This is a genomic window from Nocardia sp. NPDC058518 (genome assembly GCF_042719655.1).
Lineage (GTDB): Bacteria > Actinomycetota > Actinomycetes > Mycobacteriales > Mycobacteriaceae > Nocardia.
In genome coordinates, this window is sequence record NZ_JBHXNJ010000009.1 from 78458 (window position 1) to 134574 (window position 56117).

Below are 56117 nucleotides of genomic sequence, written 5' to 3' on the forward strand. Positions count from 1 at the left end.
GGGGGTGGGCGCGGCACACGCGGGGCCTTCGCTGCCCCCGCCCCCCCCCGCGGCGGCGCGGGGCCCCCCCCGGCCCCCGCCCCCGCCCCCCCCCGCTACCGGTTCAGAGCTGCGCCCAGACCGACTTCGTCTTCATGTACGACTCGACACCTTCGCGCCCGAACTCGTGTCCCCAGCCCGACTGTTTGTAGCCGCCGAAGGGCACCCCGTGGTCGAACACCAGCTGGCAGTTCAGCGACACGGTGCCCGCCTGCAGCCGCTTGGCGAGCCGGTGCGCACGGCTGAGGTTGGTGGTCCACGCCGTGGCAGCCAGCCCGTAGGAGGTGTCGTTGGCCATCGCGACCGCCTCGTCTTCGTCGTCGAACGGGAGCACCGTCACCACGGGGCCGAAGATCTCCTCGCGGTAGAGCCTGCTCGTCGCGGGATCCACATTGGTGAGCACGGTGGGATGGACGAAATAGCCACTGCGGTCGAGGCGGTGCCCACCGGCGACCACCTCGACACCGTCGGACTTACCCTCGTCGATATAGCCCATGACGCGGGTCAGCTGCTTGGCGCTGATCAGCGGGCCGATCATGGTGCCCTCTTCCTTGGGGCCGCCCAGCTTGAGGTTGTTCGCCACCGTGGCGATGCCCTCCACGACGCGCTCGTACACCCCGCGCTGCACGAAGATCCGGGAACCGCAGACACAGCCCTGGCCGGAGTGCACGAAGATGCCCATCGCGGCCATCATCACCGCCATGTCGAGGTCGGCGTCGTCGAAGATCAGTACCGGCGACTTGCCGCCCAGCTCGAGCATCACCTTCTTGAGATTGCCCGCCGAGGCCTGCACGATCTGCTTGCCGACTTCGGTGGAGCCGGTGAAGGCCACCTTCTCGACATCGGGGTGTGCCGTGATCGCCGCACCGGCGGTGTGCCCGTAGCCCGTCAGCAGGTTCACCACACCGTCGGGAACGCCGGCTTCGGCGATCAGCCGATCCAGCAACAGCGCCGAAAGCGGTGTCTCCTCAGCGGGTTTCACCACGCTGCTACAGCCGGCGGCCAGCGCGGGGGCCAGCTTCGCGCAGGCGTTGAACACCGGCCCGTTCCACGGGAAGATCAGGCCGACCACGCCGTAGGGCTCTTTGAGGGTGTAGGCGTGCATGTCGGCGTAGGCGCCGGAGACGCCGCCCGTCATCTGCACCTCGTAGGACGAGCCGTTGATTTTGGTACACCAGCCCGCGTAGTAGCGGAAGAACTCCGCGCAGGTGGGAACGATCATATTCGCCTGAGCGAGCGGCATTCCCGTATTGAGCGAGTCGAGCTCCGCCAGCTCTTGCGCGTGCTCGTCCATGAGGTCGGCGATCCGCCACATGATCTTGGCCCGTTCACGCCCGGGCAGCCCCTGCCAGACGCCGGACTCGAAGGAGGTCCTTGCCCGGGCCACCGCCTCGTCCACCGCTTCGGGACCGCAGTCGGTGAACTCGGTGATCTGCTCCTCGGTCACCGGGTCGATGATCGGGATGACCTCGCCTTTTCCGGGTCGTTCGCGTATTTCGTCCAGAACCGATCGCAGCGTCATCGCGGATCCCCTTCGGCGTCACAGCCAGCATGGCTACATCTGTCGAAGACAGGCTTAGCACCGGGGTGAAACCGTGGTCAAGAGTTTCGTTCTAATTTTAGGAAATGTGATTCTCCTCAACTGACCTCACCGCTCCGCCCGCCCCTACCAGGTCGACCGTCCAGATTTGTCCGTTCGGACAGCTTCCCGATTTCCCCTCTCAGCGCCGGTGGAGTTGTAGTACGACTGCTGAAAAGCGCTTCGATCTCTCGGAATGGACTGTTCGTGGATGTTGCCCAGGACGCAGGACCGATCGTCGACTGGTGGGCCTACGCGCACCGGCACCCGCTGCGGTACCGGCTGGCTGTACTGGCGACCGACGCCCGCGAGGTGGTCACCCACGCCGGTGGCTGGCTGTTCGACCGGTCGATGGCAGGCTGGGACGTGAATGCGGTTCTCACCGATGTCACCGATCTGCTGCCGCTGCAGATTCTCGGCGCGAGTGTGCTCGAACTCGAAGGGCCACTGGCTGTTCCGGTGCACCACACCTGGCCCGACGCGCTGGCCGTCGCACCGGATCTGCTCCGGTCCGACAGCCGGGTCCGCGACGGCGTGCTGAACTGTCTGGAGCACGATCTGATCGAGATCGTGCTGTGGGGCCCGCTGCCCGAGGAGTTCGAGAACCGAGTCGAGGTGATGAGCCATCGCCTCAGCCGCGCGGCGCGGGCGTTCAAGGGACGCGCGCTGGCAGCGGCAGAAACGCGAACCGACACGGTGCCGGTGATCGAGGGTTTTCACAGCAACGCCGCCTCGCTCGCGGCCGCGCGCGTCCCCTCGGTGCGCTGACCGCCGTCCTCATTCGGCCACAGCGGTCCGGCGCCGCTCGAGCGCCGCTCCCTCCACATCCACATTCGGGATCAACCGGTCCAGCCGCGCGGGCAGCTTCCAGGCGGACTCGCCGAGCAGATGCAGCAGGGCGGGCATGAGCAGCATCCGGATGGCGAAGGCGTCGAACAGGATTCCGACAGCGAGCCCGAACCCGATCGAGCGGATGATGCCCGACTCGGCGAAGACGAAACTGCCGAACACCAGCGCCATGATCAGCGCCGCCGCCGACACCACCGCCCGCCCCGCGCGCAGCCCCCGCATCACCGCGACCCGCGCCGACGCACCGTGCACCAGCGCTTCCCGCATCCCCGAGGCGAGGAACAGCTGATAGTCCATGGCGAGCCCGAACAGGAAGCCCACCAGGATGATCGGCAGGAAGTTCAGCACCGGACCGGGCGTCTCGAGCCCGATGATCGCCGACCCCCACCCCCACTGGAACACCGCGACCAGCGCACCGTAGGTGGCGGCCAGCGACAGCACGAATCCCGCCGTCGCCACCAGCGGCACCAGCAGGGAACGGAAGACCATGATCATGATCAGCAGCGAGAGTCCGATGATGACCGCCAGATAGCGCGGCAGCACCTGCGCCAGCCGCTCCGAGATGTCGATGTCGATGGCCGCCTGCCCGGCGACGCCGAGCGAGATCCCGTCGATCGCCTCCTGCGCGCGGAGCTCCCGGACGACCTGCGCGGTCACATCACTGTTCGGCCCGCCCTCCGGCAGCACCTGGAACGCGGCAAGGCCACCGGTTTTCGCGACGGCGACGGCCGCCACCCCGATCACTCCGTCCACCTCGCCGATCGCGGCCGCGACCCGCCGTTGCGCGGCCACCTCGCCCGCGTCGTCGAGGTCGGCGGGCAGCTGGGCGGTCACCAGCAACGGACTGTTCGCGCCCGCACCGAATTCCGCCTCGGTGATGACATAGGCGCGCTGGGCGTGCGACCCGGCGGGCTCGGTGGAACCGTCTGGCAGCCCGACGCGCATCGACAGCACCGGCGCGGCGATCAGCAACAGCACCGCGGCCACACCGACGACCGTCCCCACCGCACGCCGGTTCCGCATCGGCTCGATCGGCTCCTCGGTCGCCGCCGATGCTCCCGCGCCACCGCGCCCGACGACCCGGCGCCCGGCCAGACCGAGCAGGGCGGGCGTCAGGGTGATCGACAGCAGCACTGCGACGACCACCGCGAACGCGCCCACCGTCCCCATCAGCCCGAGGAACGGAATGCCGATCACGTTGAGCGACAACAACGCGACGACCACCGTCGCCCCCGCGAACACGACCGCGTTGCCGGACGTGCCGTTGGCCAGCCCGATCGACTCCACCAGTTCGGTGCCGCCGAGGACCTGGCGCCGATGCCGGTTGACCACGAACAGCGAGTAGTCGATGCCCACCGCCAGCCCGAGCATGACGGCGAGAATGGGCGTGGTCATCATCATCTGCACGACGCCGGAGAACGACAGCGCGACGAGCAGCGCCACCGCCACCCCGGTCGTAGCGCTCACCAGCGGGATGGCCGCCCCGACCAGGGTGCGCAGGACCAGGCCGAGCACCAGGGCGGCGAACCCGATCCCCACCAGCTCGGCGACCCCGAAGATCGCGGGCATGCCCTGCGCGATCTCCCCCGAGATGCCGACCTCGACCCCGTCGATCGGATGCCGTTCGACGTAGTCGATGATCGCGCGTTTCGAGCTGTCGGCCAGTTCCAGCCGCGGCTCGGTGAAACTCACGGCTACCACCGCGGTCGACCCGTCCGCCGAGACGGCGCGAATCGGTTCGGCCAGTGCGAGAATGGCGGTGCCGTCCGCGAGCATCGCCGCCTGCCGGTCGAGCCCGGTGCGGGTCGCGGCCAGCCGTGCGAGTCCCGCGTCGACGTCGGCCTCCTCGGCGGTGAGGGCGCGCCGCCGATCCCCGAGCGATCCCGTCGGGTCACCGGTGCCGGCGATGCGAGCCTCGAGCGCGGTGCGTTCGGCCCGCACCCGGGCCAGGGCGGAGTCGAGCTGAGCCTGTTCGGCGTCGGAACGGGCCCGGCCCGCCGAGATGAACTGGGTTCCGCCGGTCACCTGGGCCCGGCCCGCCACACGCTCCTGCTCCATCCGGAACGGATCGAAAACCCTCGCCACATCGATAGATTCGGCCAGGCCGCCCGCCAGCTCGGTGATCGCGGCCCGCTGCTGTTCGGTCAGCGGCGTCGCGTCGACCGTACGGAACACGACGCTGCCCGAGGCACCGGCGTATTCCGGCAGCGCGCCTTCGAGGTCGGCGACGACCTTCGATGACGGCAGGCCGGGAATGTCGAACGATGTTGCCAGCCCGGCGAACCCGATCCCGAACCCCGCTCCCCCGATCGCGAGGATCGCCAGCCAGCTGCCGATCACCGTCCACGGTCCGCGCGCGCAGCGAATGCCCAACCGGTACAGAAATTCCGCCATTGCTGTCCTCACCTCGGTGGTGCACCAACTATACGAGACGGTCCGTATAGGTAATCGCGGTAGGATCTCGACCATGACGCAGGGACGGCGCGGAGCGGTGCGCAGCGAGGCAGCCCGGATCTCGATCCTGCACGCCACCGCAACCCAATTCGCGTTGCGCGGCTGGGATCACCTCGCGATCGAGGGCATCGCCACCGAGGCAGGAGTGAGCAAACAGACCATCTACCGGTGGTGGCCGTCCAAGGCGGGCCTCGTCGCCGACTGCCTGCTCGAGGGCCTGTTGCTCCCTGAGTCGTTCGTCCCGGCCGACACCGGCGACCTGCGCGCCGATCTCACGACCTGGCTCACCACCGTGTTCGAGTTCGCCGACGAGCCCCGCAACGCGGTGCTGTTCCGTTCACTGGTCGGGGCCGCGGCCGAGGACGAGCGGGTCGGCCTGCAATTGCGCGACGCACTCGGCGCGTCCTCAGCGTTGCAGTCCCGCCTCGAAGCGGCGCGCACACTCGGCGAACTGGCGGGCGACGCGCCACTGCGGCAGATCGCCGACGCGCTCGTCGGCGTGATCATCCTGCACGTGATCACCCGCGCGAGCACCGAACCCGAGCTGCCCGGCCGACTCGTTCACGCCGTCACCGGGGCCCAGCTGTCACGCCGAGGATGACTTCGGCCCCGCGTTGCGTTCCAGCCATTCGGTGAGCGAGCGGCCCGCGTCCAGCACATGCCGTTCGCCGATCGCCCTGGCCCGCACCGCATCACGCTCGCCGAGCGCGTCGATGAGCTGATCGTGATCATCGAGCGAGTGCTGTTCGTGGTCGGGGAACAACCGCAGGAAGTTCGACGGGACCACTCGCACAGCCTGTTTGATCTGGGTCAGCAGCCGCGGTGAGTGCGCCGCCCGGTGCACTTCCTGGTGGAATCGCCAGTTGGCGTCGCCGATGGAGTCGTCACCGGAGCGCGAGGCGACATCGGCGGCGAGTGCGCGCAGCTGTTCCAGTTCCGGGGTGCTCGCGCGTTGCGCGGCCCAGGCCGCGGCCTGCCCGGTGAGGACGCCGAGAATCGTGAAACTGTCCATGATGTCGGCCGGGCTGATCCCGATCACCGTGATCCCGCTGCGCGGCGCGACCCGCACCAAGCCCTCGTAGGACAACTCCAGCAGGGCCTCGCGCACCGGCGTGCGGCTGGTCGCGAACTCGTCGGTGATGGCGTCCAGGTCGATACGCGCGCCGGCGGGCAAGGCCCCGGTGAGGATGCGATCGCGCAGCTCACGAGCTGCCCGTTCGCGCACGGTCCCTGCGATGTCGGTTGCCATCCGCGAAGCTTAACAGTCGAGAGGTACCAGGTTTGAAATCTGATATGTCAGATGTTACATTCCAATTATGGCGATGAGGCACGGCGACCGGATGACGTTGGTCGCGTTCATGCAAGCGGGCAACACCTCGGTCTACTCGGGTTCCTGGCGGCACCCGGCCACCGAGCACGGCTACCTCGACGCGTCGTATTACGCGAAGGTCGGGCGGCAACTGGAGGAGGGCTGCTTCGACCTGATGTTCTTCGACGACCGGCTGGCCATGCCGGGCATCTACGGCGGCTCGGTCGAGGAGGCGGTGCGCACCGGCGCCCGTCCGGTGAAGCTGGATCTGGGGGTGGTCCTCGGCGTCCTGGCGCAGAGCACGTCCCATATCGGCTTGGGCGCAACGTATTCCACGACCTACTACGCGCCCTTCCACGTCGCCCGCACCTTCGCCACCCTCGATCACCTCTCCGCGGGCCGGGCCGCGTGGAACGTGGTGACCTCGGTCAACGACAGCGAAGCCCAGAACTTCGGCATGGACGCCCATCTCGGGCACGACGAGCGCTACGACCGCGCCGACGAGTTCCTCGAGGTGGTCAGCGGCCTGTGGGACACCTGGGACGACGGCGCGATCGTGCACGACCGCGCGGCCGGCTACTTCGCCGATCCCGCCAAGGTGCACGAACTGCGGCATTCGGGCCGCTTCTTCTCCGCGCGCGGCCCGCTGACCGTGCCGCGCACACCGCAGGGCAGGCCGGTGATCATCCAGGCGGGCTCCTCCGGTCGCGGTCGCGATTTCGCTTCGCGCTGGGCGGAATTGATCTTCACCGGTGACCCCGGCCTCGAGGTGGCCCGCAACCACTACGCCGACCAGAAGGCCCGGATCTCCGACGCGGGCCGCGATCCGGCCTCGGTGCGTATCTGCCCGATGGCCTACGCGGTGGTCGGCGAGTCCGAGCAGCACGCCAAGGAGCGCGAGGCGATGCTGCTAGAGGACCTGGTGCATCCGATGGCGTCGCTGACGCTGCTCTCGGAGCTGATGAACTACGACTTCTCCCAGCACGATCTAGACGACCCGGTCACCGACGAGCTGATCGCCTCGGTCTCGGGTATCCGCGGCCTGGTGCAGAACCTGCGCACCCATATCGGCGGCACCGTCACCGTGCGCGACCTCGCGGGTCATCGCGCGACGCTGCTGCAGGGCCCGCGGTTCGTCGGCACCGGCGAACAGGTCGCCGATCAGATGGCCGAGTGGTTCCACGGCGATGCCTGTGACGGTTTCGTGCTGGCGGCCACGCACATGCCGGGTTCGTTCGAGGACGTCGTCCGGATGGTGGTGCCCCGGCTGCAGCAACGCGGCCTGTTCCGCACCGCCTACGAGGGCACGACTCTGCGCGAGCACCTGGGCCTGTCCCGGCCCGCGCCGGTCCGGCCCACGAGCACAGTGGTGTGACATGAGCCGAGCCATGCTCGACGGCGTGCGCGTGCTCGACCTCGCCACGCTCGCGGCGGCGCCACTGGCCGCCACCTACCTCGGCGAATTCGGCGCCGAGGTGATCAAGATCGAACAACCCATCGGCGGTGATCCGATCCGGACCTGGGGTGCGCAGCGCAACGATGTCGGCCTGATGTGGAAGTCGGTGTCGCGCAACAAGCGTTCGATCACCTTGGACCTGCGCGTCGCCGAGGGCCAGGAGCTGCTGCGCAGGCTGGTCGCGACCGCCGATGTCGTGGTCACCAACACCCGGCCGCAGACCCTGCGCAAATGGGGCCTCGACTACGCGAGCCTGCGCGCGGTCAACGAGCGCATGGTGATGCTGCACATCACCGGGTTCGGGCTGACCGGACCCAAGAGCGAGCGTCCCGGTTTCGGCACGCTCGGCGAGGCGATGAGCGGCTTCGCCCACATCACCGGCGAGGCGAAGGGCCCGCCGACACTGCCGCCGTTCATGCTGGCCGACGGCGTCGCCTCCCTCAATGCCGCCTACGCCGTGCTCATGGCGCTCTACCACCGCGACGTGCACGGCGGGCCGGGCCAGCTGATCGATATCAACCTGGTCGACCCGCTCACCCGCCTGCTCGAGCAGACCCTGCTCAGCTACGACCAGCTCGGCACCGTGGCCCAGCGCGCGGGCAACCGGTGGGATATCTCAGCACCCCGCAACACCTATCGCACGGCCGACGGCAAGTGGCTGGCGATGTCGGGCAGTTCCCCCGCGCTGGCGCTGCGGGTGTTCCGCGCGATCGGCCGTGCGGACCTGATCGACGACGTGGACTTCGGTGATCCGCAGCGCCGCCTTGCCCGCGCCCGCGAGGTCGACGACGTTGTCGCCGAATGGGTTTCGCGACAGACCCTCGCCGAGGCGATGAAGGTCTTCGACGCCGAACAGGTGGCCGCGGCACCGGTCTACGACATCACCGATCTCGTCCGGGACGAGCAGCTACGTCACCGCGAGGTGTTCGTCCCCGTCGCCGACGACGAGCTCGGCACCATGACCGTGCAGGCGCCGGTGCCGCGCTTCTCCGAGGCGCAGGGCCGGGTATCGCACCTCGGCCCCCGCCTCGGCGAGCACAACGCCGAGGTCTACGGCGAACTGCTCGGCCTCGCCGCCGACACCATCGACGATCTACACAGCCGCGGCGTGCTGTGAGTTACCCACCACGACAAAGGATTCCACGATGACCCTGCTGATCCGGCGCTCCGAGCTCGCGCTGCCCGCCTGCAACGACCACATGTTCGCCAAGGCCCTGGCCAGCGGCGCGGATCTGGTGTTCCTCGATCTCGAGGACGCGACCCCGGAAGCGCTCAAGGAGCAGTCGCGGGAGAAGGCGATCACGGCGCTGACCGAACTGGATTGGGGCCGTACGGTTCCCGCGATCCGGATCAACGCCCTCGACACCCGCTGGTGCCACGACGACATCATCGAGGTGGTCAGCCGCGCAGGCGCGAACCTGCACACGATCGTGGTGCCCAAGGCGCGCACCGCCCGCGATGTGTGGTGGGTCGACGTGTTGCTGACCCAGCTCGAGGACAAGCTCGGGCTGGAGCACAAGATCCGCCTCGAGGTACTGATCGAAGAGGTCGAGGGACTCGCCAATGCCGAGGCGATCGCCGTCGCCAGCCCGCGGGTGGACACGCTGATCTTCGGCGTCGGCGACTTCTCGTTGTCCCAGGGCGCGCGGGTGGACACCAATTTCGAACCGCTCGGCGACTACCCGGGCGACTTCTGGCACTACGCCCGCAACAAGGTGCTGGTCGCGGCCCGGATCGCGGGGATCGACGCCATCGACGCGCCCTTCCCCGACTACGGCAATCTCGCGGGCTACGAGCGCGACGCCCAGCGCGCCTCGCTGCTCGGATACACCGGCAAGTGGGCGATCCACCCGAACCAGGTACCGATCGCCAATACCGTCTACTCCCCCACCGAAGCGGAAATCACGCTGGCGCAACGCAATATCGCCGCCTACCGCGAGGCCGAGGCGGCGGGCCGTGGCGCTGTCGGCGTCGACGGGGTACTCGTCGATGCCGCGCACATCAAGATGGCCACGGCGACACTCGCCCGTGCTGCCGCGATCGACCCGTACCTGCGCGCCGACGGCGCGGTCCCGGTCCCGAGCTGATCCACCGCGCCGCCCCGGTCCCACAGCTCCGACACGTCCGCAGTGGGCTGCGACACACACGCACACGTCGGGCATGAAAGGGTCCGACCTAGACTCTGCCGATGAGCTGGTGGGATTTCTGGATTTCTCACATACGGCACGAGCGGTCGGGACCGAGGGTGGGGCGATGAACAACGGCAGCACGTTGCGCGCCTGGTGGAAGGACCCGGTCGACTACCGCTGGCTGGTGCGCACCCTGGCTGCTCGATCAGCGCTGACACCGCTCAAGCTCCTGATCGGCACCGCGGGAGCGGCGATCGCTGTGATGGGCGTGGTGATCGCGGGAACACCGGTGGGGCCGCCCGGCGATCCCGGCATCGCTTCGACGATCGGAGTGCTGTCCGGGACGCTGTGGGCAGCGCGCTGGTGGCTGCTGCCGTGGCCGAGCAGGACCGAGTCGCTGTTGCTGATCGCCTGCGCCGACGTGCTGTTCACGATCGAGTTCCTCCAGCTCCAGGACCGGCTGTTCGGTGCGATGGGCACGGTACTGCTCCTGGTCACCGGCAGCTACCTGAGCTTCTTCCACAGCGCGCGGGCGCTGGCCGTGCATTCGGCCTGGTCGGTGCTGTCGGTGCTGGTGTTGTCGGTGCGGATCGCCACCGGTGGCGGCGATGTCCACCTGGCGGTCGCGGTCGCGCTACTGCTCGCGTCGATGGCCGGCGCGATGCCCGCGTACCAGCTCCTCTATTGGCTACTGCGCACCGAGTCGCTGTCGGACCCGCTGACCGAGCTGCTCAACCGCCGGGGCCTCGAGAACCGGCTGCCGCAACTGATGGACCGCAGTCCAGCGATCTGTGTCATCTGCTTCGACCTCGACCGGTTCAAGACCGTCAACGACACCTGGGGCCACAGCATCGGCGACATCGTCCTGGTCCGGACCGCGCACCGGTTGCGCGATGCCGCAGGGGACATGGCAGTGGTGGCGCGCACCGGCGGGGAGGAATTCGTGGTGGCCGCCCCGATCGGCGCGGCGACCGCGCGCGGCGAGGCCGAACGGTTGTGCCAGGCGGTGGCCGAACCGGCGGAAACCGCTGTGCTGGTCACCGCGAGCGTCGGCGTGGCCGTCTTCGACGCGATGATCTGCCCACAGTGTCCACGCCCGACGCCGGACCGGCTGCTGCAATCAGCCGACGCGGCGATGTACCAGGCCAAACAGTCCGGCGGAAACCTGGTGGTGGTCGACGATCTCACGCCGCCACACAATCATCGCCACCCGACCCCGGACGACAGCCGGTAGGGCGATCGTGATCACGGTTTGCCGATGCCGCGCAAAGCATCACGGGCCTATTTCCCGTCGATCGGCCTGAATTCAACAGTTGACATCAACGCAGCGGGTCACGCGTGTTCCCCCAGTCACCCCCGCTGGCCACGCGTGATCGATGGCGGCATCGAGCCGACGCCCGTGAGTCGACTGTGGCACTCCTACCCGGCGCGCGAGACGGTGCCCGCCATCGAGCGTTGCACCAGCCACCGTTCACAGAACCACAGAAATGGCAGACGATGGCACCGAACCCACTGCACCTGGGTGTCGCGCTCGACGGCGCGGGCTGGCACCCGGCCGCCTGGCGAGCACCGAACTCGCGGCCCACCGAATTGTTCACCGCCGGATACTGGCGGGACCTGGTCGCCACGGCCGAGCGCGGCCTGCTCGACTTCGTCACCATCGAGGACAGCCTGCGCGTCCCCGGTCCACTGCACGCCCGCGCCGACGACGCCGTAGACCAGGTTCGCGCCCGGCTCGACGCGCACCTCATCGCCGCTGCACTCGCCCCGATCACCCGCCACATCGGGCTGATCCCCACGGTGACGACCACCCACACCGAGCCGTTCCACGTCTCCACCGCGATCGCCACCCTCGACTACACCTCCCGCGGCCGCGCGGGCTGGCAGGTCAGGGTCTCGGCCGGTGCCGAGGAAGCCGAGCACTTCGGGCGCCGCGAGGTCACCGACCCGACACCCGCCGAGTTCGCCGACATCATCGCGACCGGCAAGCTCCCCGAACACGCCGAAGCACTGTTCGAGGAGGCCATCGACGCCGTCGAGGTGGTGCGGCGCCTGTGGGACAGCTGGGAGGACGGCGCGGAGATCCGCGACGTCGCCACCCGCCGCTTCATCGACCGCGACAAATTGCACTACATCGACTTCGAAGGCCGCTTCTTCAGCGTCCGGGGTCCCGCCATCACCCCGCGCCCGCCGCAGGGCCAGCCGGTGGTCACGGCACTCGCCCACGCCACACGCATCTACGAATTCGCCGCTGCGGCAGCCGATCTCGTGTTCGTCACACCCACGCGCGAGCACGGACCGGTGGAAATCCTGCGACAGGTGGCGACCGCCGGTGCGACCAGGGTGGGCGAACCACTGCGGGTGTACGCCGACCTGGTCGTCTTCCTCGACACCGACGACGACACCGGCAGCCACCGCCTCGACCGCCTGAACGAACTGTCGGGCACCGAATTCAGTTCCGACGCAGCTATTTTCGCGGGCAGCGCCGAAGACCTGGCTGATCTGCTTGCCGCGTGGAGCGATCTGGGTGTCGACGGATTCCGGCTGCGTCCTGGTGTCGCGGTCGATGACCTGCCCGCGATCGCAGGCAGGCTCGTGCCCGCCCTCCAACATCGCGGATCGTTCCGCACCGGCTACCCCGACAGTTCCCTGCGCGGGCTACTCGGTCTGTCGACCACCGTCCCCAACCGCTACGCCAGAGTGTGAGGTCCACCGATGAGTACACCCCGTAAGCAGGTCATCCTCGGCGCCTACCTCGGCGGCGTCAACCACCACACCGCCTGGTGGCACCCCGAAGCGGGCAGCCAAATCGATTTCAGCTCTTTCGAACACACCGCGCGCACGGCCGAACGTGGCAAGTTCGACTTCTTCTTCCTCGCCGAAGGACTCATCCTGCGTGAACGCGCGGGCCAGATCTTCGACCAGGACATCATCGGCCGCCCCGACACCTTCGGTGTGCTGGCGGCCATCGCCGCGGTCACCGAGCACCTCGGCCTCGCGGGCACCATCAACGCGACGTTCAACGAACCCTACGAACTGGCCCGCCAGTTCGCCACCCTCGATCATCTCTCCGGTGGCCGCGCCGCCTGGAACGTGGTCACCTCCTTCGACGCCTTCACCGGCCAGAACTTCCGCCGCGGCGGCTTCCTCGACCAGGCCGACCGCTATGTGCGGGCCGAAGAGACCCTGAATGCCGTTCGTGCGCTGTGGGATTCGTGGAATGCCGACGACATCGTCGCCGACAAGGCGACCGGGCGATTCCTGGCCCGGCCCGATGCGGGCTCGTTCGCCTTCCAGGGCGAGCAATTCGACATCGCGGGCAAGTTCACGGTCCCGCGCAGTCCGCAGGGCAGGCCGGTGATCCTGCAGGCCGGTGTGTCACCGCAGGGCCGCGATTTCGCCGCCGCCAATGCCGACGCCATCTTCTCCCCTTACGGCAAACTGCCCGAGGCAGCGGATTTCTACCGCGACATCAAGGCGCGCGCGGTCGCGGCCGGGCGCTCGGCCGATGACATCAAGATCCTGCCGTCGGCGAGTTTCGTTCTCGGCGACACCGAGGCCGATGCGATCGAGAAGTACCACGCGATCCGCAACGAGCAGGTCACCGGGCAGACCGCGCTGATCCTGCTCGAACAGATCTGGAACCGGGATCTGTCCGGTTACGACCCCGAGGGCCCGATTCCCGATATCGACCCAGATCCCGAGGCGCCGCCGATCATTCAGGGCCGCGCGTTCTTGCATCAGGATCGATTCGGCACGGTCGAACGCTTGCGTGAGGTGGCCGAGGCCAAGAAGCTGACGCTGCGCGAGACGGTGATCGACCAGTTCGAGCGCGGCCCGATCGTCGGAACCCCCGCCCGCGTCGCGGAGCAGATCGACGAATTCGTCGGCAACGACGGCTCCGACGGTTTCATCCTCGGCTCCCACCTCGTCCCCACCGGCCTGGACGAATTCGTCGACCGCGTGGTCCCCCTGCTGCAGGACCGCGGCGTACTTCGCACCGAATACACCGGAACCACCCTGCGCGACAACCTCGGCCTACCCGACCTCCGATCGGCCACCGATGCGGTGCCGGTACCCGGATCGGCGTCGACCGGCTAGCGTTTGCGGCCCACTCCGGCGACGATGCAGTTGCGGACGTCGGAGAGCGGGGTGAGGTGGGGGCCGTCGGACCACCAGTCGTCGCAGCGGACCAAGCCGGGTTCGACCATCTCGAGATTGCCGAACATCGCCAGGATTTCGTCGCGAGTGCGGAAACGGCCACTGCCCATCGGGCTGTGGATGAACTTCTCTTCCATCTTCTGGGCGAGTTCGCTGTATTCGGCGGTCTCCGGGTCGTGGAAGTGGGCGATCGCCACGAACGAGCCAGAGGGCAGTGCGTCGATGTAGGTCTGCATCAGGGCGGGGCCGTCCTCGCCGAGGTAGTGGTGCAGCGTGCCGATCTGGAACAGTGCCAGCGGGCGGGTGAAATCGAGTTCGCGGCGCACCGTGGCGTTGCCGAGAACTTCCAGCGGGCGGAAGATATCGGCTTCGGCGATGGAGGTGCGGCGGTTGCTGGCCAGCAGCGCCTGCGCGTGCACGAGAACCGACGGGTCGTTGTCGACGTAGACGACCTTGGACTGGGTGTTCACCCGCTGGACCACCTGGTGGGTGTTCTCCGCCGTGGGCAGACCCGATCCGAGGTCGAGGAACTGGTCGATGCCCGCCCTGGCCAGGAACCGGCAGGCGCGGATGAGGAAATCACGGTTGGCCCAGGCCAGATCGTTGACCTGCGGGGCGACCGTGCGGACCTGGTCGAGCACCGCACGATCCACGTCGAAGTTGTCCTTGCCGTTGAGCGCGGCGTCGTAGACGCGCGCGATACTCGCACGGGTGGTATCCACCCCGACCGGGACAGCGCTGGGGTAGGCGGCAGAAGAATGTGACATCGAGAGCGCCTTTCGAGCATCGGAGCCGATTGGACCATTTCAGCCTAGAGCATCGAATTCGTTGCTGGACAAGCGATTCCGATGCCGATCCGGTGGGAGGTGAAGCCGGGTACCTGGAGTACCCGTATCGGTGGGCTCCTATTCGTAGTGCGCCTGCCGGTCCCACGATCAGTACATGACCCAGATGCTCGAACCAGCCCCGGTGCCCGATTCGGTGGCAGGCAGGCGTTCGATCGCCGTGCTCGTCGTGATCCTCACCGGCCAGTTCATGACGGTGCTCGACGGCTCCATCGTCAATGTCGCCATCGCGTCCATCCGGTCGGACCTCGATACCGGCGGGGCCGCACTGCAATTGATCGTCGCCGGCTATGTGATCGCCTACGCGGTGCTGCTGATCGGTGGTGCGCGCCTGGGTGACCGGTTCACTCAGCGGCGAACGTTCATCGCCGGTCTGGCGGTGTTCACCCTGGCCTCACTCGCCTGCGGGCTGGCGTGGAACGCGGAGTCGCTCATCGTGTTCCGGTTCGGTCAGGGTATCGGCGCGGCCGCGATGGCGCCGCAGGTGATGACGCTGATCCAGCGCACGTTCGCCGGTGCGGCGCGGGCCAGGGCCCTGAGTATCTACGCGGCGATCGTCTCCGGTGGCCTGCTGGCGGGCCAGATTCTCGGCGGGTTGATCGTCGACGCGGATCTGGGCGGCACCGGTTGGCGTGGGGTGTTCCTGGTGAATGTGCCGATCGGGCTCGCCCTGCTGGTGCTGGCGCCACGCGTGCTCCCGGTCACCGTCGCACGCACGGATCGCACGGTCGACGGGCTCGGCCTCGTGACACTGACCGCCACCGTGCTGTTGCTGGTCGTACCGCTGGTGCTCGGGCGGGAGCTCGGATTTCCACTGTGGTCGTGGCTGTGCCTCGGGGTGGGCGTGCTCGGGATGGCCGTGTTCGTTCTGGTCGAGCGGGCGGTCGCCGGGCGTGGCCGAGATCCGCTGTTCGCGCCGCAGGCGCTCGGCGCGCCTGGTCTGCTCGCGACAGCCGCGACCCTGCTGCTGGTGATGGGGACCTTCGGCGGATGGCTGTTCGTGAGCGCCGTCCACATGCAGAGCGACCTCGGCTACAGCGCGCTGCGGGCGGGTGCTCAGTTCTTGCCGATGGGTGCCACGTTCGCGGTGGCGGGCCTGTGGTGGCAACGCGTGCCAGCCCGCTTGCACGGGAGAATGATTCCGTTCGGGCTGGTGGTGAGCGCGGCCGCGCTGGGCTGGCTCGCGTGGTTGCTCGGCGACGGCGCGGGGATCGGAGCTGCGGCGTCGATCGCGTTCGGGCTGTACGGCCTCGGGAACGGGCTGGCGTTCAGTCCATTGATGACACGGGCGCTGGCCGCGGTGCCGGTGACCCTCGCCGCCGATGCCAGCGGCATTCTCGTCACCAGCGTGCAGCTGGGAACCGTGGTCGGGATTGCGAGCATCGGGTCGGTGTTCTTCGAATCGGTGGGAACGACCGCGTCTTCGGCGGCTGATGCGGTAGCGGTCGTGCATCTGATCTGCGTCGCGACCACGCTCGTCGCTGCGGCCGCGGCCGCGGTCGCCGTGCGCGGGATCCGCCGCTGAGCATGCCGATCGCGAGGTCACCGGTCCTGAGCTAGCGTGACACCATGCACGAGCTCAGCGCCGGTGACATCGTCGCCGGTTATCGCATCGAGCGGGTGCTCGGTTCGGGTGGGATGGGCAGCGTCTACGCCGCCCGGCATCCGCGGTTGCCGCGACTGGTCGCGGTGAAACTGCTGCACTCCTCGTTCTCGGCGGATCCGGTGTTCCGTGGGCGGTTCGAGCGCGAGGCCGATCTCGCGGGGCGGCTCGATCATCCCAACATCGTGGCGATTCACGATCGCGGCAGCGAGGCCGGGAGGCTGTGGATCGCGATGCAGTATGTCGCGGGCAGCGACGCGGAATCAGCGCTGCGGCCAGGGGCTTTGGCACCGGATCGGGCCTTGCACATCGCGCGGTCCACGGCGGACGCGCTCGATTGCGCGCATGCGGCCGGGTTGCTGCATCGCGACGTCAAACCGGCCAATATCCTGCTGAGCGAGGGTGCGGGCGGTAGCGGTGAGCGGGTGCTGCTCACCGATTTCGGGATCGCGAAGGCCATCGACGAGGGCACCGCGCTGACCCGGACCGGAACCTTGGTGGCAACGCTGCGGTACGCGGCGCCCGAGCAGCTCGACGGACGCGCGGCGGGTCCGCGGTCGGACCAGTATTCGTTGGCGTGCACACTGTTTCACCTGCTCGCGGGGCGGCCACCGTATACCGCGACCAATGCGGGTGCGTTGATCGGCGCGCACTTGATGCAACCGGTGCCGCGGATCAGCCGGATAGTGCCGGGTCTACCCCTCGCGGTGGACGAGGTGTTCGCGCGAGCACTGGCCAAGGACCCGGATCACCGATTCGCCAGCTGCGCGGAGATGGTCGCGGCGGCGACCACCGCACTGACAACCGGAATCGCTCCGACGCGCCCGGTCGGTGTCCGCGGGCCCGACGATCGAAATCCGCAGGTGGGCGGGCAGCCCCGGGCGGGAGACGCGGGCGGCCGAGCATTCGATGCGGGCGATCCGGCGCGTTTCGACGGCCCCGCCGAGGCAGGCACTCGTCGAGGGAACGCGGCATGGTGGGCGGTCGGCGCCATCGGGGTGGTCACGGTGCTCGTGATCGTGACGGCCGTTCTCATGAGCCGAGGCTCCGGAGGCACCGGCCCGGGCCCGACGACCACGACCAGCGCGCCGACCACCACCACCGTCGACGCGTGGGCGGCGGCGCGGCCGACGATCGCGCTGTTCCCCGATCTGCTGCCCGCGAGTCCGGACAGCGAGGGATACCGGGGGTTGCGGTGTAGTTTCGCGACGAAGAGCCCGGAAGCCATGTGGGACACCGGGTTCGACTGCACCGATCGCGAGGGACTGCAATTGCAGGTGCTGGCGCACAAGGACGCCGAGACCGTCGGGCGGTTCGTCGCATCCCTGCCCGCCGGGGCGACCCAGCAGCCGCGGTCGAGGTACGGCAGAACACTGACCGCACACAGTTTCAACGGCTCCACCGGACCATGGCTGCTGGTGCGCTTCGATGCCGCGCCGTATTCGACTGTGCTGCTCCAGGTCTACTGGAAGGGCCACACCCATCAGGAGATGATCGACCAATGGTTGAGCACCGCACCCCTGTGACCGCCCGGCTGGCGCTGGGCGCGCTCGCCGTGCTGCTCGTCGGCTGCGGCACCGTCGACGGCGCCGCGACGCCCGGTGAGATCGATGTCCGGTCTCTCGACGTAGGCAGCTATACGACGGTGCCCGCCGATATCGAGATCGGCCGAAAGCCCACGGACGGGCCGATCCTGGAAGGTCTGCGGATGGCGGGCGCGGTGGTGTTTCCGCATGAGGTCGATCCGGCGCTGACCCACAGCTGGGGCACCGATGTGCTGGACACCCCGCAGCGCGCCTCGGATACGTCGGCGATCTCGAACGTCAATCTCGCAGTGCTGGAACGGCATCGGATGATCGTCGGCTTCGATATCGCCGAGGGCACTCTGGCCTTCGACAAGGCGAAACCGGCGATCGAGACCGACGCGCGGATCACCAGGGTCGTGCTGTTGCGGTTTCCCGGCGCCGGGAACGCAAAGGAGGCGGCACGGGAACTCGAGTCGACCGATTTCGGGGTCAGCCCGGACAACCGGCCCGTGCCGATCCCCGGTTACGCTGCCGCACACGCACATTGGCGACCCGGCATCAAGACGATCGGGGCGACCTTCGCCCACGGCGAGATCGTGGTGAGCCTGTTCCTGCAGCATCAGTCCCCCGACATCGATGCGCTCGCGAAGCGTGTCGCGGCGATTCTCGACGCCCAGATACCCCTGCTCGACGAGTTCACGCCGACCGCGCCCGACCGGATCGCGCAACTGCCGCGCGATCCTGATGATCTGTTGCGCCGCACCCTGATTCCCGGTCCGGCCGATCAGCGGATCGCCATCGACTCACGGGAGTTCGCGCCGTGGACGGGCCGCGCGGGCAGGCACTACCGGCCCACCGAACCCGCCGAGCTCGGTACTGCCTGGGACCGCGGCGGCGTGGACAGCGTGGCGCACGCCTACAGCACCACGCTGTTCCGATTCCGTGACGAGGCCGATGCCCTCGCTTTCGGCACCACCTGGCACGACACGCTCAGCGCGGCCGCGCATCCCATCGCGGCGCCCGCGGGCCTGCCGCAGGCGCGCTGCGCGGAGCGCCGGGCGGGCACTGCGCCCGCGCTGACCCGCTGCTATGTGAGTTATCGCCGGTACGGCGCGTTCGTCAGCGGCGCCGAACCCGCAGGCGTTCGCCGGCAGGCCGCGGCACAGTTCGCGCTGCTGGCGAACGCTCAGTAGGTCAGAGCTGAGCTTCGATCGCCTGTACGACCTCGGCGGCATCGGGGGTCGTGCGCGGGCGGAACCGGCCCGCGACGGTGCCGTCGCGTCCGACGAGGAACTTCTCGAAGTTCCACTGCACGTCACCCGCCGCGCCCTCGGCATCGGCCGTCTCGACCAGCGCGGCGTAGAGCGGGTGCCGGTCGTCACCGTTGACGTCGGCCTTGGCGAGCAGCGGGAAATCGACTCCGTAGGTGACCGAGCAGAATTCCTGGATCTCCTCGGCGCTGCCCGGCTCCTGGCCCATGAATTGGTTGCTCGGGAAGCCGATCACGGTGAAACCGCGCTCGCCGTAGGTCTTCTGCAGCTCCACCAGGGCGCCGTACTGCGGGGTCAGGCCACATTTGGAGGCCACGTTGACCAGCAGCACCGCCCGCTCGCCCGCCAGGTCGCCCAGTGTGGTGTCCTCGCCCGTCAGGGTCTGCACCGCAATGTCTCGAATGTTCGCGCTCATCACATCACCACCAGATCTCGTCTATGTAGGTTCGATCGCCACCGTACCGGAGCCCGATCGGCGCGCAAGTGTCCCGCTGGGCGGGAGAATCTGTAACACGTTCTTGTTTTGTCGCGCGGTTGGCGGCACCATTCCATAGATGGGCGGTGACGCCCGCACCCCGAGCACCGGAGGAAACCCGTGAGCGACCAGCCACATCGGATCGATACCGTCCGCCCGCTGCGCGCGAGCGAGGTGACACAGTGGGATTTCGAGGCCGATGTGGTGGTGGCCGGTTTCGGGATCGCCGGGGTGTGCGCGTCGATCGAAGCCGCGCGGGCAGGCGCGAAGGTGCTCATCCTGGAACGGACCGGCGGCTGGGGCGGTGCGGCGGCACTGGCGGGCGGATTCGTCTATCTCGGTGGCGGCACACCGCTGCAGAAGGCGCTCGGATTCGACGACACCCCGGAGAACATGGCGGCGTTCCTCACCGCGGCGCTCGGGCCGGGGGTCGACGAGGCGAAGATCAACGACTACTGCGCGGGCAGCGTCGAGCACTACAACTGGCTCGTGGACTGCGGTGTGCCGTTCAAGGAGTCGTTCTGGGGCGAGCCCGGCTGGGAGCCCCCGCACGACGAGGGCCTGATGTACTCCGGTGGCGAGAACTCCGCACCGTTCCTCGAGATCGCCGAACCCGCTCCGCGTGGCCATGTTCCGGAGCTGGCCGGTAAGAAGATCGGTGAGCGCAGCGGCGGCTACATGCTGATGAAGCCACTCGCCGACACCGTCGCCGAGCTCGGCATCGACGTCGAGTACGACACCCGGATCCGTCGGCTCGTCGTCGACGACTCCGACCGCGTGGTGGGCGTGCTGGCCACCACCTACGGCAAGCCCGTCGCCGTGCGGGCCGCGCGCGGTGTCGTGCTGGCGACCGGCAGCTTCGCCTACGACACCGAGATGATCGACCGCTACACCCCGCGCCTGAGCGGCAGGCCGGGCGCGGCCATCGAGGAACACGACGGCATCGGCATCCGGCTGGCCCAAGCGCTCGGCGCCGAGCTCGCGCACATGGATGCCAGCGAGGTGGCCATCTTCGGCGATCCGCAGATGATGGCGCGTGGCATCCTCGTCAACGGACGCGGTCAGCGCTATATCACCGAGGACACCTACCCCGGCCGGATCGGTCAGGCGACGCTGTTGCAGAACGACAACCAGGCGTTCCTGATCATCGACGAGGCCTCGCTCGAGGAGGCGCTCGCGACCGAGAGCGCCACGCCGTTCTTCCGTTTCGCGCCCAAGTGGGTCGCCGAGACGGTCGCCGAACTCGAGGCCGAGATGGGGCTGCCCGAACAGACATTGCAGACCACCGTCGCCACCTACAACCAGCACGCCGAACACGGCAGCGACCCACTGCTGGGCAAGAAACCAGAATGGGTGCGACCGATCACGGGGTCGCTGGCCTGCTTCGACCTGCGCGGGTTCACCGCCGGGTTCACCCTCGGCGGGCTGCGCACCGACCTGGATTCGCGGGTGCTGCACGTGAGCGGTGAACCGATCGAGGGCCTGTTCGCGGCGGGTCGCTGCACCTCGGGACTGTGCGCGTACGGCTACGTCAGCGGGGCCTCGCTCGGCGACGGCAGCTTCTACGGCCGTCGCGCGGGCAAAGCGGCGGCAGCGGGCTGAAGCGCGGACGACCCACCACGGGCCTTCTGTCAGTACTCTGCTTGCAGCGTCACGCCCGACGACGAGTCCGGCTGGGCTCACGGTCTTTTCACACCCGGGAGCAGGCGCGCCGAACGACAGACGCAGTGCAGATCGGAGTTGGACAGTGCAAGCAGGTGGGACGTCCGCGGATTACGTGATCGTCGGCTCCGGATCCGCGGGGGCGGTGCTCGCGAATCGGCTCAGTGCCGACCCGGGCACCACGGTCGTACTGTTGGAGGCAGGCCCGGCCGACGACGACAAGTTCGCCCATATTCCGGCCGCGTTCTCGAAACTGTTTCGCAGCGAGCGCGATTGGGACTATCTGACCGAGCCGCAGGCAGAGCTCGGCGATCGGCGGATCTACTGGCCGCGTGGCAAGACCTTCGGCGGCTCGTCCTCGATGAACGCGATGATGTGGGTGCGCGGTTTCCGCGCCGACTACGAGGAATGGGGACTGCTGGCGGGCGAGAAGTGGAACTTCGCCGCCGCGGTGGAGCAGTTCCGCAAGATCGAGAACGTCCAGGACGCGCAGTTCCCCGACGAAGGTTCCAAGGGACCGCAGCACGTGCAGCGCCAGCGCAGCCCGCGCGCGTCGACGCACGCGTTCCTCGAGGCCGCGCGCCAGGCGGGCCACGAGCTCGAGTCGGCGAACCGGCCCGCGCCCGAGGGCTTTACGCAGACCATGGTGACCCAGCGCGACGGCAGGCGCTGGAGCACCGCCGACGGGTACCTGCGGCCCGCGATGAAGCGGCCGAACCTGACCGTGCTGGCCGAGTCGCTGGCCACCCGCGTGCTGTTCGAGGGCACCAAGGCCACCGGCGTGGAGTACCGCAACGGCGAGCAGACACTCACCGTCACCGCGAACCGTGAGGTCATCCTGTGCGGTGGCGCGGTGAACAGTCCTCAGCTGCTGCAGCTTTCGGGTATCGGCGATCAGGACGAGCTCAAGGAACACGGCATCGAGCTGGTCGCCCACTCCCCCGAGGTCGGCGCGAACCTGCAGGACCACCTCATCTCGGCGCTCGGCTACAGCGTGGAATCGGACTCGCTGTTCACCGCCGAGAAGCCCCTCGAACTGATCAACTACCTGGTCCGGCACCGGGGCATGCTCAGCTCCAATGTCGGTGAGGCATACGGTTTCGTGCGCAGCGAGCCCGATCTCGAGCACCCCGATCTGGAGCTGATCTACGCACCGGCGCCGTTCTACCACGAGGGTCTGGTCGAGGCCACCGAACACGGTGTGGTGCTCGGCGCGATCCTGCTTCGCCCGCGCAGCCGCGGCAAGATCAGCCTGGCCTCGGCCGATCCGACCGCCAAGCCCGTGATCGATCCGCGGTATCTGTCCGATCCCGACGGCGCCGACCGGGCCGCGCTGACCGCCGGCCTTCGGGTGTGCGCCGGGCTCGCCGGGCAGCCCGCGCTCAAGAGCGCGCTCGGCGCGCTGATCTACCCGCCCGAGGCACCCGAGGATCTCGAAGCCACCATCGCGCTGACCATCGAACAGTTCTCGCACACCCTCTATCACCCGATCGGCACCTGCCGGATGGGCACCGACGCCGCCAGCGTCGTCACGCCTGACCTGAAGGTCCGCGGCGTCGAGGGTCTGCGCGTCGCCGACGCCTCGGTGATGCCGCTGATCATCCGCGGCCACACCAACGCCCCCGCCATCTTCATCGGCGAACAGGCCGCGGACTTCATCCTGGCCGAGGCCTGACAGAGTGAGGGGGGGGGGGGCGCCCCGCGGGGCGCTCCCCCCCGCCCCCCCGCCGGCCGCCCCCCGCGGCGCGCGGGCGGGCGCGCGCGGCGCGCCCCCCCCCCCCGCCCCCCCCCACCACTCGCCTCATGCTGCCGCGAGACCCAGCGAAGCGGCCGCGAGCAGCAGATATGGCAGCGGATAACCCAGATCCGCGTACCGGCGCGACCGTGCCACCGTGATTTCGGCGGCGACGAAATACAGCACGAGCCCGGCCGCGGCAGCCACCGCCAGCGGCCGATATGCCAGGCCTGCGAGCAGGCCGAGCCCACCCGCCGCCTTGACCAGGGCCAGCGGTGTGAGCGTCCACGGCGCGATGCCGTAGTGGCGCATGTTCTCGCGCACCCAGTCGGCGCGAACGACGTCGATCAGCGCGGCTGCCATGGCGGCCACCGCGGCGAGCACGGTGACGACGAGATAGGTGGTGTGCATCGGATCAGGTCCTCCGGTTTCGGGGTGATCGGCCGCCTCTGTCATCGTGAAGGCAGCCGCCGTGGGACAGCGAGTGCCGTCCATTCGATAGACGATCGGCGTGAGCGAAAGGTGACCGATGCGCGCGGATCGGCCGCAAGCGACGGCGGGTGCGTTCGAACAACGGCGCGATCGCCTGCGTGGCGTCGCCTTTCGGATGCTGGGTTCCGGGGCCGAAGCCGAGGACGCGGTCCAGGAGACCTGGTTGCGTTTGGCCGGGACCGACACCGAGATCGCCGATCTCGACGGCTGGCTCACCACGGTGGTGTCGCGGATCTGCCTCGATATGCTGCGCACCCGTACCCGCCGCGCCGAGGTCGCGGCACCGGATTCTCCTGATCGGGCGGCAACCGGCGCGGGCATCGATCCCGAAGCCGAAGCGCTGCGGGCGGATTCGATCGGACGGGCATTGCTCGTCGTACTCGACGCGCTCGGCCCCGAGGAACGGGTCGCCTTCGTTCTGCACGATCTGTTCGCCGTGCCGTTCGCCGAAATCGCGCCGATGCTCGGGCGCACGCCCGCCACCACCAAGAAACTCGCCAGTCGCGCGCGGCTGCGAGTGCACGCGCCCGCCCGGATCGAACCGGCGGAACTGGTCGCGCATCAGGCCGCGGTGACGGCCTTTGTGCAAGCTGCTCGCGAGGGCGATCTCGGCGGGTTGCTGGCGGTGCTCGCACCGGATGTGGTGCGCACCGCCGACCCGGCCGCGCTCTCGCCGGGGATGGCCGTCGTCGTGCGTGGGGCACGCGCCGTGGCGGCGGGTGCCCTCGCGCTGCGGCGGCGGTCGCGCGAGGCGGTGCTGGTGCTCGTCGACGGCACGCCCGGCCTGGTGGTGGCGGGCGCGGGCGGCCCGGTGTTCGCGGTGACGTTCACGGTGCGCGGCGGACGGATCACGGCCTACGACGTCGTGGCATCGCGGGAACGTCTGGCCGCGCTCGCACTGTCGCTGCCGCCGGAACTGCCCTGATCAGAGCCGCGAAATGCCCGGCTCCCGGTCAGAGCGCGGGGACGCGGGCGAACCCCAACGGTGGGGTCGGTACGCGGCCGGAACGCAGGTCATGCCGGAAATCGGGCAGCAGCGGGAGCACTTCGACGTTGCGGGCGGCGTAGCAACGCACCATCGGCAGGGCGCGCGAGACCTCGGCACGTTCCACCGGCTCGGCGTCGACGAACGCGAGGGCGTCCAGCCCGAGGCCGAGGGTGCCCGCGATCCGGACGATCGAGGCGGACTTGCGTCCCCAGCCGACCTCGACCGCCGAGAACATCTCGTACAGGCCGTGGCGGTACAGCGTCTGCAGGGTTCTGCCGCGGTCACCGCGCGCGGCGACAGCATGCAGCACACCGCGCTCGCTCAGTTTCGTCAGCGTGCGCAGTGCCGGTGGGCGCGGCGTGGTGCCGGTCTCGTCGTGGACGACACCCTCCCACAGGGTCTCGTCCAGTTCCCAGACCAGACAACGGACGGCAGGTCGCATGGCGCTGAACTCTACAACCACTGATAGCGAAGAACCAGACTTGTGACCCGTCACTACGTGGGTTCGCCGCCGTCGGCCCCATACCCAGAACCTGACGTTCCATTCCGGTTTCCCTGGTAGTTGGTTAGGGTGGGGTTCGCTGGACAGCGGGGGGTACAGCCGCAACAGGCGAAGGGAACACAGATGTCCGTCCACAATCCACCCCGACCGTCGCTGACCGTCTCGGGCAAGCCGATGTCGTTGCCGCTCAAGGACGTTCGCGCGCTGTCGCGGCAAATGGTCGGCCACTTCGTCGCCACCGTGGCGCCTTGCGGCACGCTACCCGGTGACGCCATTTCCGGCGACATCACCACGATCACCCGGATCTGCCTCGAGTTCGCGGTCGGCATGCTCGACGGGCGCGACATTCCCAGCAAGCTGCAGCGCCTGCAGGACGCGGCGGGTGCGTGGGCCCGGGAGGGCGTGCCCATCGACACGATTCACCACTCGATCTCCGAGGGCTTCAAAATCGGCCTCGACCTGGTCGTGTCGAGCGCGTCGGGGAAGGATTTCGACAACCTCATCGACGGCGTCAAGGTCGTGATGGAACTGCTCGACACCATCACCGCCCAGGTCTCGCTGGCCTATGTGCGTGAGCTCCGCGGTGTGGTCAGCGAACACCACACCGCCGTGCACACCCTCACCTCGGCCCTGCTCGGCGGCCACAGCACCTCGACGATGGCCCGCGAATGCGGCATCACGATCGCCGAGACCTACGCGGTCTTCGCCCTGGCGATCCCGCAGCATCGCGAGGAGGCCAACCCGGCGCTGGATTCGAAGGTCGTCGCCCGGCGCAAGTTGCGCCGGGTGCAGGCCGAGCTGGCCAAGCGCTGCGGTGACTCGGCGCTGTCGCTGCTCAGTGTCGACGGCGGGACCGTACTGATCCCGGCCGACACCTTCGACCGCGAGGGTCTGACGGCGCTGGTCGCCCAGCTCTCCCAGGCCGCGCAGGTCGGCATCACCGCCGCAATGGTCGAGACGAGCACCACCGGAGTTCCCGATGCCGCCGACCAGGCCCACGAACTGCTCGACATGGTGCAGCGGCTCGAGGTGACCTCGGGTCTGTACCGCTTCGACGAGCTGGCCCTGGAATACCAGCTGACCCGCCCCGGCCCCGGCCGCGAGTTCCTCGGCTCGCTGCTCGATCCGCTGGATCAGTACCCCGAGCTGCTCGAAACCCTGCAGCGCCATATCGCCAACAACCTCAATCGCCAGCGCACCGCTCGGGTGCTGCACGTGCACACCAACACCGTCGACTACCGGCTCAAGCGGATCGGTCAGCTCACCGGCTTCGATCCCACCCAGCCTTCGGGACTGTGGTACTTGCGTTCCGCGCTCGTCGCACGCAGCTACCGTTCCATCCCGGCCTGACCCGAACAACAACGAAGGCGCTGTCCACATCGTGTGGACAGCGCCTTCGTTGTTGTCAGCGGGTCAGAGCGAGCCGCCGCCACCGACGAGCCACGGGTTGAACGCGCAGGTCAGCTGCGGGTTCTGCACCGGATCGAGCGCGCGAAGCGCGATCGACAAGGCACGCGGCGAGTACATCATCGTCAGGTGATCGGAGATGTCCTGCTCGCAGCCGTCCTGCAGGGTGATGTTGTCGACCTTCGCCCCCGGGCCCGCCTTAAGGAAGGTCAGCTCGTAGGGGTTGGTGACCTCGTCGTACCGGGTACCGACCACGGTGTAGTCGACGCCGGCGACAGTGTCACCGCCCGCATTGAGGTTGTTGACGAAATCCGAGCCGATGGTCTGCTGGATACCCGCGTGCCCGACGAAGATCTCGATCGGGCCCAGGATGTCGATACCCAGGTTGTTGATCATGCGACCCAGCGCGCCGATGCCGTCGAGGCTGGTGCCGTGGTGGGTGGCACCGAAGGTGATCAGCTTGTTCACCTTGGCCGCGCCGCCCTCGAACTTGGTGTAGTAGTTCGCCATCGCCCCACCCTGCGAGTGCGCGACGATGTCGACCTCGTCGGAACCGGTGGCCGCGAGGACCCGGTCGACGAACGCCGCGGTCTGCTTCGCCGAATCCTCGATGTAGCCGGTGCCCATCACACCGGGCAGGAACGAACCGAGGCCACCACCTTCCATCATGTTCGAGCGGCCGTAGTTGAAGGTGAACGTGCAGTAGCCGGCGTCCTTGATCGGCTGACCCATGTAGGCGTAACCGTTGTAGGCGTTCATCCAGGTGCCGTGCAGCAGCACGACCGGGCGAGGATGCTCGGCGGTCGGCTTGCAGTTCCAGTCGTTCGTCCCCGGCGCGGCGGCATCGGGGTTGCCGAGGCCGTAGGCGAACGCGGCGAGGAACGCCGTCGACTCCGGTCCGTACGCGCCGGGATCGGAGGAATAGCCGCCCGAGGAACCCGAGCTGGAACCCGAACCGCCGTAGCAGTCACCGGACCCGTTACCGGATCCGGCACCGCTGCCGGAGGTGCACGCCGAACCGGACCCGGCGACCTGCCGACCTTCGGAGACGATGTCGGCGAGATCCTGCTCGGTCGGCGAAGCAACGGGAGCCGCGCTCGCCCCCGGCCCGGTGAGCACCATGGAGAGAGCGCCGACTCCGGCGAATACCGCCGTGTGCAGCGTGCGCCTGCGACTGGGAGATTTCATGTGTTGGCTTGTCTTCCTGTGCGATTCGAATATTCGTCGCCCTTTCCTGCCGGGAGAACGAATGGCTTGTCGAAACCGCCCAAAACATAAGCCGCAGAATTACTTACGAGACGATTGTCACGCGCGGTCTGGGCAGCTCACCACAGCCCATCGAAAACCGCCATGACACGGCACAGGAAAAAATTCAGCATTCGCTACGCGCGGCGACTCCGAGCAGTCGTTCGTCGAGCCACAGCATCGCCTCCGGATAGCCGGTCGCCGCACCGATGATGTGTTCACCGAGCACACCGCGATATACCGCGCTGGCACCGAGTTCGCACTGCTCGGCGTAGAGATTGCGCGCACCCTCGGCGGGGATCCACCATTCCTGGTCACCGTTGTAGATATAGAGCGGAGTAGCCGACCGCATGCCTTGCATCCGGGTGATCTCGTAGATATCGGTGGCCAGTTCCGAACGCAGCGGATCGGCGATATTGGCGCCGACGTCGATCGGCAGATGCAAGATCCCCGGCACCGCGAACACACTGGCGCAGGTATCTTTCATAATCGATGTCGTGACCCACCGCCCGAGATTGTTCATCGCGGCGAGGATTTCGGGTCGTTCCCGGCCGATCGCGAAGGTCGCGGCCATAAATATTCCGGATGCGAGATTGGCATTCATACTGCGCGAAAGGATTTCGAAATCGGCCGGTACGCCGCCGAGTGCCGCGCCGACGATCGCGTCGGCAAGTTCCGGTGCGTAGGAATCGATCAGCTTGGCCGCCCCGTGGGTGGCGATGGCGCCACCGGAGTAGCCGGTCATCGCGAAGCGGCTCTCGCCGTAGGACACCGGGTCGATGCCACGCACCGCCCTGATGGAGTCGAGCACCGCGTGCCCGGCGACATACGGTTCGGCATAGGCCATCCACGGGCCCTCGTGGTCGGGCACCAGGACCGCGTACCCGCGCAGTACCGCCAGCTGGGTGGTCGGCGGAATGAACTCCGTCGCACTCGACTGTGTTGTCAGGCCGTGCGCCAGTGAGTAACCCGGGGTGCACTTGCGGCCGAGCGCGTCGATCGGAAGGTTGTTCACCAGCACGGGGCGGTCCCCCGGCCCGGTCCACTCGGTGGCGGGCACGATCAGGGTCGCGGTGGCGTAGGACGGCCTGCCGTGCGCGTCGTCGGTGCGGAATTTCAGCAGCGTCGCCGAACGGATGGGCACCAGGGTCAACCAGGCCGCGGTCGCGGTGATGTCACGGGATTCGATCAGATCGCCTGGCGACAACTCGTCCAGCCCGGCGGGCCACTGGTCGAAGATCGGATCACCGACCGCCGAGGGCAGCACCGCCGCGCGCAGTGCCGCGAGCTCGGCGGCCGGATCAGCGGCGTTCGGCTGGATCGGCGAGGGAAGCACCTGGTCGATCCAGCGCTGCAGATCGGGCAGGAAACCGGGTGTCCCCACCTGTGGCACCGGGAATTCCTGAGTCGGCGGCGGATCGGCCGCGGCAGTACCCACCGCGAACGAGAACAGCAGCAGTGTCGAACAGACAAGTACTCGAACAGATCTCATGGCACACACGCCTTCGGGTGGCAACGGATTCGTCGATGACGTGCCACCATGCGGTGCTTCGACCCCCGCCGAAACTCCCCCACCGCGCCGTCGTCAGATCAATCACGCTACGTGGCGACGCTGCGCGACTTCGGCGTTGTGCCCGAGTCGTGTGCGCAATGCCGCTGTATCGCAACAAGAATCGCCCTCCGCGCGCCACGAATCGGCCCGGATCCGTATCGGTCGCGCGGATCCGGGCCGATCGGAACCGGTCTCAGCAGGTGCTGGGCGCCGGCTCCCCCCGCAGCCGGGCATCGAGCCAACTCAGCGCGGAAGGCAGTCCGAGCACAGCTGCGGTCAGGTGGTCCGGCGTCGGTGTCTGCTGGCTGACAACCCTGGTCCCCGCCGCACACCACCGATGCGTGGTCGAGGTGATCGCATCGACCGGAATGAGGCCGTCGATCGGCGAATGCCATTCGAAGACAGGCATTGTCGGCACGCCCGGATACAGCTCGAGGCTGTTCTCCTCCACCACGGCGCGGGCTTGCGAGTCCTCCACCAGCGAGGTGGTGGCCGCGAAATCCATGATGCCGCGCCCCGCGCCCGCGCCGAGGATGTCGTTGGTGCAGGCGTCGCGGATCGAGGCACGGGCGGCCAGGCCGCTGGCGTTCATCTGATCGCTGATCGGAAACCGTTGCGGATATTCACGTTCCAGCCCGATCCCGGCGGCCAGCGCGAGTCCGAACACCGGATGCGAACCGAAGCCGAGCCCCTCGAGCATCGACACCAGGTTCATCGGTACCCCACCCATCGCCGCACCCACGATCTCCAGCTCGGGCGCGTACTCGGGCTGCAGGGCCGCCGCCCACGCCGTCGCCATGCCGCCACCGGAGTATCCGGCCATCGCGACCCGGCTGCCGCGAACCCGCAACTGCTCGACCTGGCGCACCGCGCGGATGCCGTCGAGGGTCACCTGACCGCCAAGTTTCGCCGCGCCATACGCGAAATTGGGCCCGAGGTGATCGGGCACGGCCATCGTCCAGCCACGCTTGAGCGCGTAGTTCCAGGCCACCGCCTCACGCACCATGAGGTCGGGATCGTCGGTGTAGAGGACTTTCGAGACCGAACACCGCGTGCCGAGGCCGTTGATGATGTGCTGGTAGGACAGCACTGGGGCATCGGTGCGGTGGTTGTTCGGCTGCAGCACCGTGGTCGTAGCGGCGATCGGGTCGCCCGCGGAATTGGTCGAGCGGAACTGGATCAGGGTGATCGTGGTGTCGGGGAACATGGCCAGCGGCGGCATCGGCCGCACGCCGAGCACGTCGCCGGGCCGGCGATCGTCGAGGTCGGCGGGCTGGCTGTAGAACGGGTCGGGGTCGGCGCTGGGGTACAGCGGCGTGGTGTGCCCCGCCGCGGCGCAGACCACGGTGAGCACCGCCGCCACCACGCAGAGCAGTACTGTTCGGCCCGGCCGAGTGTGTCGTGCCCCGGCAACCCAGATCATGCGGCTGTCCCTCTCGTGTCGCTGCTGTCGAGAGCGATCCTCGCCGGTACCGTGGCACCTCGTCGACGGGTCGCCGCGAACATCGGCGGAGCTCACAACCTCACCCTGGTGTGTGTTGTGACCGGAAGCAGCACGCACGCAGATATGCGGACGCACCGCCGCGGCGACAGGTCGTTTGTGAGATCTCCAAGCGAAATCGGAACGTGTTCCTCTCGATGGTGAAACACCTACCGTCGAGTAGGAAGGCGCTCACCAGTGCCGGGGCGAAAGGAGCACGCCATGATTCCCACCGACGAGAACATCGCCACCACCCTCCACCGCATCGACCCGAACGAGATACCGACCCGGCGGATCACGGTCTACTTCGACGGCCCGACACCCGAGGACGCACTGGTCCTCGAATACGCGGCGACCCAGGCCGAGGCATGGGAGTTCACCTCGGCAGCCGTACATTCCGGCCTGCTGGTCACCGTCGACGGCCAGGTCGGCCCCGGCCTGCGCCGATTGCCGTGCCGGTCCCTGTGGCACTGAAGATCGCGGCACCGCCCCGCCGACGGCGCTAGGCTGGCACGACGGGCGCTCGTGCGCCCGCGGTGACAGAAAGGGCGTTCGTGACACGGTGGCACTTCCGGCTCGCACTCGCCGCGGTGGCCGTGCTCACCGGCTGCGGCTCGGCCGACACCACGGAGATAGCCGCCGCACCCTCCTCCAGCACCACCGCCCCGCCGACGACCACCAGGAGAGTGCCCGCCACCATCGCACCCCCCACCACGACGGTCGACCCCTACGCGGGTCAAGCCCTGATCGATCACGTGAGCTGGACCGAGAACATCGACGGTCCCCGCCTGCTCGTCTTCCCCACCCCGGCGGGCCGCAAAACGGCCGCACCCGGCACCGACGAGCTGGCCTGGCAGGAAGTCCGCGCCCTCGACCCCGATGCCGACGCGCCGGGCATGCGCGACCAGTTCCTTTGCCACTGGGTGTGGGCGAGGATGGTAGCGCCCGACAAACCGAGCTGGAATCTCGAACCGTGGCGCCCCGACGTCGGCTATCAGGCCACGGTCGCGGCGAACTGCAATCCTGGCGGCCCCGAACGCTGATAGGAGCACCCCATGCGCATCGTCATCGCCGGTGGACACGGCAAGATCGCCCTACTGCTCGCCCAGTTACTGACCCGGCGCGGTGACCACGTCCACGCGCTCATCCGCGAGCCGGGCCAGGCTGCCGATATCGCCGCGATCGGTGGCGTCCCGGTCATCTACGACATGGAACGCGACTCCGCCGCCGACCTCGCGGCGGCGGTCGCCGGTTCGGATGCGGTGGTGTTCGCCGCGGGCGCGGGGGCAGGCAGCGGTGCCGCGCGCAAATACACGGTCGACCTCAACGGTTCGGTGCAGCTGGCCGACGCCGCCGAGCACACCGGCGTCGCGCGGTTCGTGCAGATTTCGACAATGGGCGCAGGCAGCCCGCCCGCACCGGGAACCGACGAGGTGTGGGCCGCCTATATCGACGCCAAGACCCGCGCCGAAGCGGACCTGCGAACCCGCGATCTGGACTGGACGATCCTGCGTCCCGGTCGGCTCACCGACACCGAAGGCAACGGTCTGATCACGCTCGGACCGCCGCCGATTCCGTACGATTCGGTGCCGCGCGCCGATGTGGCCGCGACGCTCGCATCGATCTTGGTCGCGGACAACACTTTTCGGCGCACGCTCGAGCTGGTATCCGGATCGCTGGCGATCGAGTCGGCCGTCGCGGCCATTTGATAACCAGAAATTAACTATCGCAAGAAATTTCGCCTGCCTGCCACGAATACCGCCTACCCCGCCAGCATTGTCGTCACCCGATGAACACCGCGAACCGCCGGTCACGCCACTATTCGAGCACCACCCGCGGCGAAGGTGGTGCCCGCACCCTGGATTCGCCGCTCAGAAGCCGGGAAATACGCCGCATCGAGACGGAATCGATCGTGCAGATGTGCTTGCATCTGAAAGTGTCCCCGTCCTAAACTCAGGGCCGCAACACAATTCAGGGGATAGTAAGGGGAGGCCGCGAGCGGCACACCCGGGGTAAGGATTGCCTTGGGTTTGCCACTGCCTGAGAAGCACAGGGGCATTCACATGAACAACACCACGGGCCGGTTCGGCCTCGCCGATCGCGCGGCGGCCACCCACCCCGGCACCGCACTGTCGTCACGGGAAAGCGCGATCGCTTTCGTCATCGATGCCGTGGAATCCACCGGCGCGGCGACCCGCAACGATTTCGATATCGATCGGATCGTGACCACCGCGCACGAGCTGGCCGACGACTGGGATCTGCAGACGCTGACCCCCGATACCTTCTGGCGCATTGCCGCCGGCTGTATTCGATACTGAACACCGAATCGGTACCCGACGATCGACTGCGCGAGCAGTCCGATCGAGATCTCCGTGCCTGTTCCCGCTGAGTCGTCAATCCCGCTCGGCGTAGGACAGCAAGATCTCGCGTGAGCGATCCGGCCGTTCGGCCTGGACGCTGAGCTGATCCATCACCGACAGATACATCGCGAGGTCTTGGCGACGCTCGAGGTAGAGCGCGCTGGTGAGTTGCTCGAGGTAGACGATGTCGGGCAGTTCCGGCTCGCCGAAGCGCAGAATGCTGAACGAGCTGCCCGCCGCCGCGTGCCCGCCCGCCGCGTACGGCAGCACCTGGACGGTCACGTTCGGCAGCTCCGCCAGTTCGGCCAGGTAGCGCAGCTGTGCCTTGTGCACCTCGCGGCCACCGATCGGGCGGTGCAGCACCGCCTCATCGATCACCGCCCACACCACCGGCGGGTCGATCCGGCGCAGGACGTCCTGGCGTAGCTGACGAACCTGGACCCGGCGCTCGGTTTCGGCGTCGTCGAAACCGAGGCCGACGATGGCCCTGGTGTAGTCCGGCGTTTGCAGCAGGCCGGGCACCAGCTGTGCCTCATAGGTGCGGATCTGACTGGCGGCCTGCTCCAGCCCTAGGTAGGTGCTGAACCACGACGGCAGCAGATCGCTGTAGCGATGCCACCAGCCGGGTTCGCTGGCCTGCCTGGCCAATTCGAAGAACGACGTGCGCTCGGTGGGGTCGAGCACGCCGTAGAGCGTGAGCAGATCCCGGATGTCGCGTTCCTTGAAACCGGTGCGGCCCAATTCGAGTCGGCTGATCTTGGCGTGCGAGCCGCGAATCGCGTCACCGGCGGCCTCGCGGGTGATGCCTTTGCTCTCGCGTAGCTTGCGCAACTGGCCACCGAGCGCGATGCGCAACACGGTAGGGCCGCGGTCGACAACAGGTTGCACGCGACCGATCTCGTCGGGTTCAGCCGTCATGAACCCAGATGCTACCGATTACCCAGTGAGGTAGTCGAACTCTCCGGCCTTCGCGCCGCGGATGAACGCGTCGATCTCGGGCCGCGTGTAGAAGATCACCGAGCCCTGCGGGTCGCGCGAGTTGCGCACGGCGACCGAACCGTCGGCGGCTTCGGCGACCTCGACGCAGTTGCCGCTGGGGTTGCTGTAGGTGCTCTTGCGCCACGCGCCGGCTCCCGGGCGTTCACGCTGATCATGCTGCATTCCGGACATACCGCACTCCTCCTTCTCGAATGATGCCCATCGGTACGAAAATTGCAGATGCACGCACAAACGTTCTTGCATCTGCCTTGCGCGATGGGGACATTAACATGCGAAACGCCACCGCGCACCGGTCGGTACTTACCCGATGTCATGACTGGGAGCACCCGCCCACCGAGCCGTCCACCCCCCTGAATTCGTAAGCGCCACAACCCCATCGCGGCCCGACACGGCCAGAACGAACGTGCAGATGTGCTTGCATTCGAAAACGACTCGCCCGTAGACTCAGGGCGCAAGATCACCGGGAGGTTCGTCGGCTCAGCCGGGCGGACCTTCCGTCGCCGGATGGGAGGGGACTTCGATGAGTAGTCCGTTTCAGCGCCACCTCGGTGCCGCAGTCGCACCGCCCACGGCGTGTAGCGACGAGCCCAACGGGCTCACCTACCGTCAGGCGCGCGAGATGCTGAGCCAACACGACATCCACGGTCCGCAGTGCCGTCAGTGGCTGGCCGCCGCCGCGTACTTGTCCGCGGGGCTGGACGACGAATAGCGCGGTTGTAACGTCTTCGTGCTGGTCAGGCCGGTTCCGACAGGTCATGCTAGTGGGCGAGGTATCGATTCGGACGGGTGGTGCGCGTATGCGGATAGCGGAGATCCTGCGCAACAAGGGCACGGCGGTTACCACGGTGCCACCGCAGACCACGGTGCGTGACCTGCTGGCGGCGCTGGCCGAAGACAATATCGGCGCGGTGGTCGTCTCCCCCGATGGCAAGGCGATCGCGGGCATCGTCTCCGAACGCGATGTGGTGCGTCATCTACATGCCCACGGTGCCGCGCTGCTGGATCGGCCGGTCACCGACATCATGACCGCCCGGGTTCGCACCTGTGGGCCCGACGAAGACGTGTCCTCGCTGCGAGATGTGATGACCGAGCACCGGATCCGGCACATGCCGGTGGTGGAGTCCGACCGGCTCGTCGGCATCGTCAGCATCGGTGACGTGGTGAAGAGCGAGATCACCGAACTGGCCGCCGAACGTGAACACCTCGTCGAGTACCTCCAGGGCAACTACTGAGCCCGACACCACCCCGCGGTGCCGAAAAGCCTTGCGCCTGAGAATTCTTCGCGAGCCGTACCAGAAACGTGCGTATCGTTGAGCAGGTGCACCCCGCCCGGCCCGAGCTCGCCGCAGCCTCGGTGATCCGGCACGCGCCCACCCCGGTGCCCGCCTCGATCCGCGCGCGGTTCCCCGCCCTGGCCGATCCCGCGGTGGTCTATCTGGACAGCGCCGCGACGACGCAGAAGCCCGACACCGTCATCGCGGCCGTCACCGACTACCACCGCGAGCACACCGCCAACGCAGGCCGCGGCACCTACGGCTGGGCCACCTCGCTGTCGGCGCGGATCGCCGCCGTCCGTACCCGCGCGGCCGGTTTCCTCGGCGCGCAGCACCCCGACGAGATCGTGTTCACCAGCGGAGCCACCGCCGCGCTCGGCGCGATCGCGCACAGCTGGGGCCTGGCCGAGCTGAACGACGGCGACGAGATCGTCTACAACCCCGCCGATCACGCCGCCAATGTGCTGCCGTGGCACCACCTGCGCGACACCCTCGCCAGGTTCGGCCGCCGCATCGTCTTGCGGCCCTATCGCAGCACCGCGACCGGCGAAGCCGATATCGATGACATCCTCGCGCAGGTCGGTCCGCGCACCCGCCTGATCACCACCAGCCACCTGCATCACGTGTACGGCGGGCTCACCACCCTCGAGGAATTGCACGGCCGGATCGACCCCGAGATCCTGCTGTGCTTCGACTGCTCCCAGAGCGGTGGGCACCTGCCGGTCGACGTGACCGCGCTACGCGCCGATTTCGCGGTCTTCGCGGGGCACAAGATGTTCGGCGCGCCCGGCACCGGGTTGCTGTACTGCCACCGCCGGGTGCACGACAAGCTGCGGCCCTTCCTACCCGGCGGGCACTCCGGGGTCACGATCACCGACGCCGGTCTCGTCGGCACCGGAATGCCCGAACTGCTCGAGGGCGGCACCCACAATATTCCCGGGATCCTCTCCCTGGCACCGGCTTTCGATCTATTGGACGAACTCGACCGGTTCGCTGTCGCCGCGCACAACCGGGTGCTCACCCTGCGGCTGGTCGATGGCCTGCGTGAGGTCCCCGGGCTCGATTTCCTCCCTGGATCCGCGCACGCCGCGTGCGCCGTCGGCTACGGGATCGTCTCGTTCACCCTCGACGCGCTCACCGCGGCCGATCTCGGGTTCGTGTTGGCCGATGCCGGATTCCTGGTGCGGACCGGGGCGCACTGTGTGCCCTCGGCCGATGCGGGCGACGCGTCGGTGCGGGTGAGTACCCACCTCTACAACACCCTCGACGAGATCGACCGATTCGTCGCCTGCGTGTCCGGCATCGCCGGGCACGGGCGCTGACCCGACCTGTCCGCCATGCCCCGACGCCGAGGAGGAACGATGGGTACGCCCACCGTGCAGCACTACGATCGCCGCGCCGCGTCCCGGGTACTGGCCCGGCTGGCCGCCCCCGGGCTCTTCGCCTCGACCGAACCACCGGCTCCGGTTCGAATCACCTTCCGTACCCGCGCATTACAACCCGAGCCCGGCGCAGCGCTGACACAGTCCCAGCGGATGTACCTGGAACGGTTCATGCGACCGTGCCGCCCCGACCAGGTGAGCAGCGCGACCCACCGCCTCACCTGGACCGACAGCGCGGGTATCCCCAACACCGGGTACTTCCACACCACGGGCTCAGGTCCTGAGCTCGCGGTGATCGCGCGTGAAACCGTTCTGGCGCTGTGGCATTCACTGTCGGCGTCCGGTCTTCCGGCGCGGGCAGCGGAGCTACCCGCCCATGATCACGTCGTCCTCTCCGCGACCACCACCGATCACGATCCGCACGAGATCTTCCGGGTCGGCATCGAGGCGACGGGACGCGCGCTGGTCCAGCACGGGCTGATCGCCGCCGACACCCCCTATCGCGGGGTCGTCGAATTCGCCAGGGGGATGCGTGATTCCGGCATCTTCACCGCCGTCGCGACCCGCTGGTTCTGGGAGTTGCAGGCCTCGACCTTCCGGCGCGGGATGATCCCGGTGCGATTGGCCACCCAGCCCGATGGGTCCGTGCGCTACACCGCCGATTCGATCGCGGTCCTGCGCGCGATGAAAGACGCCACCATCGCCGACGCGCACGCGGTGATGCTGCGCGCGACCACCGAGGAAGGCCTCGAGACCGAGGCGGCCGTCGCGAAATACCACGACGACCTCGACCTGATCTCACGGCAATACGCGCTGCTCCCGGCCGACACCCGGCCCACCTGCCTCGCGGCGACTCCGCACGATATCGACGGCGCCGGCGTGCATGTGCTCACGACCGTGGCAGACCGGTTCGTCGAGACGTTCGCCGCGCTGGCAGGCTTGGTGGAGGTGGTCGAGGACCTGACCCAGGAGCGGCCCGGCACCGACCCGGCGGGCGACGACGGTGTCTTCTACGTCCCCGATATGAGCTGCCGGCACTGCGTCCGCACGATCACCGCCCTGCTCGAGTCGATGGATATCCCCCTCGTCGAGATCGACCTGGAGTCCAAGCGGGTGATCGCCCGGATCCGGAGTCCGCGCAACAGGTTCCGCGTGTTCGAGGCACTGCGCGACGGCGGCTACAACCCGGTCGACGACGTGCCGGCGCAGGTGCCCGGCGCGTCGGTGGGATGATCCCACCCGCCGTTCCCGCCGAGCTGCATCCGCTCGTCGCTGATTTTCTCTCCGATCGCGACGGCGTGCGTGCGGCACTGCGCCGGTACGGCTCCCCACTGCATCTGGTGTTCCCACAGGTCTTCACCGCCAACCTCGCAGCGCTGCGCACCGCGCTCGACGCCGGAGCGTTCCGGTATCGGATCTGCTACGCGCACAAGGTGAATCACTCGGCGGCGTTCGCCCGTACCGCCGCACACGCGGGGATCGCCGTCGATGTGGCGTCCGCGCGGGAACTGCGTTCGGCGTTGTCCGCCGGATTCCCCGCCGACCGGATCGAGGTGACCGGGCCCAAGGGCGCCGCGATGCTGTGCGCCGCACTGGCGGCGGGCGTGACGGTCAATGTGGACAATCTCTGGGAACTCGCGACCCTGGCCGAGCTGGCGCCCGAGGCGTCGACAGTGCCGGTGTTGGTGCGTATTTCGGGCTTCTCCGGTAGCTCGCCGAGCCGGTTCGGCATCGATCTCGCCGATGTGGCGACCGCGCTGGATCTGCTGGTGCGGCACCGAGATCGCCTGCGGCTGCTCGGGTTCGCCTTCCACCTCGATACCGCTGCCACCACCGAACGGATCAACGCCGTCGGCGACTGTCTCGAATTGATCGAACGCGCCTACGCGCAAGGTCTCGCGCCGTCCGTGCTCGATATCGGCGGCGGACTGCGCCAGGTCTTCACCACCGACGCCGCGGGCTACGACGCCTACGACCACGTGTTGCGCGCAGGCCTGCTCGGGCGCGGGCCCGCGATGCACTGGGGCAACAACACTTTCGGCTACCACCTCGCCGAGGGAATGGTGCACGGCGGACCGGTGTTCCACAAGTACGCCAATACCGAACCCGCCGCCACCACCCTCACCGAACTACTCACCGCTGCGCTGCCCGGGCACGGCGGGCGAGCACTGGGCGCGGTGCTCACCGACAATCTCCTCGACCTCTGGCTCGAACCGGGCAAAGCGCTGGTCGACCATGCCGGGATCACCGTGGCGCAGGTCGAATTCGTCAAACAGGCGGGCAACGGCGCGACGCTGGTACATCTGGATCTGAGCCGCGACACCGTCACCGCCGCCGACCAGGAGGTGCTCATCGATCCGATCGTGCTGGCCGAGGAAGCCGAATCCCGGCCTGTCGGAGTGTATTTCGCCGGGCACCTGTGCCTCGAGCGCGACCTGGTCACCCAGCGGCAGGTGCGGGTCGAGCGGTTGCCGTCCCCCGGCGATCCGGTGGTCTTCGCCAATACCGCCGCCTACCACATGGATCTGTCGGCCGCGCAGGCCAGCATGCACCCGGTTCCGGCGAAAGTCGCGGTGCTGCATCGCGATGGACGGTTCGTCCTCTGCCCCGATGCCGACTATCGCCCCGGGGACCGCTGATGGTCTACACCCACATCACCGAGCTGATCGGCAACACTCCCCTGCTGCGCCTCGACCCCGCCGTCCACGGGCTACCCGAGGTCGACCTGTACGCGAAACTGGAGTTGCACAACCCTTTCGGTTCGGTGAAGGACCGCGTCGCCTGGGCGATGATCCGCGACGACCTCGAGCGCATCACCGCGGGCGGACAGTCGTTCATCGAGGCGTCGAGCGGCAACACCGCCAAAGCTCTGCGGGTACTCGGCGCACTGCACGGCATTCCGCTGCGCGCGGTCACCAACCGGATCAGGGTGGGCGAGGTCCGCCAGCTGCTGCAACTGCTCGGCACCGAGATCGTGGAACTTCCCGGCCTGTCCGAATGCCCCGATCCCCATGCGGCCGATGATGTTTCGGCCGTCATCGAGCAGACCATCAGCCAGTCGCAGGGTCGCTGGTACCACCCCTCGCAGTACACGAACGAGCGCAATATCGCGGCCCATCACGACGGGACCGGAACCGAGATCGCCACCGACCTCGCCGACGCGGGCATCGACCATCTCGACTATCTGATCGGCGGCCTCGGCACCACCGGCTCCACACGTGGCACCGCGACCGCGCTGCTCGCCCACCATCCCGGAATGCGCACCATCGGGGTGGTATCGGACCGTTTCGACTTCATCCCCGGTATCCGCTCCGAGCGCGAGATGTGGGAGGTCGGCCTGTTCCGGCCGGATTTCTACGACGAGATCGTCACCGTCGACTCCGCCGCCGCCATCGAGGCGACCCTCGACCTGGTTCGTGGGTACGGTGTCCTCGCCGGACCGACCAGCGGCGCAGGCTATTTCGCCGCCCTCCGCGCCCTGGCAGCGGCACCGCGACCCGACGGCAGACCGCTGGTGGCCGTGCTGATCGTGTGCGACCGGATCGAACCGTATCTGTCCTATTTCGCCAAACGCAGACCGGACCTGTTCGGCAAACCCACCGGACCGCAGCCCCCGAGCCCCGACGATACCGCGCCGACGCTCTCGCCCGCCGCACTGGCCGAACTCGACCGCACCGGCAGACCCACTGTCGTCGATACCCGTGGCGCGATGGCCTACCGGGTCGGGCACGTCCCCGGCGCGCTCAACATCCGCGACGACCAACTCGACGAAATGCTCACCCAGGGCGTGCCGTTTCCGCGGTCACGGCCGGTGGTGTTCGTGTGCCCCGTCGGGGAGACCTCGCTGCGTTTCGCCGCACTGGCACACCGCGCGGGCTATGAGGCGTTCAGCCTGGAGGGCGGCATCGTCGCGTGGCGCGACGCCGGGTACGCCATGGAACGCGGCGGCTGATCAGACGAGCACCCTGGTCGCACGGCGGGCTGTACTCAGCGAACGACCGCGACCGGTCGTCGCCAGCAGGGCCGCGAGCGGGCCGCGATACCCCTCGGCGAGCAGCCCGACCACCGCACGGAAACGCGCCACGAAGTGCTGTGCGGTCGCCTCGTCGAACCGGGCGATCGGATAGATGAACGACCCGTCGATACCGGCGGGCGCGCCGAGCGGATCGAAGTGATCGGTGAGCCCGAACTCGAGATCATGCTTGGCCCTGACCACCCCGGTCGGCACCTCAGTGATCGAAAACCCCTGCGCCGGTGGCGGTTCAGCGGTGGTGCGTGGTGCCCTCGCGCGCTGGAGGATGAGCGTGGCCTGGAACAGCGGGAGCGCGGCGTCCTGCAGCAGGCAGCGCTTGAGGCGAGGGTTGGGGGTGTCGGGGTGGGCGTACGCGGCGAGCGCGAGGCGGCGTACCTGATCGATGAGCTCGTCGACGTCGCCCGCGCGATCCAGGCGGACCCGCATCAGCACATCATCGGAGAAGTTGCCGACGAGATCGTCGAGGAGGCGGTGGTCGCGACCCGAAACCGCCGTGGCGACAGTGACATCGGAGCTGCGCGCGAAGGCGCCGACGGTGAGGGCGAACGCGGCCTGCAACACCATGAACAGACTCGCCCGCCCGTCCTGCGCCACACGCAGCAGCCCGGCGTGGGTCGCGGCGTCGAACGAAATCGGCAGCAGCGCACCGGCGACGGGGTCTATCGGCGTCGCCGGCTGTTCGCGGGCGGGCAGGTCGAGCAGGGCGGGACGACCGGCCAGCGCATTGGCCCAGTACCGTAGCTGATGGGTCGCCCGGCTCCACTCGTCGGTGAACTCACCGAGCTGCTCGTGCTTCCACAGGGTGTAGTCGATGTAGCTGATCGGCAGCGGCGGCCACTGCGGGGCGGTGCCTGCGCGGCAGGCCAGGTAGGCAGTGACCAGGTCGCGGATCAGCGGGCTCATCGAGCGGCCGTCGACCGAGATGTGGTGCACGACAAGGGCAAGTACCACATCGTCGGGGCCGAGCACGAACAGCCGCGCCCGCACCGGCAGATCGCGGGTGAGATCGAAGGGCTGCCGGGCCAGCGCGGCGACCGCGGGGGCGAGTTCGGCTTCAGTGATGCCGCACTCGGCCACATCGAGGACCACATTGTCGGGGTCGGCCACCCGCTGAGCCGGGCCGAACTCGGTCGCCGGATAGCGGGTCCGCAGCGGAACATGTCGCGCGACAAGGAGTTCGAGCGCCGCACGCAGCGCCGCCACATCGACCGACGCCCCGCGCAAGCGCATGGCCCGCGCGACATTCCAGTCCGCCGACCGGCCGAGCCGCGCGGCGTGCCACATCCGCTCCTGGGCGGGCGCGAGCGGCACGTACGCCGGACACGGTCGTGGGGCGAGCACCGGTGGCGCGGTGGGCCGCAGACACCCCGGCTCACTCCCGGTGCGCGCCGGCGCCGTCAGAACGCCGCGACCGACATCGAATCCCCCCGATCTCATCCCCACACCGGGGTCCAACACGCGTCTACAACCTCCACACCGTTCCGACAGGTGAGGAACGCTAATGACCCGATATGAACGCGCAGTTACCGGATCGTGACCATGCTCGGTCGACCGCCGTCATCGCGAATCCGAAGATTTCGCCGACTATCCACTTTCCGGGCGAAATCGCCCAAAAGCCGCGTTAGAGTAGCGACGGGAAGCGGAGCGAGGAGTTGGTTGGTGTCCATCGGGAAATTGGTGTCGTTCGACGGTTCACGGGGTTTCGGGTTCATCCGGCCCGACGACGGCGGGCCCGATGTGTTCGTCCACGTCAACGACATCGGCCTCGACGAGGACGAGCTCCGTCAGGGTCGCCTGTTCGAGTTCGATGTGACCGAAGGTGACCGGGGCCCCAAAGCGATCAACCTCACCGGGGTCGGCCAGGCCCCCGCGGCCCCGAAGACGCGCAAGACCGGCGACCGGCTGGGTCCCGACGAACTGCGTCAGCAGATCACCGAACTCCTGCTGGAAGCCTCCCCGGCGCTCACCGCGGCCGAGATCATCACCATCCGTGACCGGTTCACCACCTTCGCCGACGAGCACGGCTGGCTCGACAGCTGACCTCGCGGCCGCGTGAGAGCACGGCGCCGCGGTAGTCGCGGGTATCGCGACAGACGCGCGCCCGATGTCCGCGCACGTGTCGGTGCCCCGTCCTACGATCGCCTCACACACCGATGAATCGGGCGTGCTCGCATCGTCGACACGGGTGAACAGACCCGCGAGGAGGATCGGATGGATCTACCGGTGATGCCGCCAGTGCGCCCCATGCTGGCCAAGTCGACGCCGTCGCTACCGCGCGAACCAGGCCTGAGCTACGAGCCGAAATGGGACGGCTTCCGCTGCATCGTGTTCCGCGACGGAGACGAGATCGAACTCGGTTCCCGCAACGATCGCCCGCTCACCCGTTATTTCCCCGAGTTGGCCGAGCTGCTGAAAGCGGCACTGCCGCAACGCTGTGTCGTCGACGGCGAGATCGTGGTGGTCACCGACCAGGGCCTCGACTTCGACACCTTGCAGCAGCGGTTGCATCCGGCGGCCTCGCGGGTGAACAAGCTCGCGGCGGAGACACCGGCCAGTTTCGTCGCCTTCGATCTGCTCGCCCTCGGCGATCGCGATCTCACCACCGAGCCGTTCGCGCTGCGGCGCCGCGAGCTCGAATCATTGCTCGACGCCGCGCCCGGCCGGATCCACCTCACGCCGATCACCCAGGATCCCGACGTGGCTCAGGACTGGTTCACCCGGTTCGAGGGTGCGGGCTTCGACGGCGTGATGGCAAAGTCCGACGAGCTGGCCTACCTGCAGGACAAGCGCGTGATGCTCAAGATCAAGCACGAACGCACCGCCGACTGCGTGGTGGCCGGGTACCGGATGCACAAGGACGGCGAGGGTGTCGGTTCGCTGCTGCTCGGGTTGTTCGACGACGAGGGCAATCTGCATCACGTCGGGGTAGCTTCGAGTTTCACCGCGGCCCGGCGCCGCGAACTGCTCGGTGAGCTGGCGCCGTTACGCGAGAACGCGCTCGAGGATCATCCGTGGCGCAACTGGGCAGACGCAGCCGCACAGGCGAACGCCGACGGCAAGATGCCGGGCGGGGTGAGTCGATGGACCGGCGGCAAGGACCTGTCGTGGGAGCCGTTGCGGCCCGAGCTGGTCGCCGAGGTGCGCTACGAGCACGTGCAGTCGGGGCGGTTCCGCCATGGCGGGCGGCTGGCACGGTTCCGGGCCGACCGCACCCCCGATTCGTGCACCTACGCCCAACTCGACGAGGTAGCACCCGCCGAACTCGACGCGATCTTCGGAGTCGGCCGATGAGCACCGCGGTGGAACTCGACATCGACGGCCGTGCGCTGACGATCAGCAATCCCGACAAGATCTACTTCACCAAACGCGGCGAGACGAAGCTCGACCTGGTCAACTACTACCGCGCCGTCGCCGACCCACTGCTCGGCGTGATCGGTGGGCGTCCACTGCTGCTGGAACGCTATCCCGACGGCGCGTCGGGCAAATCGTGGTTCCAGAAACGGGTCCCGAAGTCGGCGCCCGACTGGTTGCAGACCGTCGAGGTGTCCACCCCGAACGGCACCACCAGCGACGCGCTGGTCGCTCACGATCTCGCGCACATCCTGTGGGCGGTGAATCAGGGCTGCCTCGGCTTCCACGTGTGGCCCAATCACGTTCCCGATCTGCGGATCGCCGACGAACTGCGGATCGACCTCGACCCCTCGCCCGGCATCGGATTCGACGATCTGCGCCGTGCCGCGGTGCGCACTCGCGAGCTACTGGCCGAACTCGGCATCGACTCGTCCATCAAGACCTCGGGTTCGCGCGGCCTGCACATCTACGCCGCGCTGGAACCGAGGTGGGACGGCTACGAGGTGCGGGCGGCCGCGGTGGCGCTGGCCAGGGAACTGGAACGCAGGCATCCCGAGGAGATCACCGCGCAGTGGTGGAAAGAGGAGCGCGGCTCGCGGGTGTTCATCGATTTCAATCAGAACGCGCCACACAAGACCGTGTTCGGTGCCTGGTCGGTGCGGCCGAAGGTCGGCGGTCAGGTGTCGATGCCGATCACCTGGGCCGAACTCGACACCGTCGTCCCCGACGAACTCACCCTCGCGACAGTGCCCGCCCGCCTCGCCGCGTCGGGTGATCCGTGGGCGAACCGGGCACCCCAGTCGATCGAACCACTGCTGGAGATGTCGGAGCGCGACATGGCGGCGGGGCTGATGGACGCGCCGTGGCCACCCCAGTATCCGAAGATGCCGAACGAGCCACCGCGCGTGCAACCGAGCCGGGCCAAGAAGGACTGAGCTCCAGGTCCGAAGTACCTACTCGGAGGTCCAGAGCGACCAGACCGCGGCGCTGCCCTTGCCCTCACACACGAGTGCGTGGTTGTCGGAGGTGCGCCCCGACTTGTCCACCGAGGGATCGCATTTCGCCCCCGCCGTGTAGTACGACCCCGACACCCGGAACGGCCCTGACCAGGTATGACCGCTCGGTCCGCGCAGACACAGCAACGTTGCACCGTCTGCGGCCACGCCGAGCAGACCGGCCTTGTCCGCGGAACACTCGGTGCCCTTCTCGACGACACTGCCCTTTTCCGGGGGACTCGTCACCGGGGTCGCCTCGGTCACCGGAGCGACCTCGGTCACCGGCGGCGCACCCTGGGAGGTCACCGACACCGGCGTCGGGGTTGCGGCTACCGACTGGGCCAGCGTCGGAACGGACACGTCGAACCCGCCGAACACCGCGAGCCCGATCGCGACCGCGACCGCTGCCTCGGAGATGCCGAGCAGTAAAGCCAACACCGCGATCCCCCGCCCGCGCGGATGCCCGAACGCCAGCAGCCCGAACACGATCGCGATCGGGAACAGCACCACCAGCGCGGCGGCGAGCGCCACCATCGCGTACGGATTCACGCGCGGCTGGTCGCCGCGGCCACCAACACCCGAACCGTCCGTGGACACCTGCGGCCAGCGCTGGCCGTTCCAGCGCCGATCATCGGACTCCTGCTCGGGGTCGTCGTCCCATTCCTCGTACCGTGCCATCAACCCCGGGTCCCTCTCCGATCTCCCCGGGCGCACAACTAAACAGGTGCGACGCCGGGTTACGCGACGAGAATAAGGACTCAGAGCCCGGTAGGACAGCTCAAACGCGAAATAGGGTCACAGTGACATAACGTGTGATTCTGCGGTAACCCACCTGGTAACGAACCGGCAAACACCTTTGCCTGGCCAGTTGGAACAGGTACATGCTGGTCAACAAGTGCACCACTGCGCGCACTCCTGAGCTCGCGAGGAGGAATCATGCCCGACAGCACGCCCTCGGCAGACGGAGCCTGGCATGCCCAAGCCGGCGATCTCCTCGCCGACGACTACAACGTCCCGGGCATCATCATGTGCGCGATCGGCGTGGTCGGACTCGCCTGCACCCTCGTCGCGGCAGGCACCGAGCACACCGGGTGGGGCGTGCTGGCCGGGATAATGACGGTGCTGTTCCTCGGCGGCGGCGTCGCCGCGCTGATGTTCGAACATCACCGTGAGCAGAAGATCGAACAGGCGCTCGGCCGCATCGGCCACGCACCCGGCCATGCCGGACCGCAGCGCTACAGCGCCGCGGTCGCAATGCCACGCGCGCGGCGCGCGCTCGATTCCTAGCGTTCGCTCGGCGCCGGCTCGGCGCGCAGGACGCTGGGGATCGTCTCGGTCATCAGCGTGAGCAAGGTGTCGACCAGCAGTTGATGCACCTGTGCCCTGGTGAGCGTGCCGCGGGTGATCCATTCGCGCCCGGCGACTTTCACCAGGCCTGCGTAGGCGAGTACCAGTGCGCGCAAAGGTGCACTGTCTGCCAGATCGGCGCGTCCGATCATCACCAGCATGCGTTCGGCGGCGGCATCGTCGGCCTGGTCGAGGATCTGCTGCACCTCGGGGTCGTCGCCGACGCCCTCGTGGCTGGTGACCTTCACCCAGGTGGTGCCGTGCTCGGCGATGGTGTCGAGCAACCAGCCCACGATCGCGTCGACCCGCTCGCCCGGCGAGCCGTCGGGAATCGACACCTTGTCCTGACGCGGCAGCGTCACCATGCGACGCACCACCGCCAGATACAGGTCGCGCTTATTGCCGAAGTAGTGGTTGATCAGGCCACGCGCCACGCCCGCTCGCTGGGCTAGTTCCGCGGTCGACACCGCCGCATAGGGCCGCTCACCGAACATGTCGATGGCACAGGCCAGGATCTGCGCGCGTCGCTCGTCGGGTTCGAGCCTGCGCCTGCGCGGCGCGTCTGCGGTGTCGGTATCCAGCGGGGAAATCGGGCTGCTCCGTCGGGTTCGAATCGTCGTCGCGCGGTTGCGGCGACGGCCCATCACGATACCCAGCGGGTCGCTCGCGCGGCCAATGCGACAATAGATGTCGTCCACCGCTCCCGCACGAAGGAATATCGCACTCCCCGATGACCGAGAACATGATCGATCCGGATGAGTTGGCGACCTGTCTGCGGGTGCTGGAACGCGCGGGGCAGCTGGAGAAGGAACACCCCGATTCCATCGCTGTGCAGCGCGCCGTCGGGCACATGTTCAAGAAGCTCAAGCACCGCCGTCGGATCGAGGCCAGGGAGCAGATCTCCTCGAACGACCGCGCGGTCATCGCCGCGACCGCTACCGGTTCCCCCCAGCGGATCGATGACGAGACCGCGGGCATCCCGATCAGCTCGGCCACCTCCGGTGCGAGCGCGGGCACCCTGCTCAAGGCGCGACCCTGCTACATCTGCAAGCAGAAATACACCCAGGTCGACGCGTTCTACCACCAGCTGTGCCCCGGCTGCGCGGCCGCGAGCCACACCAAGCGCGTCGCCCGCACCGACCTGTCCGGCAAGCGCGCCCTGCTCACCGGTGGCCGCGCCAAGATCGGCATGTACATCGCGCTGCGCCTGCTGCGCGACGGTGCGCACACCACCATCACCACCCGCTTCCCCAACGACGCGATCCGCCGCTTCGCCGCCATGGAGGACAGCGCCGACTGGCTGCACCGGCTGCGCATCGTCGGCATCGACCTGCGTGATCCCGCGCAGGTCGTGGCACTGGCCGACGATGTCGCCGCACAGGGCCCGCTCGACATCCTGATCAACAACGCCGCCCAGACCGTGCGCCGCTCGGCGGGTGCCTACAGCGCCCTGGTCGACGCCGAGACCTCCCCGCTGCCCGCGGGCGTCCTGCCGGAAATGGTCACCTTCGGCAAGACCATGCAGGCTCACCCGACCGCCCTCACCGCCTCGCTCACGCCGTCGCTGTCGGCCACCGATGTCGCCGAACTCGCGCTGGTCGCGGGCTCGGCCACCCCGGAACGGATCGCGGCGGGCGTGGCCATCGACGCAGGCGGCCTCGTTCCCGATCTCGCGCACACCAACAGCTGGGTGCAGACCGTCGGCGAGGTGGAGGCCACCGAACTGCTCGAGGTACAGCTGTGCAACTCGGTCGCGCCGTTCATCCTGGTGTCGCGGTTACGTCCGGCGCTGGCCGCCGCGGCGGGCAGGCGCAAGTATGTGGTCAACGTCTCCGCGATGGAAGGCCAGTTCGGCCGCGGTTACAAGGGCCCGGGGCACCCGCACACGAATATGGCCAAGGCCGCGCTGAACATGCTCACCCGTACCAGCGCACTCGAGATGTTCGAGGCCGACTCGATCCTGATGACCGCCGTCGACACCGGCTGGATCACCGATGAACGCCCGCACTTCACGAAGGTCCGCCTCGCCGAAGAGGGCTTCCACGCTCCCCTCGATCTCGTCGACGGCGCCGCCCGCGTCTACGACCCGATCGTGCAGGGCGAGGACGGCGTCGACCTGTACGGCTGCTTCCTGAAGGACTACCGGCCTTCGCCCTGGTGATTCAAGCGATGCCGAACCGGAATGATGATCATGATTCCGACCGGCGAACGGTTACATATTCTGAATAGGTGCTGTTCCGGGTGCTGGCCGACGTTTTCGCCGTCACCCACGTCGCGTTCATCGCGTACGTGGTCGCCGGTGGATTCCTCGCGTGGCGGTGGCCGCGCACGATCGGCCTGCACGTATTGGCCGTGGCGTGGGGTTTCGGCACCGTCCTGATCGGCTTCCACTGCCCGCTGACCTACGCCGAGAACTGGGCGCGCAGGCGGGCCGGAGAGGGCGAGTTGCCCGCCGCGGGATTCATCGACCACTACCTGACCGGCGTGATCTACCCCGACAGCGCGCTCGGCTTGGTGCGCGCGCTCGCGGCGGTGGCGGTGCTCGTGTCGTGGGTGGGCTACGCGCGCCTGCACCAGCGCCGCCTCAGTTCACGTGCCGTGTGATCTCCTGCGCCACCGCGGTGTGTTGTTCGTCCAGATAGAAGTGCCCGCCACCGAACGTGCGCAGGGTGAACGGCCCGTCGGTGACCGCACGCCACTGTTCGGCCTGCGCCACGGTGGTCGTCGGGTCCTCGGTGCTGACGAGCGCGACGACCGGGCAGCTCAGCGACGGTCCCGATCGCTGACGATAGGTCTCGACCGCTTGGTAGTCGGCGCGGACGGCGGGCAGCACGAGGTCGGCGAGTCCGGGTTCGGTGCGCAGCAGACGCACCGGCGCCGGGTCGTTCGCCAGCCGCTCGAGCTCGTCGATGAGTGCGGCGTCCGAGGCCTGGTGCAGCCGTCTGGTTTCGACGAATTCCGGTGCGGGACGGCCGGATACGATGAGGGCGCGAACCGGTTGTCCGGCCGCGGCGAGTCGCAGCGCGGTCTCGTAGGCAACGGTCGCGCCCATGCTGTGCCCGAACAGTGAACGGGCCGGGCCCGGCTGACGCGCGATGTCCGCGGCGATCCGGTCGGCGAGCAGATGCAGGTCGGTGATCGTCGGGTCGGCGAGGCGGTCCTGTCGCCCCGGATACTGCACCGCCGCCACTTCGACGCCCGCGCCGATGTGTCGCGCCAGCTCGCGATAGAAGGCCGCCGATCCCCCACCCGGCGGAAAGCACGTCAATCGCCCGCGCGCCGCGGTACCCGGTCGCAGTACCCGAACCCACTCCGTCGCAGCCGTATTCACGCCCACATCACACTCCTCACCTTCAGCACCGCAACTAGGCTGGTCGATGTGACCACCGCGCAGCAGCTCGTCCACGCCTACGAGACGGGACTGGGACTCTCACCGTCGAGCGATATCGACGTGCCGGACCCGGGTGCGCGGTTGGCGGCCACCCTACCGGTGTGGGCCCTGGCGGCGGGTTCGGTCGCGGCGGCGAGCGCGGCCGCCAACCGGGTCAGAGTCGCGCGGGGACTGCCCACCCGCCCCGTTCGCCTCGATGCCGACCGGGTGACCGCGGCGTTCAGCAGTGAGCGTCTGTTCCGTCGAGGCGCGGACGCCCCCTCGTTCTTCGCCGAGCTGTCGGGCTTCTTCCCCACCGCCGACGGCTGGGTCCGCACCCACGCCAACTACCCACATCACCGTGAGCGACTCCTGCGGGCACTGGACCTACCCGCCGACGGCGATGCCGTCCGGCTCACCGATCGAGTGTCCACGATGAAGGGCGCCGAGGTCGAAGACGAAGCGGCCGCGGCGGGTGCGATCGCGGTCCGCGTCCGCGCCGAAGACGAATGGTCGACCAGCCCGATGGGCCGTGCCGCCGGGACCGGCCCGTTGGTCGCCGCGGACGTGCGCGACGACCGGGTGCCCACTCCACTCGGTGCCACCGGGGCGAGTCCCACGACCGACCGGCCGCTGACCGGCATTCGCGTGCTCGACCTGACTCGTGTCCTCGCCGGGCCCGTCGCGACCCGAACGCTGGCTCTGCTCGGTGCCGATGTGCTGCGCATCGACCCACCGCACCTGCCCGAGATCGACTGGCAGTTCTCCGATAACTGCCAGGGCAAACGCTCGACCCTGCTCGACCTGCGAACCGACCTCGCGACATTCGAGGATCTGCTCGCCGAGGCGGACGTGCTCGTCACCGGCTACCGCCCTGGCGCGCTCGCCGCGGCCGGTGTCCGCGCGGCCCGGCGTCCCGGCTTGATCGAGGCCTCGGTCTCCGCATGGGGTACGAGCGGACCGTGGGGCGACCGACGAGGTTTCGACAGCATCGTCCAAGCGACATCCGGCATCTCGCTCATCGAGGGAACGCCGGATCGTCCCGGCGCACTGCCCGCACAGGCGCTCGACCACGGGTCGGGCTACCTCCTCGCGGCCGCCGTCATGGACACGCTGTTGGCTCGCACCGACGACGGGTTCGGGCGAAACATCCGAGTCTCACTGGCCCGCACCGCATCCTGGCTCCTGGCCGCGGACGGACGCTCCCCCGGCCATCCTGCCGCGACACCGCCCGATCCGGCGTCGACGGTCGCCCACCACGAACTCGTCACGGCCGCACCGGCATTCGCCGACTACGACGATTACCGCTGGCCCGCGCCACCGTACGGGTCGGCGCAGCCGTTCTGGGTCGAAGCGCCCGACCACTACCACCGCCCGTGACCGGACTCGATCACTTCCCCGCGAGCGCTTGGACCGCCACGGTGAGCTGATCACCATCGATACCGACCTCGCCGGGATCGAGCAGCCACAGCATCCCGAGCCCCTGGGCGAGCACGAAATACAACCGCCCGATCGCCGCGGCCTGCGCCTGATCCAGTTCGGGATGCACAGCCTGCACATGGGCCTCGAGGTCGGTGAACGCCCCGGAGAGCTGGTCGCCGAGCTGTGCCCGCGCCTCGTCGGAGCGCACGATCCGCACGATGTTCTCCAGGCTGGCCAGCATCGCCTCGTGATTGCCCGCGAATACCGCGGGCATCCCGTTCCACAGCAGAGCGAGCCCCTCCAGTGGCGTTTTCCCGGCGCCCGCGGCGATCAGCTCGTTCATCGCATCACCCATGGAGTTGCCGAGCGCCTCGCTCAACGCCTCGGTGACCAGGCGATCCTTCGACCCGAAGTGGTAGCCGATCGCGGCAAGGCTCACCCCCGCCGCGGCGGCGATATCGCGCGCGGTCGTCTTCGCGACGCCGCGCTCCAGAATCACTTTGCGCGCCCCCGCCAGTAGATCTTCTCTGTTGCCCATACTCAGCAGGCTACCCGATTGTCTTAGACATTTGTTCTAGACATCCGTGCCACCCTCTGTTAGACATATGTCTAAGACATTCGTACATCAGACGGGAAACACCATCATGAGCATCACCAGCCCCCTCCACGTTCTCGTCTCCGGCGGCGGCATCGCGGGCAACGCGGTCGCACTCCAGTTGCTGCGCAACGGCATTCGCACCACCGTCGTCGAGCGCGCCGCAGTCCCCCGCCCCGGTGGCCAGGCCGTCGATCTGCGTGGCCCGAGCAAGGAAGCCGCCGAGCGGATGGGTTTGATGGCGGGCATCGCCGACTACCAGCTCGACGAGCGCGGGATGTCCTACATCGACGGCGACGGCAGGATCTACGCCAGGATGGCGATGGAGGACTTCGACGGTCAGGGCGCCGTCGCCGAAATCGAGATCACCCGCGGCGATCTCAATCAGGTGCTGCTGGACGCGGTGGCCACCGCCGACAACGGCCGGCTGGACTATCGCTACGGCGAGTGGATCGAGGAGGTCGTCCAGGACGACACCGGCGTGGACGTCACGTTCGCCTCCGGGGTCACCGAGCGGTTCGACCTGGTGATCGGCGCCGACGGCGTCCACTCGGCGACCCGCCGACTCGTCTTCGGACCCGAGGAGAAGTTCAGCACCAACCTCGGCGGGTACGGCGCCTTCTTCACCATGCCGAAGCCTGCCGATGTGGAGCCCGGCTGGTTCAGCATGCGCCTGGTGCCCGGTGCCATGCTCGGCATCCGCCCCGACGGCGACCCGAGCACCGCCAAGGCGATCATCACCATGCGCACCGAGGCAGACCCGGCACTGCGCCGCGACGTCGACGCCCAGCGCGCACTCATCAGAAAGACGATCGGCGACGCGGGCTGGCACGCCCCGGCGGTCCTCGACGCGATGGACTCCACACCCGACTTCTACTTCGACGAGATCGCCCGTGTCGACGTCCCCGAGCTGTCCATCGGCCGCGTGACGCTGATCGGCGACGCGGGCTACTGTGGATCCCCGCTGAGCGGCATGGGCACCGCGATGGCCATCGTCGGCGCCTACGTGCTGGCCGCCGAGATCGCCGCCACCCCGGACGATCTGGCAGGCGCACAGCAGCGCTACCAGGACAAGATCTCGCCGTTCCTCGACAAAGCCAAGGAGATCCCCGGCGGCGGTATGGCGATGATGATCCCCAAGTCCCCGCTGCTGACGCGGCTCGCCAAGGCGAACGTGCGGCTCATGATGTCTCGCCCGATGCGTCCGCTCACCAAGAAGATCTTCTTCGGCCACACCGAAGAATTCACTCTCCCGACCTACTGACCGCCACCCACCGACTGGCCGCGGACCCCGAGAGGTCCGCGGCTACTCTCGATGACGTGCCGCAGAAGATCATCCTCGATGTCGATACCGGGATCGACGACTCCCTGGCCATCCTCTACCTGCTGGCCTCCGACGAGGCCGAGATCATCGGTATCGCCGCCACCGCGGGCAACGTGGACGGGGCACAGGTCGCGGCGAATACTCTGGCGATGCTCGACCTGGGCCGGGCACCCGAGATCGAGGTGGCGCTCGGCGCGGCCGAACCGCTCGCCGTCCCCTTGCGCACCACCGAGGACACCCACGGTCCGCAGGGCCTCGGCTACGCCGAACTGCCCGTCTCGCCGCGCGCGTTGTCGTCCAGGTCGGCGGCCCAACTCTGGGTGGACCTGGTTCGCGCGAACCCCGGCGAGGTGACAGGCCTGTGCACCGGTCCGCTGACCAACCTCGCGCTGGCCCTGCGCATCGAACCCGAACTGCCGCGCCTGCTGCACCGCCTCGTCATCATGGGCGGCGCGTTCAACCACCCCGGCAACACGACCCCGACCAACGAGTGGAACATCCACGTCGATCCCGAAGCGGCCAAAGCGGTGTTCGACGCCTTTTCCGCGGCGCCGCCGGACCGCAGGCCGCTGGTCTGCGCGCTCGACATCACCGAGTCCATCGAGATGGTCCCCGAACACCTCGAGCTGCTGGCGCAGGCGGCACACAGCGCACCGATCGAGCAGGTCGGCGCGGGCGATCCCGCCGAATTCCGTTCGGCGGCAAGCAATCCGATCATCCGCTATCTCACCGACGCGGTGCGCTTCTATTTCGACTTCCACCACCAGTACGACCTGGGCTATCTGGCGCACATGCACGACCCGTTCGCCGCCGCGGTCGCGCTCGACTCCACCCTGGCGACCACCCGCCCGGCCACCGTCGACGTCGAACTGGCCGGCACCATCACCCGCGCCACCACCGTCGCCGACTGGGCGGGCATGTGGGGCCGAGAACCCAACGCCGACATCGTGATCGGCACCGACCCCGCCGTCTTCTTCGAACGCCTCGTCACCCGCGTCGGTGCCCTGGCCCGACACCTCTACCCGGAGCAGTCATGACCGTAGACACCGCCGCCTACCTCGCCGATTTCCGCGAACGGTACGACCTGCCCGCGATCGTCGACGTCCACACCCACTTCATGCCCGATCAGGTGATGCACAAGGTCTGGGCGTATTTCGACGCCGCCGGGCCGCTGACCGGCCGACCGTGGCCGATCACCTATCGCGACGACGAGCAGGTGCGCCTGAAGACCCTGCGCGACTTCGGCATCCGGGCGTTCACCTCGCTGGTGTACCCGCACAAACCGGAGATGGCCGCCTGGCTCAACGACTGGACCGCCGAGTTCGCCGCCCGCACCCCCGACTGCCTGCACACGGCCACCTTCTACCCCGAGCCGGACGCGCCACGCTACGTCCGAGAGGCCATCGACAGTGGCGCGCGCGTGTTCAAGGTGCACATCCAGGTCGGCGCGTTCTCACCCTTGGATCCCCTGCTCGACCCGGTGTGGGCCATCCTGGCCGAAACCGGCACACCCGTTCTCATCCATTGTGGATCCGGTCCCGCCCCTGGCGAATTCACCGGGCCCGCCCCCATCGCCGAACTCCTGCGGCGCTTTCCGACCCTGCGGCTGATCATCGCGCACATGGGAACCCCTGAATACAGCGAGTTCCTCGACCTGGCCGAGCAGTACCCGCTGCTCTATCTCGACACCACCATGGTGTGGACCGACTTCAGCGAAGGCGGCGCGCCCTTCCCACCGTCCGAACGAGATCGCCTGCGCCGCTTCGCCGATCGCATTCTGTTCGGCAGCGACTTCCCCAATATCCCCTATCCCTATGCCGAGGCCGTCGCCGCACTGGAACGGCTCGACCTCGGTCCGGAGTGGCTGCGCAAGGTCTGCCATGACAACGCGGCACGATTGTTCGAGCTCGGCTGATCAGGCGGGGATCTCCATCCCTTCGGCCAGGAGCGGCCACGAGTTCTTGAAGGCCTTCTGCCAGTAGCCCCACGAGTGGGTGCCCTGGGTCGACAGGTCGAAGGTCGCGGGGATGTCGAGTTCGTCCAGGCGCTGCTGCAGGTTCTTGGTGCACCAGCGGGTCGTGGCCTCGATGACGCCACCGACGACGATCTGATTGGCCAACCCGACCGGCCCCCAGGTGACCAGGTGCGAGTCGCCGAGCTTGTCGAATTCACCGGGCAGGCCGTTGCCGTTGGACACGTAGAGCTTGGTTCCGCGCAGTCCCTCGGCATTCACGACGGGATCGTTGGCGGCCCAGGCAGGATCTCCGGGCGGGCCGTACATGTTCGACGCGTCGCCGCCGCCGGTCCCGACAACGACATTGACGAACTGCCTGCCGACCGGATCGCTGATCTGGGCGCAGCCACTGTAGGCGGCCACCGAGCGGAACAATCCCGGCTTGGCGATCGCGAGTTGCAGCACGGAGGTGGCCGTCATCGAGTTCGCCGCGATCGCGTTCTTGCCGGTCGTAGTGAACATGGTGTCGACGAGTGTGGGCAGTTCGTCGAGGAAGAAGGTGCGCCACTTGTTCACGCCGAGCATCGGATCCGGCTCGCGCCAATCGGTGTAGTAACTCCACGCACCGCCGATCGGCATGACGACATTGACGTCCTTGCCCGCGAGGAAATCGACCACATCGGTGTTCTGTTCCCAGGTGGCGGTATCTTCGCCGCCGCCCGCGCCGTTCACCAGATACAGCGACGGCCGCGGCACCGAAGCGTCGGCGGGCCGCTGTACCTTGACCGAAACCTCGCGCCCCATGGCGGCGGAATGGATCCGCACCGTCACCTGCCGACCGTCGATCGCGGTCACCTCGGCCCTGGATCCCTCGCCCGTCACGACCCGATTCACCACCGCGACACCGGCTTCCGGCTCCTGCGCGTGTGCCCCACCCACGCCCATCATGGTC

At 68.2% G+C, this 56117-nt stretch carries 53 protein-coding genes (1 of these 53 cut by a window edge); 35 read left to right on the forward strand and 18 right to left on the reverse strand.

Annotated features, from left to right (window positions below):
- Positions 1-103: 103 nt before the first annotated feature.
- Positions 104-1561 carry an aldehyde dehydrogenase family protein gene (locus tag ACFWPX_RS17745; protein ID WP_378928303.1) on the reverse strand — a complete coding sequence of 486 codons (1458 nt, stop codon included), beginning with the start codon at positions 1559-1561 and terminating at the stop codon, positions 104-106.
- A 264-nt stretch (positions 1562-1825) separates the two neighbouring features.
- Here ACFWPX_RS17745 and ACFWPX_RS17750 point away from each other — a divergent pair, with 264 nt between their 5' ends.
- On the forward strand, positions 1826-2386 hold the full coding sequence (locus ACFWPX_RS17750) for a hypothetical protein (protein ID WP_378928304.1): 561 nt from the start codon (positions 1826-1828) through the stop codon (positions 2384-2386).
- 9 nt (positions 2387-2395) lie between these two features.
- Here ACFWPX_RS17750 and ACFWPX_RS17755 read toward each other — a convergent pair whose 3' ends face one another.
- On the reverse strand, positions 2396-4861 hold the full coding sequence (locus ACFWPX_RS17755) for an MMPL family transporter (RefSeq protein ID WP_378928305.1): 2466 nt from the start codon (positions 4859-4861) through the stop codon (positions 2396-2398).
- Positions 4862-4934: 73 nt separating this feature from the next.
- Between ACFWPX_RS17755 and ACFWPX_RS17760 the strand changes: the two genes are divergently transcribed.
- Positions 4935-5522 (forward strand): TetR/AcrR family transcriptional regulator, encoded by a 588-nt coding sequence (locus ACFWPX_RS17760; RefSeq protein ID WP_378928306.1) that lies wholly within the window; start codon positions 4935-4937, stop codon positions 5520-5522.
- Here ACFWPX_RS17760 and ACFWPX_RS17765 read toward each other — a convergent pair.
- Entirely contained in the window at positions 5508-6170 is a 663-nt protein-coding gene (locus ACFWPX_RS17765; RefSeq protein ID WP_378928307.1) for a GntR family transcriptional regulator, read from the reverse strand. The two genes, ACFWPX_RS17760 and ACFWPX_RS17765, sit on opposite strands and share 15 nt — an antisense overlap.
- A gap of 67 nt (positions 6171-6237) precedes the next feature.
- On the opposite strand from ACFWPX_RS17765, the gene ACFWPX_RS17770 reads away from it, so the two are divergent.
- The 6 genes from ACFWPX_RS17770 (at position 6238) to ACFWPX_RS17795 (ending at position 13916) form a co-directional block, all read left to right on the forward strand.
- Positions 6238-7605, forward strand: coding sequence for an LLM class flavin-dependent oxidoreductase (locus ACFWPX_RS17770; protein ID WP_378928309.1), 1368 nt, complete (start codon positions 6238-6240; stop codon positions 7603-7605).
- 13 nt (positions 7606-7618) lie between these two features.
- Entirely contained in the window at positions 7619-8803 is a 1185-nt protein-coding gene (locus ACFWPX_RS17775; protein ID WP_378928467.1) for a CaiB/BaiF CoA transferase family protein, read from the forward strand.
- Between the two features lie 28 nt (positions 8804-8831).
- A complete protein-coding gene (locus ACFWPX_RS17780; RefSeq protein WP_378928310.1) occupies positions 8832-9773 on the forward strand; it encodes an HpcH/HpaI aldolase/citrate lyase family protein in 942 nt (313 codons plus the stop codon).
- Between the two features lie 166 nt (positions 9774-9939).
- Positions 9940-11049: a GGDEF domain-containing protein gene (locus ACFWPX_RS17785; protein ID WP_378928312.1), complete on the forward strand. Its 1110-nt coding sequence runs from the start codon at positions 9940-9942 to the stop codon at positions 11047-11049.
- 263 nt (positions 11050-11312) lie between these two features.
- On the forward strand, positions 11313-12521 hold the full coding sequence (locus tag ACFWPX_RS17790) for an LLM class flavin-dependent oxidoreductase (protein ID WP_378928313.1): 1209 nt from the start codon (positions 11313-11315) through the stop codon (positions 12519-12521).
- A 9-nt stretch (positions 12522-12530) separates the two neighbouring features.
- Positions 12531-13916, forward strand: coding sequence for an NtaA/DmoA family FMN-dependent monooxygenase (locus ACFWPX_RS17795; RefSeq protein ID WP_378928314.1), 1386 nt, complete (start codon positions 12531-12533; stop codon positions 13914-13916).
- Here ACFWPX_RS17795 and ACFWPX_RS17800 read toward each other — a convergent pair.
- Positions 13913-14743, reverse strand: a complete 831-nt coding sequence (locus ACFWPX_RS17800) for an SAM-dependent methyltransferase (protein WP_378928315.1) — start codon at positions 14741-14743, stop codon at positions 13913-13915. The genes ACFWPX_RS17795 and ACFWPX_RS17800 overlap by 4 nt on opposite strands.
- A gap of 175 nt (positions 14744-14918) precedes the next feature.
- On the opposite strand from ACFWPX_RS17800, the gene ACFWPX_RS17805 reads away from it, so the two are divergent.
- The 3 genes from ACFWPX_RS17805 to ACFWPX_RS17815 are packed head-to-tail and all read left to right on the forward strand — an operon-like array spanning position 14919 to position 19143.
- Positions 14919-16346 (forward strand): MFS transporter, encoded by a 1428-nt coding sequence (locus ACFWPX_RS17805; RefSeq protein ID WP_378928316.1) that lies wholly within the window; start codon positions 14919-14921, stop codon positions 16344-16346.
- 44 nt (positions 16347-16390) lie between these two features.
- The gene (locus ACFWPX_RS17810; protein ID WP_378928317.1) at positions 16391-17950 is read left to right on the forward strand and encodes a protein kinase; all 1560 of its coding nucleotides are present in this window, start codon (positions 16391-16393) and stop codon (positions 17948-17950) included.
- The gene (locus tag ACFWPX_RS17815; protein WP_378928318.1) at positions 17926-19143 is read left to right on the forward strand and encodes a hypothetical protein; all 1218 of its coding nucleotides are present in this window, start codon (positions 17926-17928) and stop codon (positions 19141-19143) included. The genes ACFWPX_RS17810 and ACFWPX_RS17815 overlap by 25 nt, the downstream gene beginning before the upstream one ends.
- 1 nt (position 19144) lies before the next feature.
- Here the strand turns inward: ACFWPX_RS17815 and ACFWPX_RS17820 are convergent, their stop codons facing one another.
- Positions 19145-19636, reverse strand: coding sequence for a glutathione peroxidase (locus ACFWPX_RS17820; RefSeq protein WP_378928319.1), 492 nt, complete (start codon positions 19634-19636; stop codon positions 19145-19147).
- A 180-nt stretch (positions 19637-19816) separates the two neighbouring features.
- On the opposite strand from ACFWPX_RS17820, the gene ACFWPX_RS17825 reads away from it, so the two are divergent.
- On the forward strand, positions 19817-21298 hold the full coding sequence (locus ACFWPX_RS17825; protein WP_378928320.1) for an FAD-dependent oxidoreductase: 1482 nt from the start codon (positions 19817-19819) through the stop codon (positions 21296-21298).
- A gap of 145 nt (positions 21299-21443) precedes the next feature.
- Positions 21444-23033 (forward strand): GMC family oxidoreductase, encoded by a 1590-nt coding sequence (locus ACFWPX_RS17830; RefSeq protein WP_378928321.1) that lies wholly within the window; start codon positions 21444-21446, stop codon positions 23031-23033.
- A 126-nt stretch (positions 23034-23159) separates the two neighbouring features.
- Here ACFWPX_RS17830 and ACFWPX_RS17835 read toward each other — a convergent pair whose 3' ends face one another.
- On the reverse strand, positions 23160-23504 hold the full coding sequence (locus ACFWPX_RS17835) for a DoxX family protein (RefSeq protein WP_378928322.1): 345 nt from the start codon (positions 23502-23504) through the stop codon (positions 23160-23162).
- A gap of 118 nt (positions 23505-23622) precedes the next feature.
- Between ACFWPX_RS17835 and ACFWPX_RS17840 the strand changes: the two genes are divergently transcribed.
- Entirely contained in the window at positions 23623-24510 is an 888-nt protein-coding gene (locus tag ACFWPX_RS17840; protein ID WP_378928323.1) for a sigma-70 family RNA polymerase sigma factor, read from the forward strand.
- A gap of 28 nt (positions 24511-24538) precedes the next feature.
- On the opposite strand, the gene ACFWPX_RS17845 is transcribed toward ACFWPX_RS17840, so the two are convergent.
- The gene (locus tag ACFWPX_RS17845; protein ID WP_378928324.1) at positions 24539-25015 is read right to left on the reverse strand and encodes an HAD-IIIC family phosphatase; all 477 of its coding nucleotides are present in this window, start codon (positions 25013-25015) and stop codon (positions 24539-24541) included.
- A 183-nt stretch (positions 25016-25198) separates the two neighbouring features.
- Here ACFWPX_RS17845 and ACFWPX_RS17850 point away from each other — a divergent pair, with 183 nt between their 5' ends.
- Complete coding sequence (locus ACFWPX_RS17850) at positions 25199-26425, forward strand: PucR family transcriptional regulator (protein ID WP_378928325.1); 1227 nt, start codon at positions 25199-25201, stop codon at positions 26423-26425.
- 63 nt (positions 26426-26488) lie between these two features.
- On the opposite strand, the gene ACFWPX_RS17855 is transcribed toward ACFWPX_RS17850, so the two are convergent.
- From ACFWPX_RS17855 to ACFWPX_RS17865, 3 genes are all read right to left on the reverse strand, one after another.
- Entirely contained in the window at positions 26489-27670 is a 1182-nt protein-coding gene (locus tag ACFWPX_RS17855) for an esterase/lipase family protein (RefSeq protein WP_378928326.1), read from the reverse strand.
- Between the two features lie 184 nt (positions 27671-27854).
- Entirely contained in the window at positions 27855-29219 is a 1365-nt protein-coding gene (locus ACFWPX_RS17860) for a lipase family protein (RefSeq protein ID WP_378928327.1), read from the reverse strand.
- A gap of 253 nt (positions 29220-29472) precedes the next feature.
- Positions 29473-30702, reverse strand: a complete 1230-nt coding sequence (locus ACFWPX_RS17865) for a lipase family protein (protein ID WP_378928328.1) — start codon at positions 30700-30702, stop codon at positions 29473-29475.
- Positions 30703-30981: 279 nt separating this feature from the next.
- On the opposite strand from ACFWPX_RS17865, the gene ACFWPX_RS17870 reads away from it, so the two are divergent.
- From ACFWPX_RS17870 to ACFWPX_RS17885, 4 genes are all read left to right on the forward strand, one after another.
- Positions 30982-31233: a hypothetical protein gene (locus tag ACFWPX_RS17870; RefSeq protein ID WP_378928329.1), complete on the forward strand. Its 252-nt coding sequence runs from the start codon at positions 30982-30984 to the stop codon at positions 31231-31233.
- 80 nt (positions 31234-31313) lie between these two features.
- The gene (locus ACFWPX_RS17875; protein WP_378928330.1) at positions 31314-31802 is read left to right on the forward strand and encodes a DUF2599 domain-containing protein; all 489 of its coding nucleotides are present in this window, start codon (positions 31314-31316) and stop codon (positions 31800-31802) included.
- 12 nt (positions 31803-31814) lie between these two features.
- Positions 31815-32468 (forward strand): NAD(P)H-binding protein, encoded by a 654-nt coding sequence (locus tag ACFWPX_RS17880; RefSeq protein ID WP_378928331.1) that lies wholly within the window; start codon positions 31815-31817, stop codon positions 32466-32468.
- A gap of 354 nt (positions 32469-32822) precedes the next feature.
- Positions 32823-33077, forward strand: a complete 255-nt coding sequence (locus tag ACFWPX_RS17885) for a hypothetical protein (protein WP_378928332.1) — start codon at positions 32823-32825, stop codon at positions 33075-33077.
- 75 nt (positions 33078-33152) lie between these two features.
- Here ACFWPX_RS17885 and ACFWPX_RS17890 read toward each other — a convergent pair whose 3' ends face one another.
- A complete protein-coding gene (locus ACFWPX_RS17890; RefSeq protein ID WP_378928333.1) occupies positions 33153-34037 on the reverse strand; it encodes a helix-turn-helix domain-containing protein in 885 nt (294 codons plus the stop codon).
- 18 nt (positions 34038-34055) lie between these two features.
- Complete coding sequence (locus tag ACFWPX_RS17895) at positions 34056-34289, reverse strand: DUF397 domain-containing protein (RefSeq protein ID WP_378928334.1); 234 nt, start codon at positions 34287-34289, stop codon at positions 34056-34058.
- A 349-nt stretch (positions 34290-34638) separates the two neighbouring features.
- Here ACFWPX_RS17895 and ACFWPX_RS17900 point away from each other — a divergent pair, with 349 nt between their 5' ends.
- The 6 genes from ACFWPX_RS17900 to ACFWPX_RS17925 all read left to right on the forward strand — a co-directional run bounded on the left by ACFWPX_RS17900 (position 34639) and on the right by ACFWPX_RS17925 (position 40726).
- Positions 34639-34827: a hypothetical protein gene (locus tag ACFWPX_RS17900; protein ID WP_378928335.1), complete on the forward strand. Its 189-nt coding sequence runs from the start codon at positions 34639-34641 to the stop codon at positions 34825-34827.
- Between the two features lie 88 nt (positions 34828-34915).
- On the forward strand, positions 34916-35350 hold the full coding sequence (locus ACFWPX_RS17905) for a CBS domain-containing protein (RefSeq protein ID WP_378928336.1): 435 nt from the start codon (positions 34916-34918) through the stop codon (positions 35348-35350).
- Between the two features lie 68 nt (positions 35351-35418).
- Positions 35419-36714: an aminotransferase class V-fold PLP-dependent enzyme gene (locus ACFWPX_RS17910; protein WP_378928337.1), complete on the forward strand. Its 1296-nt coding sequence runs from the start codon at positions 35419-35421 to the stop codon at positions 36712-36714.
- A gap of 39 nt (positions 36715-36753) precedes the next feature.
- Positions 36754-38007, forward strand: coding sequence for a heavy-metal-associated domain-containing protein (locus ACFWPX_RS17915; protein ID WP_378928338.1), 1254 nt, complete (start codon positions 36754-36756; stop codon positions 38005-38007).
- A complete protein-coding gene (locus ACFWPX_RS17920) occupies positions 38004-39413 on the forward strand; it encodes an alanine racemase (protein ID WP_378928339.1) in 1410 nt (469 codons plus the stop codon). The genes ACFWPX_RS17915 and ACFWPX_RS17920 overlap by 4 nt, the downstream gene beginning before the upstream one ends.
- On the forward strand, positions 39413-40726 hold the full coding sequence (locus ACFWPX_RS17925) for a pyridoxal-phosphate dependent enzyme (protein WP_378928341.1): 1314 nt from the start codon (positions 39413-39415) through the stop codon (positions 40724-40726). The genes ACFWPX_RS17920 and ACFWPX_RS17925 overlap by 1 nt, the downstream gene beginning before the upstream one ends.
- Here ACFWPX_RS17925 and ACFWPX_RS17930 read toward each other — a convergent pair whose 3' ends face one another.
- Positions 40727-42244: a condensation domain-containing protein gene (locus ACFWPX_RS17930; protein WP_378928342.1), complete on the reverse strand. Its 1518-nt coding sequence runs from the start codon at positions 42242-42244 to the stop codon at positions 40727-40729.
- A gap of 219 nt (positions 42245-42463) precedes the next feature.
- Between ACFWPX_RS17930 and ACFWPX_RS17935 the strand changes: the two genes are divergently transcribed.
- The 3 genes from ACFWPX_RS17935 (at position 42464) to ligD (ending at position 45093) form a co-directional block, all read left to right on the forward strand.
- The gene (locus tag ACFWPX_RS17935) at positions 42464-42847 is read left to right on the forward strand and encodes a cold shock domain-containing protein (protein ID WP_378928343.1); all 384 of its coding nucleotides are present in this window, start codon (positions 42464-42466) and stop codon (positions 42845-42847) included.
- A gap of 171 nt (positions 42848-43018) precedes the next feature.
- Complete coding sequence (locus ACFWPX_RS17940; protein ID WP_378928344.1) at positions 43019-44098, forward strand: ATP-dependent DNA ligase; 1080 nt, start codon at positions 43019-43021, stop codon at positions 44096-44098.
- Positions 44095-45093 carry a non-homologous end-joining DNA ligase gene (ligD, locus tag ACFWPX_RS17945; RefSeq protein ID WP_378928345.1) on the forward strand — a complete coding sequence of 333 codons (999 nt, stop codon included), beginning with the start codon at positions 44095-44097 and terminating at the stop codon, positions 45091-45093. The genes ACFWPX_RS17940 and ligD overlap by 4 nt, the downstream gene beginning before the upstream one ends.
- A gap of 18 nt (positions 45094-45111) precedes the next feature.
- On the opposite strand, the gene ACFWPX_RS17950 is transcribed toward ligD, so the two are convergent.
- Positions 45112-45831, reverse strand: coding sequence for a hypothetical protein (locus tag ACFWPX_RS17950; protein WP_378928346.1), 720 nt, complete (start codon positions 45829-45831; stop codon positions 45112-45114).
- A 258-nt stretch (positions 45832-46089) separates the two neighbouring features.
- Here ACFWPX_RS17950 and ACFWPX_RS17955 point away from each other — a divergent pair, with 258 nt between their 5' ends.
- The gene (locus ACFWPX_RS17955; RefSeq protein WP_378928347.1) at positions 46090-46440 is read left to right on the forward strand and encodes a hypothetical protein; all 351 of its coding nucleotides are present in this window, start codon (positions 46090-46092) and stop codon (positions 46438-46440) included.
- On the opposite strand, the gene ACFWPX_RS17960 is transcribed toward ACFWPX_RS17955, so the two are convergent.
- Positions 46437-47147: a TetR/AcrR family transcriptional regulator gene (locus ACFWPX_RS17960; protein ID WP_378928468.1), complete on the reverse strand. Its 711-nt coding sequence runs from the start codon at positions 47145-47147 to the stop codon at positions 46437-46439. The two genes, ACFWPX_RS17955 and ACFWPX_RS17960, sit on opposite strands and share 4 nt — an antisense overlap.
- A gap of 83 nt (positions 47148-47230) precedes the next feature.
- Between ACFWPX_RS17960 and ACFWPX_RS17965 the strand changes: the two genes are divergently transcribed.
- Together ACFWPX_RS17965 and ACFWPX_RS17970 are read left to right on the forward strand one after the other, a co-directional pair.
- Positions 47231-48661: an SDR family NAD(P)-dependent oxidoreductase gene (locus tag ACFWPX_RS17965; RefSeq protein ID WP_378928348.1), complete on the forward strand. Its 1431-nt coding sequence runs from the start codon at positions 47231-47233 to the stop codon at positions 48659-48661.
- A 68-nt stretch (positions 48662-48729) separates the two neighbouring features.
- Entirely contained in the window at positions 48730-49104 is a 375-nt protein-coding gene (locus ACFWPX_RS17970; RefSeq protein ID WP_378928349.1) for a DUF2784 domain-containing protein, read from the forward strand.
- On the opposite strand, the gene ACFWPX_RS17975 is transcribed toward ACFWPX_RS17970, so the two are convergent.
- The gene (locus ACFWPX_RS17975; protein WP_378928350.1) at positions 49085-49837 is read right to left on the reverse strand and encodes a thioesterase II family protein; all 753 of its coding nucleotides are present in this window, start codon (positions 49835-49837) and stop codon (positions 49085-49087) included. The two genes, ACFWPX_RS17970 and ACFWPX_RS17975, sit on opposite strands and share 20 nt — an antisense overlap.
- 42 nt (positions 49838-49879) lie before the next feature.
- Between ACFWPX_RS17975 and ACFWPX_RS17980 the strand changes: the two genes are divergently transcribed.
- Positions 49880-51250, forward strand: coding sequence for a CoA transferase (locus ACFWPX_RS17980; RefSeq protein WP_378928351.1), 1371 nt, complete (start codon positions 49880-49882; stop codon positions 51248-51250).
- 10 nt (positions 51251-51260) lie between these two features.
- Here ACFWPX_RS17980 and ACFWPX_RS17985 read toward each other — a convergent pair whose 3' ends face one another.
- Positions 51261-51830 carry a TetR/AcrR family transcriptional regulator gene (locus tag ACFWPX_RS17985; protein ID WP_378928352.1) on the reverse strand — a complete coding sequence of 190 codons (570 nt, stop codon included), beginning with the start codon at positions 51828-51830 and terminating at the stop codon, positions 51261-51263.
- 106 nt (positions 51831-51936) lie between these two features.
- Between ACFWPX_RS17985 and ACFWPX_RS17990 the strand changes: the two genes are divergently transcribed.
- The 3 genes from ACFWPX_RS17990 to ACFWPX_RS18000 are packed head-to-tail and all read left to right on the forward strand — an operon-like array spanning position 51937 to position 55126.
- On the forward strand, positions 51937-53151 hold the full coding sequence (locus ACFWPX_RS17990) for an FAD-dependent monooxygenase (RefSeq protein ID WP_378928353.1): 1215 nt from the start codon (positions 51937-51939) through the stop codon (positions 53149-53151).
- Between the two features lie 56 nt (positions 53152-53207).
- Entirely contained in the window at positions 53208-54248 is a 1041-nt protein-coding gene (locus ACFWPX_RS17995; RefSeq protein ID WP_378928354.1) for a nucleoside hydrolase, read from the forward strand.
- Positions 54245-55126, forward strand: a complete 882-nt coding sequence (locus ACFWPX_RS18000; RefSeq protein ID WP_378928355.1) for an amidohydrolase family protein — start codon at positions 54245-54247, stop codon at positions 55124-55126. Before ACFWPX_RS17995 ends, ACFWPX_RS18000 begins: the two co-directional genes overlap by 4 nt.
- Here ACFWPX_RS18000 and ACFWPX_RS18005 read toward each other — a convergent pair whose 3' ends face one another.
- Positions 55127-56117 carry the 3' portion of an alpha/beta hydrolase gene (locus tag ACFWPX_RS18005; protein WP_378928356.1) on the reverse strand. The gene runs 47 nt beyond the window's last position, so the window shows 991 of its 1038 coding nt (coding positions 48-1038); its start codon lies beyond the right edge, outside the window; its stop codon occupies positions 55127-55129.

What these genes read in the sequence shown, in the direction of transcription:
- ACFWPX_RS17745 (WP_378928303.1), bottom strand. Translation starts at nt 1,561, where the DNA reads ATGACGCTGCGATCGGTTCTGGACGAAATACGCGAACGACCCGGAAAA.
- ACFWPX_RS17755 (WP_378928305.1), bottom strand. Translation starts at nt 4,861, where the DNA reads ATGGCGGAATTTCTGTACCGGTTGGGCATTCGCTGCGCGCGCGGACCG.
- ACFWPX_RS17760 (WP_378928306.1), top strand. Translation starts at nt 4,935, where the DNA reads ATGACGCAGGGACGGCGCGGAGCGGTGCGCAGCGAGGCAGCCCGGATC.
- ACFWPX_RS17765 (WP_378928307.1), bottom strand. Translation starts at nt 6,170, where the DNA reads ATGGCAACCGACATCGCAGGGACCGTGCGCGAACGGGCAGCTCGTGAG.
- ACFWPX_RS17770 (WP_378928309.1), top strand. Translation starts at nt 6,238, where the DNA reads ATGGCGATGAGGCACGGCGACCGGATGACGTTGGTCGCGTTCATGCAA.
- ACFWPX_RS17775 (WP_378928467.1), top strand. Translation starts at nt 7,619, where the DNA reads ATGCTCGACGGCGTGCGCGTGCTCGACCTCGCCACGCTCGCGGCGGCG.
- ACFWPX_RS17780 (WP_378928310.1), top strand. Translation starts at nt 8,832, where the DNA reads ATGACCCTGCTGATCCGGCGCTCCGAGCTCGCGCTGCCCGCCTGCAAC.
- ACFWPX_RS17785 (WP_378928312.1), top strand. Translation starts at nt 9,940, where the DNA reads ATGAACAACGGCAGCACGTTGCGCGCCTGGTGGAAGGACCCGGTCGAC.
- ACFWPX_RS17790 (WP_378928313.1), top strand. Translation starts at nt 11,313, where the DNA reads ATGGCACCGAACCCACTGCACCTGGGTGTCGCGCTCGACGGCGCGGGC.
- ACFWPX_RS17795 (WP_378928314.1), top strand. Translation starts at nt 12,531, where the DNA reads ATGAGTACACCCCGTAAGCAGGTCATCCTCGGCGCCTACCTCGGCGGC.
- ACFWPX_RS17800 (WP_378928315.1), bottom strand. Translation starts at nt 14,743, where the DNA reads ATGTCACATTCTTCTGCCGCCTACCCCAGCGCTGTCCCGGTCGGGGTG.
- ACFWPX_RS17805 (WP_378928316.1), top strand. Translation starts at nt 14,919, where the DNA reads ATGACCCAGATGCTCGAACCAGCCCCGGTGCCCGATTCGGTGGCAGGC.
- ACFWPX_RS17810 (WP_378928317.1), top strand. Translation starts at nt 16,391, where the DNA reads ATGCACGAGCTCAGCGCCGGTGACATCGTCGCCGGTTATCGCATCGAG.
- ACFWPX_RS17815 (WP_378928318.1), top strand. Translation starts at nt 17,926, where the DNA reads ATGGTTGAGCACCGCACCCCTGTGACCGCCCGGCTGGCGCTGGGCGCG.
- ACFWPX_RS17820 (WP_378928319.1), bottom strand. Translation starts at nt 19,636, where the DNA reads ATGAGCGCGAACATTCGAGACATTGCGGTGCAGACCCTGACGGGCGAG.
- ACFWPX_RS17835 (WP_378928322.1), bottom strand. Translation starts at nt 23,504, where the DNA reads ATGCACACCACCTATCTCGTCGTCACCGTGCTCGCCGCGGTGGCCGCC.
- ACFWPX_RS17840 (WP_378928323.1), top strand. Translation starts at nt 23,623, where the DNA reads ATGCGCGCGGATCGGCCGCAAGCGACGGCGGGTGCGTTCGAACAACGG.
- ACFWPX_RS17845 (WP_378928324.1), bottom strand. Translation starts at nt 25,015, where the DNA reads ATGCGACCTGCCGTCCGTTGTCTGGTCTGGGAACTGGACGAGACCCTG.
- ACFWPX_RS17850 (WP_378928325.1), top strand. Translation starts at nt 25,199, where the DNA reads ATGTCCGTCCACAATCCACCCCGACCGTCGCTGACCGTCTCGGGCAAG.
- ACFWPX_RS17855 (WP_378928326.1), bottom strand. Translation starts at nt 27,670, where the DNA reads ATGAAATCTCCCAGTCGCAGGCGCACGCTGCACACGGCGGTATTCGCC.
- ACFWPX_RS17860 (WP_378928327.1), bottom strand. Translation starts at nt 29,219, where the DNA reads ATGAGATCTGTTCGAGTACTTGTCTGTTCGACACTGCTGCTGTTCTCG.
- ACFWPX_RS17865 (WP_378928328.1), bottom strand. Translation starts at nt 30,702, where the DNA reads ATGATCTGGGTTGCCGGGGCACGACACACTCGGCCGGGCCGAACAGTA.
- ACFWPX_RS17870 (WP_378928329.1), top strand. Translation starts at nt 30,982, where the DNA reads ATGATTCCCACCGACGAGAACATCGCCACCACCCTCCACCGCATCGAC.
- ACFWPX_RS17880 (WP_378928331.1), top strand. Translation starts at nt 31,815, where the DNA reads ATGCGCATCGTCATCGCCGGTGGACACGGCAAGATCGCCCTACTGCTC.
- ACFWPX_RS17885 (WP_378928332.1), top strand. Translation starts at nt 32,823, where the DNA reads ATGAACAACACCACGGGCCGGTTCGGCCTCGCCGATCGCGCGGCGGCC.
- ACFWPX_RS17890 (WP_378928333.1), bottom strand. Translation starts at nt 34,037, where the DNA reads ATGACGGCTGAACCCGACGAGATCGGTCGCGTGCAACCTGTTGTCGAC.
- ACFWPX_RS17895 (WP_378928334.1), bottom strand. Translation starts at nt 34,289, where the DNA reads ATGTCCGGAATGCAGCATGATCAGCGTGAACGCCCGGGAGCCGGCGCG.
- ACFWPX_RS17900 (WP_378928335.1), top strand. Translation starts at nt 34,639, where the DNA reads ATGAGTAGTCCGTTTCAGCGCCACCTCGGTGCCGCAGTCGCACCGCCC.
- ACFWPX_RS17905 (WP_378928336.1), top strand. Translation starts at nt 34,916, where the DNA reads ATGCGGATAGCGGAGATCCTGCGCAACAAGGGCACGGCGGTTACCACG.
- ACFWPX_RS17915 (WP_378928338.1), top strand. Translation starts at nt 36,754, where the DNA reads ATGGGTACGCCCACCGTGCAGCACTACGATCGCCGCGCCGCGTCCCGG.
- ACFWPX_RS17920 (WP_378928339.1), top strand. Translation starts at nt 38,004, where the DNA reads ATGATCCCACCCGCCGTTCCCGCCGAGCTGCATCCGCTCGTCGCTGAT.
- ACFWPX_RS17925 (WP_378928341.1), top strand. Translation starts at nt 39,413, where the DNA reads ATGGTCTACACCCACATCACCGAGCTGATCGGCAACACTCCCCTGCTG.
- ACFWPX_RS17930 (WP_378928342.1), bottom strand. Translation starts at nt 42,244, where the DNA reads ATGAGATCGGGGGGATTCGATGTCGGTCGCGGCGTTCTGACGGCGCCG.
- ACFWPX_RS17940 (WP_378928344.1), top strand. Translation starts at nt 43,019, where the DNA reads ATGGATCTACCGGTGATGCCGCCAGTGCGCCCCATGCTGGCCAAGTCG.
- ligD (WP_378928345.1), top strand. Translation starts at nt 44,095, where the DNA reads ATGAGCACCGCGGTGGAACTCGACATCGACGGCCGTGCGCTGACGATC.
- ACFWPX_RS17950 (WP_378928346.1), bottom strand. Translation starts at nt 45,831, where the DNA reads ATGGCACGGTACGAGGAATGGGACGACGACCCCGAGCAGGAGTCCGAT.
- ACFWPX_RS17955 (WP_378928347.1), top strand. Translation starts at nt 46,090, where the DNA reads ATGCCCGACAGCACGCCCTCGGCAGACGGAGCCTGGCATGCCCAAGCC.
- ACFWPX_RS17965 (WP_378928348.1), top strand. Translation starts at nt 47,231, where the DNA reads ATGACCGAGAACATGATCGATCCGGATGAGTTGGCGACCTGTCTGCGG.
- ACFWPX_RS17985 (WP_378928352.1), bottom strand. Translation starts at nt 51,830, where the DNA reads ATGGGCAACAGAGAAGATCTACTGGCGGGGGCGCGCAAAGTGATTCTG.
- ACFWPX_RS17990 (WP_378928353.1), top strand. Translation starts at nt 51,937, where the DNA reads ATGAGCATCACCAGCCCCCTCCACGTTCTCGTCTCCGGCGGCGGCATC.
- ACFWPX_RS18000 (WP_378928355.1), top strand. Translation starts at nt 54,245, where the DNA reads ATGACCGTAGACACCGCCGCCTACCTCGCCGATTTCCGCGAACGGTAC.